At 46.0% G+C, this 57,671-nt stretch carries 57 protein-coding genes and 1 pseudogene (1 of these 58 running past the window's edge); 36 read left to right on the forward strand and 22 right to left on the reverse strand.

Going from position 1 to position 57,671, the window contains the following annotated elements:
• Positions 1–99 (forward strand): annotated as a pseudogene (locus tag IQ263_RS09960) (IS630 family transposase); the annotation flags it as partial.
• Between the two features lie 69 nt (positions 100–168).
• Here the strand turns inward: IQ263_RS09960 and IQ263_RS28405 are convergent.
• A complete protein-coding gene (locus IQ263_RS28405; protein WP_228049937.1) occupies positions 169–408 on the reverse strand; it encodes a hypothetical protein in 240 nt (79 codons plus the stop codon).
• Complete coding sequence (locus IQ263_RS28410; protein ID WP_228049938.1) at positions 405–638, reverse strand: hypothetical protein; 234 nt, start codon at positions 636–638, stop codon at positions 405–407. The genes IQ263_RS28405 and IQ263_RS28410 overlap by 4 nt, the downstream gene beginning before the upstream one ends.
• A 133-nt stretch (positions 639–771) precedes the next feature.
• On the opposite strand from IQ263_RS28410, the gene IQ263_RS09970 reads away from it, so the two are divergent.
• A complete protein-coding gene (locus IQ263_RS09970) occupies positions 772–999 on the forward strand; it encodes a hypothetical protein (RefSeq protein WP_194067282.1) in 228 nt (75 codons plus the stop codon).
• Between the two features lie 38 nt (positions 1,000–1,037).
• A complete protein-coding gene (locus tag IQ263_RS09975; RefSeq protein WP_228049939.1) occupies positions 1,038–1,424 on the forward strand; it encodes a PIN domain-containing protein in 387 nt (128 codons plus the stop codon).
• Positions 1,425–1,503: 79 nt separating this feature from the next.
• Here the strand turns inward: IQ263_RS09975 and IQ263_RS09980 are convergent, their stop codons facing one another.
• A complete protein-coding gene (locus IQ263_RS09980) occupies positions 1,504–2,178 on the reverse strand; it encodes a HEAT repeat domain-containing protein (protein ID WP_194067283.1) in 675 nt (224 codons plus the stop codon).
• 357 nt (positions 2,179–2,535) lie between these two features.
• Between IQ263_RS09980 and IQ263_RS09985 the strand changes: the two genes are divergently transcribed.
• A complete protein-coding gene (locus tag IQ263_RS09985) occupies positions 2,536–4,995 on the forward strand; it encodes a CBS domain-containing protein (RefSeq protein ID WP_194067284.1) in 2,460 nt (819 codons plus the stop codon).
• A 266-nt stretch (positions 4,996–5,261) separates the two neighbouring features.
• On the opposite strand, the gene IQ263_RS09990 is transcribed toward IQ263_RS09985, so the two are convergent.
• The 4 genes from IQ263_RS09990 to IQ263_RS10000 all read right to left on the reverse strand — a co-directional run bounded on the left by IQ263_RS09990 (position 5,262) and on the right by IQ263_RS10000 (position 11,455).
• Positions 5,262–7,640: a GumC family protein gene (locus tag IQ263_RS09990; protein ID WP_228049940.1), complete on the reverse strand. Its 2,379-nt coding sequence runs from the start codon at positions 7,638–7,640 to the stop codon at positions 5,262–5,264.
• Positions 7,641–8,733: 1,093 nt separating this feature from the next.
• Positions 8,734–10,161, reverse strand: a complete 1,428-nt coding sequence (locus tag IQ263_RS09995; RefSeq protein ID WP_194067285.1) for an MFS transporter — start codon at positions 10,159–10,161, stop codon at positions 8,734–8,736.
• Positions 10,162–10,235: 74 nt separating this feature from the next.
• Positions 10,236–10,358 carry a hypothetical protein gene (locus tag IQ263_RS29270; RefSeq protein ID WP_255515855.1) on the reverse strand — a complete coding sequence of 41 codons (123 nt, stop codon included), beginning with the start codon at positions 10,356–10,358 and terminating at the stop codon, positions 10,236–10,238.
• Between the two features lie 419 nt (positions 10,359–10,777).
• Positions 10,778–11,455, reverse strand: coding sequence for an ATP-dependent Zn protease (locus IQ263_RS10000; protein ID WP_194067286.1), 678 nt, complete (start codon positions 11,453–11,455; stop codon positions 10,778–10,780).
• A gap of 302 nt (positions 11,456–11,757) precedes the next feature.
• On the opposite strand from IQ263_RS10000, the gene rseP reads away from it, so the two are divergent.
• The 4 genes from rseP to rpsN all read left to right on the forward strand — a co-directional run bounded on the left by rseP (position 11,758) and on the right by rpsN (position 14,988).
• On the forward strand, positions 11,758–12,858 hold the full coding sequence (gene rseP, locus IQ263_RS10005) for an RIP metalloprotease RseP (protein ID WP_194067287.1): 1,101 nt from the start codon (positions 11,758–11,760) through the stop codon (positions 12,856–12,858).
• 105 nt (positions 12,859–12,963) lie between these two features.
• Positions 12,964–13,701: a Uma2 family endonuclease gene (locus IQ263_RS10010; RefSeq protein WP_194067288.1), complete on the forward strand. Its 738-nt coding sequence runs from the start codon at positions 12,964–12,966 to the stop codon at positions 13,699–13,701.
• A gap of 193 nt (positions 13,702–13,894) precedes the next feature.
• Positions 13,895–14,539 (forward strand): endonuclease III, encoded by a 645-nt coding sequence (gene nth / locus IQ263_RS10015; RefSeq protein ID WP_194067289.1) that lies wholly within the window; start codon positions 13,895–13,897, stop codon positions 14,537–14,539.
• 146 nt (positions 14,540–14,685) lie between these two features.
• The gene (rpsN, locus tag IQ263_RS10020) at positions 14,686–14,988 is read left to right on the forward strand and encodes a 30S ribosomal protein S14 (RefSeq protein ID WP_194067290.1); all 303 of its coding nucleotides are present in this window, start codon (positions 14,686–14,688) and stop codon (positions 14,986–14,988) included.
• 163 nt (positions 14,989–15,151) lie between these two features.
• Here the strand turns inward: rpsN and IQ263_RS10025 are convergent, their stop codons facing one another.
• Together IQ263_RS10025 and IQ263_RS10030 are read right to left on the reverse strand one after the other, a co-directional pair.
• A complete protein-coding gene (locus IQ263_RS10025) occupies positions 15,152–15,292 on the reverse strand; it encodes a hypothetical protein (protein ID WP_194067291.1) in 141 nt (46 codons plus the stop codon).
• Positions 15,277–15,606, reverse strand: a complete 330-nt coding sequence (locus tag IQ263_RS10030; protein ID WP_194008669.1) for a hypothetical protein — start codon at positions 15,604–15,606, stop codon at positions 15,277–15,279. The genes IQ263_RS10025 and IQ263_RS10030 overlap by 16 nt, the downstream gene beginning before the upstream one ends.
• Positions 15,607–15,670: 64 nt before the next feature.
• On the opposite strand from IQ263_RS10030, the gene aat reads away from it, so the two are divergent.
• The 4 genes from aat (at position 15,671) to IQ263_RS10050 (ending at position 20,866) form a co-directional block, all read left to right on the forward strand.
• Positions 15,671–16,249 (forward strand): leucyl/phenylalanyl-tRNA--protein transferase, encoded by a 579-nt coding sequence (aat, locus tag IQ263_RS10035; RefSeq protein WP_194067323.1) that lies wholly within the window; start codon positions 15,671–15,673, stop codon positions 16,247–16,249.
• 100 nt (positions 16,250–16,349) lie between these two features.
• Positions 16,350–16,988, forward strand: a complete 639-nt coding sequence (locus IQ263_RS10040) for a Uma2 family endonuclease (protein ID WP_194067292.1) — start codon at positions 16,350–16,352, stop codon at positions 16,986–16,988.
• A 363-nt stretch (positions 16,989–17,351) separates the two neighbouring features.
• Positions 17,352–19,910, forward strand: a complete 2,559-nt coding sequence (gene leuS, locus IQ263_RS10045) for a leucine--tRNA ligase (RefSeq protein WP_194067293.1) — start codon at positions 17,352–17,354, stop codon at positions 19,908–19,910.
• A gap of 71 nt (positions 19,911–19,981) precedes the next feature.
• The gene (locus IQ263_RS10050) at positions 19,982–20,866 is read left to right on the forward strand and encodes an alpha/beta hydrolase (protein WP_194067294.1); all 885 of its coding nucleotides are present in this window, start codon (positions 19,982–19,984) and stop codon (positions 20,864–20,866) included.
• 119 nt (positions 20,867–20,985) lie between these two features.
• Here the strand turns inward: IQ263_RS10050 and IQ263_RS10055 are convergent, their stop codons facing one another.
• Positions 20,986–21,816, reverse strand: coding sequence for an SAM hydrolase/SAM-dependent halogenase family protein (locus tag IQ263_RS10055; protein ID WP_194067295.1), 831 nt, complete (start codon positions 21,814–21,816; stop codon positions 20,986–20,988).
• An 18-nt stretch (positions 21,817–21,834) separates the two neighbouring features.
• Here IQ263_RS10055 and IQ263_RS10060 point away from each other — a divergent pair, with 18 nt between their 5' ends.
• Positions 21,835–22,683, forward strand: coding sequence for a DUF3598 family protein (locus tag IQ263_RS10060; protein WP_194067296.1), 849 nt, complete (start codon positions 21,835–21,837; stop codon positions 22,681–22,683).
• A gap of 258 nt (positions 22,684–22,941) precedes the next feature.
• On the opposite strand, the gene IQ263_RS10065 is transcribed toward IQ263_RS10060, so the two are convergent.
• The 5 genes from IQ263_RS10065 to IQ263_RS10085 all read right to left on the reverse strand — a co-directional run bounded on the left by IQ263_RS10065 (position 22,942) and on the right by IQ263_RS10085 (position 26,282).
• The gene (locus IQ263_RS10065) at positions 22,942–23,088 is read right to left on the reverse strand and encodes a hypothetical protein (RefSeq protein ID WP_228049941.1); all 147 of its coding nucleotides are present in this window, start codon (positions 23,086–23,088) and stop codon (positions 22,942–22,944) included.
• A gap of 174 nt (positions 23,089–23,262) precedes the next feature.
• The gene (locus tag IQ263_RS10070) at positions 23,263–23,940 is read right to left on the reverse strand and encodes a GIY-YIG nuclease family protein (RefSeq protein ID WP_194067297.1); all 678 of its coding nucleotides are present in this window, start codon (positions 23,938–23,940) and stop codon (positions 23,263–23,265) included.
• Between the two features lie 162 nt (positions 23,941–24,102).
• Entirely contained in the window at positions 24,103–24,966 is an 864-nt protein-coding gene (locus IQ263_RS10075) for an aldo/keto reductase (RefSeq protein ID WP_194067298.1), read from the reverse strand.
• Positions 24,967–25,193: 227 nt separating this feature from the next.
• Entirely contained in the window at positions 25,194–25,988 is a 795-nt protein-coding gene (locus IQ263_RS10080; RefSeq protein ID WP_333195640.1) for an ABC transporter permease, read from the reverse strand.
• A 120-nt stretch (positions 25,989–26,108) separates the two neighbouring features.
• Positions 26,109–26,282, reverse strand: coding sequence for a hypothetical protein (locus IQ263_RS10085; protein WP_194067299.1), 174 nt, complete (start codon positions 26,280–26,282; stop codon positions 26,109–26,111).
• 200 nt (positions 26,283–26,482) lie between these two features.
• Here IQ263_RS10085 and IQ263_RS10090 point away from each other — a divergent pair, with 200 nt between their 5' ends.
• From IQ263_RS10090 to IQ263_RS10105, 4 genes are all read left to right on the forward strand, one after another.
• Entirely contained in the window at positions 26,483–27,094 is a 612-nt protein-coding gene (locus IQ263_RS10090; protein WP_228049942.1) for a PadR family transcriptional regulator, read from the forward strand.
• Between the two features lie 38 nt (positions 27,095–27,132).
• A complete protein-coding gene (locus IQ263_RS10095; RefSeq protein WP_194067300.1) occupies positions 27,133–28,932 on the forward strand; it encodes an efflux RND transporter periplasmic adaptor subunit in 1,800 nt (599 codons plus the stop codon).
• Between the two features lie 409 nt (positions 28,933–29,341).
• Positions 29,342–32,545 (forward strand): efflux RND transporter permease subunit, encoded by a 3,204-nt coding sequence (locus IQ263_RS10100; protein WP_194067301.1) that lies wholly within the window; start codon positions 29,342–29,344, stop codon positions 32,543–32,545.
• A 372-nt stretch (positions 32,546–32,917) separates the two neighbouring features.
• Positions 32,918–33,946: a hypothetical protein gene (locus IQ263_RS10105; protein WP_194008679.1), complete on the forward strand. Its 1,029-nt coding sequence runs from the start codon at positions 32,918–32,920 to the stop codon at positions 33,944–33,946.
• Between the two features lie 201 nt (positions 33,947–34,147).
• On the opposite strand, the gene IQ263_RS10110 is transcribed toward IQ263_RS10105, so the two are convergent.
• On the reverse strand, positions 34,148–34,396 hold the full coding sequence (locus IQ263_RS10110; RefSeq protein ID WP_194067302.1) for a transporter suffix domain-containing protein: 249 nt from the start codon (positions 34,394–34,396) through the stop codon (positions 34,148–34,150).
• Positions 34,397–34,519: 123 nt separating this feature from the next.
• Positions 34,520–35,338: a carbohydrate ABC transporter permease gene (locus IQ263_RS10115; RefSeq protein WP_194067303.1), complete on the reverse strand. Its 819-nt coding sequence runs from the start codon at positions 35,336–35,338 to the stop codon at positions 34,520–34,522.
• A gap of 179 nt (positions 35,339–35,517) precedes the next feature.
• Between IQ263_RS10115 and IQ263_RS10120 the strand changes: the two genes are divergently transcribed.
• Positions 35,518–36,210 carry an aldehyde oxygenase (deformylating) gene (locus tag IQ263_RS10120; RefSeq protein WP_194008682.1) on the forward strand — a complete coding sequence of 231 codons (693 nt, stop codon included), beginning with the start codon at positions 35,518–35,520 and terminating at the stop codon, positions 36,208–36,210.
• Positions 36,211–36,459: 249 nt separating this feature from the next.
• Positions 36,460–37,482, forward strand: a complete 1,023-nt coding sequence (locus IQ263_RS10125) for a long-chain acyl-[acyl-carrier-protein] reductase (RefSeq protein ID WP_194067304.1) — start codon at positions 36,460–36,462, stop codon at positions 37,480–37,482.
• 159 nt (positions 37,483–37,641) lie between these two features.
• Here the strand turns inward: IQ263_RS10125 and IQ263_RS28415 are convergent, their stop codons facing one another.
• Positions 37,642–37,788, reverse strand: coding sequence for a hypothetical protein (locus tag IQ263_RS28415; protein WP_228049943.1), 147 nt, complete (start codon positions 37,786–37,788; stop codon positions 37,642–37,644).
• Positions 37,789–37,928: 140 nt separating this feature from the next.
• On the reverse strand, positions 37,929–38,084 hold the full coding sequence (locus IQ263_RS28420; RefSeq protein WP_228049944.1) for a hypothetical protein: 156 nt from the start codon (positions 38,082–38,084) through the stop codon (positions 37,929–37,931).
• A gap of 260 nt (positions 38,085–38,344) precedes the next feature.
• Between IQ263_RS28420 and accA the strand changes: the two genes are divergently transcribed.
• The 5 genes from accA (at position 38,345) to rdgB (ending at position 44,006) form a co-directional block, all read left to right on the forward strand.
• Positions 38,345–39,325 (forward strand): acetyl-CoA carboxylase carboxyl transferase subunit alpha, encoded by a 981-nt coding sequence (gene accA, locus IQ263_RS10135; RefSeq protein WP_194067305.1) that lies wholly within the window; start codon positions 38,345–38,347, stop codon positions 39,323–39,325.
• A 416-nt stretch (positions 39,326–39,741) separates the two neighbouring features.
• On the forward strand, positions 39,742–40,467 hold the full coding sequence (locus IQ263_RS10140; protein WP_194067306.1) for an SDR family oxidoreductase: 726 nt from the start codon (positions 39,742–39,744) through the stop codon (positions 40,465–40,467).
• A 204-nt stretch (positions 40,468–40,671) separates the two neighbouring features.
• Entirely contained in the window at positions 40,672–41,406 is a 735-nt protein-coding gene (gene folE, locus IQ263_RS10145) for a GTP cyclohydrolase I FolE (RefSeq protein ID WP_194067307.1), read from the forward strand.
• Between the two features lie 256 nt (positions 41,407–41,662).
• Entirely contained in the window at positions 41,663–43,087 is a 1,425-nt protein-coding gene (locus tag IQ263_RS10150) for a phosphoglucomutase/phosphomannomutase family protein (protein ID WP_194067308.1), read from the forward strand.
• Positions 43,088–43,415: 328 nt separating this feature from the next.
• Positions 43,416–44,006, forward strand: a complete 591-nt coding sequence (gene rdgB / locus IQ263_RS10155) for an RdgB/HAM1 family non-canonical purine NTP pyrophosphatase (protein ID WP_194067309.1) — start codon at positions 43,416–43,418, stop codon at positions 44,004–44,006.
• Positions 44,007–44,110: 104 nt separating this feature from the next.
• Here rdgB and IQ263_RS10160 read toward each other — a convergent pair whose 3' ends face one another.
• Entirely contained in the window at positions 44,111–44,449 is a 339-nt protein-coding gene (locus IQ263_RS10160; protein ID WP_006633346.1) for a P-II family nitrogen regulator, read from the reverse strand.
• A 348-nt stretch (positions 44,450–44,797) separates the two neighbouring features.
• On the opposite strand from IQ263_RS10160, the gene IQ263_RS10165 reads away from it, so the two are divergent.
• From IQ263_RS10165 to IQ263_RS10210, 10 genes are all read left to right on the forward strand, one after another.
• Positions 44,798–46,096, forward strand: coding sequence for an MFS transporter (locus IQ263_RS10165; RefSeq protein WP_194067310.1), 1,299 nt, complete (start codon positions 44,798–44,800; stop codon positions 46,094–46,096).
• Positions 46,057–46,308, forward strand: coding sequence for a hypothetical protein (locus IQ263_RS10170; RefSeq protein ID WP_194067311.1), 252 nt, complete (start codon positions 46,057–46,059; stop codon positions 46,306–46,308). Before IQ263_RS10165 ends, IQ263_RS10170 begins: the two co-directional genes overlap by 40 nt.
• A gap of 513 nt (positions 46,309–46,821) precedes the next feature.
• On the forward strand, positions 46,822–48,657 hold the full coding sequence (gene ilvB / locus IQ263_RS10175) for a biosynthetic-type acetolactate synthase large subunit (RefSeq protein WP_194067312.1): 1,836 nt from the start codon (positions 46,822–46,824) through the stop codon (positions 48,655–48,657).
• Between the two features lie 463 nt (positions 48,658–49,120).
• On the forward strand, positions 49,121–50,542 hold the full coding sequence (locus tag IQ263_RS10180) for a serine/threonine-protein kinase (protein ID WP_194067313.1): 1,422 nt from the start codon (positions 49,121–49,123) through the stop codon (positions 50,540–50,542).
• 287 nt (positions 50,543–50,829) lie between these two features.
• Entirely contained in the window at positions 50,830–51,039 is a 210-nt protein-coding gene (locus tag IQ263_RS10185; RefSeq protein ID WP_194008704.1) for a type II toxin-antitoxin system HicB family antitoxin, read from the forward strand.
• Between the two features lie 149 nt (positions 51,040–51,188).
• Positions 51,189–51,476 carry a DUF433 domain-containing protein gene (locus IQ263_RS10190; protein ID WP_194067314.1) on the forward strand — a complete coding sequence of 96 codons (288 nt, stop codon included), beginning with the start codon at positions 51,189–51,191 and terminating at the stop codon, positions 51,474–51,476.
• 2 nt (positions 51,477–51,478) lie between these two features.
• Positions 51,479–51,841 (forward strand): DUF5615 family PIN-like protein, encoded by a 363-nt coding sequence (locus tag IQ263_RS10195; protein ID WP_194067315.1) that lies wholly within the window; start codon positions 51,479–51,481, stop codon positions 51,839–51,841.
• Entirely contained in the window at positions 51,838–53,118 is a 1,281-nt protein-coding gene (locus tag IQ263_RS10200) for an FGGY-family carbohydrate kinase (protein ID WP_194067316.1), read from the forward strand. Before IQ263_RS10195 ends, IQ263_RS10200 begins: the two co-directional genes overlap by 4 nt.
• A gap of 166 nt (positions 53,119–53,284) precedes the next feature.
• Positions 53,285–53,629: a hypothetical protein gene (locus IQ263_RS10205; RefSeq protein ID WP_194008695.1), complete on the forward strand. Its 345-nt coding sequence runs from the start codon at positions 53,285–53,287 to the stop codon at positions 53,627–53,629.
• Positions 53,626–53,826, forward strand: a complete 201-nt coding sequence (locus tag IQ263_RS10210; protein WP_194008696.1) for a hypothetical protein — start codon at positions 53,626–53,628, stop codon at positions 53,824–53,826. The genes IQ263_RS10205 and IQ263_RS10210 overlap by 4 nt, the downstream gene beginning before the upstream one ends.
• A gap of 181 nt (positions 53,827–54,007) precedes the next feature.
• On the opposite strand, the gene pcrA is transcribed toward IQ263_RS10210, so the two are convergent.
• Positions 54,008–56,353, reverse strand: a complete 2,346-nt coding sequence (pcrA, locus tag IQ263_RS10215; protein WP_194067317.1) for a DNA helicase PcrA — start codon at positions 56,351–56,353, stop codon at positions 54,008–54,010.
• Between the two features lie 52 nt (positions 56,354–56,405).
• On the opposite strand from pcrA, the gene IQ263_RS10220 reads away from it, so the two are divergent.
• A complete protein-coding gene (locus IQ263_RS10220) occupies positions 56,406–56,558 on the forward strand; it encodes a hypothetical protein (RefSeq protein WP_194067318.1) in 153 nt (50 codons plus the stop codon).
• 162 nt (positions 56,559–56,720) lie between these two features.
• Here the strand turns inward: IQ263_RS10220 and IQ263_RS10225 are convergent, their stop codons facing one another.
• Positions 56,721–57,104 (reverse strand): YkvA family protein, encoded by a 384-nt coding sequence (locus IQ263_RS10225; RefSeq protein WP_194067319.1) that lies wholly within the window; start codon positions 57,102–57,104, stop codon positions 56,721–56,723.
• Between the two features lie 163 nt (positions 57,105–57,267).
• Between IQ263_RS10225 and IQ263_RS10230 the strand changes: the two genes are divergently transcribed.
• Positions 57,268–57,671 carry the 5' portion of an SIMPL domain-containing protein gene (locus tag IQ263_RS10230; protein ID WP_194067320.1) on the forward strand. It continues 334 nt past the right edge of the window, so the window shows 404 of its 738 coding nt (coding positions 1–404); its start codon is at positions 57,268–57,270; the stop codon falls past the right edge of the window.

A 57,671-nucleotide genomic window follows, 5' to 3' on the forward strand; every position in this document is an offset into this window, starting at 1 on the left:
GATATTGAACACGATTTTAGTGCCTTAAAGCGAGCCAGAATGTATGCTCCTGCTGGCACATCTTTAGATGAACTTATCTGTGCCTACTGCGCTCAATAGTGTCTCTTTTTTATTTGAAATGACTATAATTCCTTCTAACTTAAAAAAATTTCCACATACTCCCAGTTGTCAAAACTCCATAAATTGTCTGAATATCATGTTCGCGACGCTGGTTAAATATTTGTGCTGCCATGCTTCCCCCTGTGCAATCTCCTCAGCCGGATGGAATGTTGTCGTTTTTGGCTTCCACAAAGGCGCTGGCGATTCTATGAAAAGCTGTTCTGGCGATCGGCTAATTAGAAAATCGCAATAACCGCTCAAACCCCTAGCAGCGTCTACATTGAATTCTCGACCTGAAAATAAACTCATCCGTTGCGATAGCCTTTTTTGATTTCAACTAATATTGGCGCGACAATTAGCTCTGAGCGAGCTTTCTCGGAATTAATTTCTAGCGCTAAAGGCAGATTGAATTGCAAAGTTTCTTGCAAAAAAGTGCTCGGTTCTATTTCGGGAATGTCGGCAAACAAGCCAACCGTTCTATTCAAGGTTATGCCAAAATTTGTCTTAATTTGTTCGACGCTAAATTGACTGTAGGGCATTTAACTCCCTCTCTCGAAAAATTAAGTGTTTTTAAGAAGATGAAATTACATCACTTGAGGCGCTAAAATTTTGAAGCAGGGGTATTTATATACTTGGCTGCTTGTCCAATGCTTTCTGTCAAAGATAATTACTATGACGTTACGCGAACTTCAAGACCGAGCACTGAGGTTGTCTGCCGAGGAGCGATGGCAGTTAATTAATGCTTTGATGCGATCGCTCCAACCGAAACCCCGATCGAAGGTGAAGCCGAAGGGTTTAGCCGCGAGTTTAATTGGCATTGCGAAAACGGACGCGCCACCACCTACAGATGCCGAAGTAAAGGCAATGTTAGATGAGCGGTTAGTGCAAAAGTATCTCTGATGAAAGTTTTATTTGATACCAATGTTTGACTGGATGCAATGCTGGCCCGCGAACCTTTTGTAGCGGATGCTGCTTTTTTACTGAATGCAGTTGAATCGGGGCGAATTGAAGGGTTTATGTCGGCGACAACGGTTACGGATGTGCATTATTTGGTGGGACGACAAACCAAGAGTTCTGAAGCTGCGATAGCTGCTGTAACTCGACTGTTGGCATTAATGGAAATTTGTGCGGTGGATCGAGAGATTCTGGAGCAAGCGATCGGGCTGGGATTGCCTGATTTTGAAGATGCGGTGCAGATAGCGTGTGCGATCGAGTTAGAGTTAGAGGCGATCGTTACTCGGGATGTGAATGGATTCGCAGGGTCGTCGATTTCCGTTTTGTCGCCTCAAGAACTGAGAAATCGGTTTGACCTAGCAGAGGGCTGAATAAATTAGGCGATCGGTGTTTCATCGCCGCCTTAAAAGCGCCCAAATGAAACACTTACAACAAAAGTATCGGTATCTGTTATCCTTCTGCTTTCGACAAACGATCGAGAGAAATTGTTGCCGCTTGAGATACTTGAGAATTGCTGTCTTTTTCTAAGTATTTCAAAGCAGAGACACTTTTAACACTCGGCAAATTCCCCAAAGCTTCCGCCAGCCTCTGCCTGATCAGCCAATCTTCCGACTGAGTAAAATTGAGGATGCGATCGATCGCGCCAATGTCCTTAATTTCCCCCAAAGCCGAAATCGCCGCCTGCTGAATCACCACTTGCTCGCATTCGAGAGCTTTCAGCAGCACGTCGCGAGCTCGGGGATCTTTGAGATTTCCCAGAGAAACAGCAGCACTAAAGCGCACCAGCCATTCAGTATCTTCATAAAAAGCGCGCACCAAAGCCTCAAAAGCTCGGATATCTTCCAGATAGCCTAAAGCACCCGCAGCATCAGCCCGAATGCCGTAATCAGGTTCAGTTTCTAGTAATTTGACTAGAATGGGATAGCACTCAGGAGTCGGTTTGACTCCGAGAGCAAACACAGCCATCGATCGCACTTGCAAACTTTCATCATTCAACACCTTTTTAATCAAAGGTACAGCCTCTGCTGCAGGGACGTTCCGCAAGTTAGCCAAAGCTACCATGCGATCGGCAGAATTTTCGCTTTCTAACTTGGCTGCAATTTGCTCTAAGCTTAAAGTTGTCATTATCGGTAAATCTTGTAGTAAAACTTTACATTCTGGTTATTTTGATTATAAGTGAGTCTCCGGTTAAAAGCAGGCAGTAAAAACCGCCCCCATTTGAAATTGCAAACCGATCGCACTATCGATCGAAAACTCGGATTAATGGAAATAATCAATTAGAAAGTCTATTATTAAAATCCCAAGCACAGGCTAGGTGTTTCTGGTGTTTCTGTCATTCCCTAACGCTTTGCCGATATTTATACCAGTTTCCCCCAAAATGCAACTCGGTAGCCTGCGCTCCAAACCCTTATACAATCAATCATTCCCCATCCACAATCGAAAATGGTATTAGCCGCCCTCTGACAACCTGCCCCATCAATTATGTCCTTTTACCACCCACCCTTTTACTCCTCAGCATTAGAACAGGCGATCGACCGCTACCCGCTAACCGCCCTACCAGATACTTCCTTAGCAGCGGCGATCGCCCTGATGAGTCAGTTGGAAAATAGTTGTCCCCTAACCAAAACACCTTTACCCTCAGAACCGGGGGCGATGACCGAAGTCTCAGCGCCGGAACAGGTGCGGGCCTGCTGCGTGCTCGTGGTGCAAAACCAGCAGACTATTACCACAGACAACTTATCCGACAACCCCAGCCGCGGGCTGTTACTGGGGATATTAACTCCCGCCGACTTAGTGAGACCCATCGCTTCTGGCAAAATAGACACTCAGAAAAAAGGAGCCTCGCACAAAATACCAATTTCCGAAATCATGTCTCCGGTGTCGGTTGTTCTCACAGCATCCGACGACCAAGACGTGTTCGGCGCTTTATCCTTATTTCGCCAGCACAAAATTCGCTATTTGCCGATCGTCAATCAATTTCGCCACTTGGTAGGAGTGCTCACTAGGGAAAGAATTCGCCAAGTATTGCAGCCTTCAAACATTCTGAAATTGCGGCGGGTAGCAGAATTGATGACTACGCCAATTACAGCGCCCCACACCGCGTCGCTGCTGAGCATAGCCGAACTGATGTCAGAGCATCAAGTCAGTTGTGTAGTCATTACAAAAAACAAAGAATTGACAATGGAGAAACCCAAAGATGACTATACCTCCATTTTTCACTATTCCTTTCAGCAACCTCTGGGAATTATTACCGAATACGACATCGTGCAGGCACTGTTTCTCGAAGTAAATTTCGAGCAAACCCTAGCTCAAGAAGTCATGAGAACTCCCCTGCAATTTCTGCAACCTTCCGATTCCCTGTGGACGGCGCACAAACAAATGCAGCAGCAACAAGTGCAGCGGTTGGTGGTGTGCGGAGGGCGCGGAGAACTATTGGGAATTATTACCCAAACCAACTTGCTCCGAGTCCTCGATCCGACAGAAATGTACCGAGTTGTCAAACAGTTGCAGCAGTCGGTTTATCAACTGCAAGCAGAAAAATTGGAACTGCTGCAAAGCCGCAATGCCAAATTGGAACAGCAGGTGCGCGAACGGACTGCTAAACTCCACGAACAGGTGCAGCGCGATCGGCTGCTAACTCAAATTTCCTTGCGGATTCACCAATCCTTAAACCTCGAAGAAATTCTTAACGCCAGCGTCGATGAAGTCCGGCAAGTTCTGCACGCCGACAGAGTAGCCATCGTGCGTTTGGAGTCGAAGGATTTGGGCATTGTCGTGGCAGAATCCGTTGCGTCCAAGTGGTCTTCAATCTTGGGAGAAATCATGCCAGATACAATGTGGCATGAATCTGCGTTGGCGATCGAACAGGAAATATACGCCGTCCCCGACATCGAGCAAGCTAATTTGAATGCCGAAACATCTGTACGCTTGCAGCAAGCGCAAATCAAAGCTTATTTGATTGTACCAATTTTGCAAGACAGCAATTTGTGGGGCGTGATGTGCGTCCATCAGTGTTCTAAATCGCGGCAGTGGCAACCTTCGGAAGTGGATTTGCTGCTACAACTGGCAACTCAAATCGCGATCGCCATTCAGCAAGCCCAACTCTACCAGCAAGTACAAAATCTCAACACCGACCTCGAACGCCAAGTCCAAGAACGCACCGCCCAATTGCAGCAAAAAGTGCAGGAACTCCAGCATTTAAACGTTCTCAAAGATGAATTTCTCAGCACAGTTTCTCACGAATTACGCACGCCTTTAGCTAATATGAAAATGGCTATTCATATGCTGAAAGTTTCTCCCACACCAGACAGACGGCAGATTTATTTAGAAATTTTAGAAACAGAATGTACTAGAGAAACCGATTTGATTAATGCTTTGCTCGATTTGCAGCGCCTCGAAGCAGCAGCTTGCCCGATCGACCTCGAACCAGTAAACTTAGAAGTCTGGCTGCCTACTATTATCGAGCCATTTTACACCCGCACCCAGAACCGCCACCAGCATTTGCGATTTGAGTGCGATTCTCACCTCCCCACCATCAGTTCCAACCGCGCTAGTTTGGGACGAATTTTAGCAGAAATACTCAACAATGCCTGCAAATATACCGCCAATGACGGCGAAATCTCTCTCAGAGTTGAGTGCAAAAATGGATACTGGGAAGAGGTCGGAAGCGGAAAAAATTCTATCCCAGCAACTGATTTAACTTCCTTCATCCAATTTAAACTCAGCAATCAATCGTCTATTTCTATACAGGAACTGCCCCGAATTTTTGATAAATTTTATCGAGTTCCCAACGCTGACCCCTGGAAACAAGGAGGTACAGGTTTGGGTTTAGCTTTGGTGCAAAAACTGGTCGAACAGTTGCAGGGCAAAATTGACGTAGAAAGCAGCAATGGCTGGACTAATTTTACCGTAACATTTCCTATTAACCCCGATGAAAATTAGTCCGCCATCAGTCGATTTAAGCTTTGAGATTTACTTCACAAATTAATCTGGAAAATTGAACCAGAGTCTGAAAATCTGTAAACGTTCACTTTTTCGGAGTTTAGTCCTCATATCATGTCCGGTAGATTAATAACAAAAACGGTTGGTTCGCGCGTGCGGACTAATTTGAGATCGGTCAATCGACCGGAGATGATATCATCCATTTGAATACTAAACTCCAAACGCTCAAACAAATCTGATGATTGTCGTCCTTTTCCGAGATGATATCACTCTTTTTTCGGAGCTAGTTTGCGGATGCCAGACTCTACTGGTATAAAATTTAAATATTCATTTTTATCTTCCAGAGCTAATGATTTAGATGCTTGATACTTCTTACCTTTGGTGGGATTATTGGCAACTGTACCCAAGCAGGGTATGCCAAAATTTTCTAATTGACTGAAAACTTTTTTGACTACAGAAAACTTGGTCTTGCGAAGTGCTACAACCATTAGCATTCCATCTGTGCGCGCCGCTAAATAATTCGCATCTTTACTGTCAACCAGCGGTGGCGTATCGTAGATAACTAAGTCAAATGTTGCGTGAAGTTCATCCATTAAATATTGCATCCCCGATGAAGCAAGCCGTCTAGCAACACCAGGAATAGAAAGACCCGCAGTTAATACAAAAAGATTATCTTCTAGATGCGATCGCTGGATAATTTCATTTGGTTGGTTTTTACTGTCGTCGAGCAAGTTGCTCAATCCCTTTAGATTAGGCAGTTCCAAGAGGAAGTGCAAGCTGGGCGAATGCAAATCGGCATCTACTAACAGCACTCGCTGGCCCGCCAGCGCTGCAACGTGAGCTAAGTTTAAAGCAACGGTAGATTTACCTTCGCCAACTGTAGCCGAACCAACTGCCAAAGATCCAATAGTTCGATTTGAAGAAAGAAAGCGAATATTAGTATAAAGAGAGTCAAAAGCTTCTATAAATTCCGAAGCAACTTTTTTATCCCCCTCTTTTTTTTCAAGATAAGTATAGGAATTAGCAATAGAAGGCGGAAATTTTTTAGCATTTTTGTCCCGAGGAACCACTCCCAATAAAGGCGCATCAAACGCATCTTTAATGTCATCAGCAGAGTAAAAAATATTGCGGAACTTTTCAATCAAGATAGCCACGGCTACACCCAACACTAGCCCCCCAATAATTGCCATAAAAAATTTGTTGGCATTTTTCGAGGCTACGGGAATATATTTGCCAGTCTTAGGATCTTGCGGTATCCGGGGCTCAGAAATTACTTCCCAAGGTACTTGGCTTTGAGCTGCTTGGACGCGCAGAGTTTCTCGCTGAGTTAACAGTTGATCGCGGGTGCGCGCTGCTATGTCTAATTGCTGTTGCAGTTCGTTGTAGCGACGAGCTATACTGGGAAATTCTCTTGCTTGTCGGCTCAAATCATTTTTTGTTTGGGCGATCGCCTGACTGCGAGCTTCTAAAACTTGAACTTGGTTAGCAGTATCAACCAATTGTTTGATCAAGCCTATGCGAATCGAATTTTGAAAATTCTGAACTTTAGCATTGGCGTCAGGGCCTACTAAATTTTGCCCCAAAATTCGCTCAGTTTGCTGGTTGAGCAAAGCTACTAAATTTGCCCGCTTGCGCTCTAAAGCTTCCACTATCGGGTTCGCAGATTTAAAACGAGCTGTTTCTACAGCAATCTGACCTTCTACTTCCTTAACCTTGGTCAGCAACTCTTTATATTGAGGTTCTTCGCTTAAAGCTGAAGCGGCAATAGCTTCATTTGGTGTAAAATCTAATTGCTTTTGCAAGTTAGCGTACAGCGTTTTCTGTTCCCGCAACAGCCTTTGAGTTTCTAACTCTAAAGTTTCTACTGTGCGAACTTGCTGGATTAATTGCGCGCCTTGTTCCTTAGGATCTGTAATTTTTTGCTGCTGCTGTATCACCTGTAAATCCGACTTCAGGTCATTTACGCGCTTGCTAAGTCCCGGAAGCTGGTTTTCAATAAACTTAACTCCTTCACCAATGCGACTCTTGCGTTCGTCAAGGCTGTACTTTAAATATTTCTTTTTAGTTTCTTGTAAAACAAACTTAATTTCTTCAGGTTCATTGCCCAGGAAACGAACTTCCAAAATTTTAGTTTTCGTCAACTCATCGTCTCCGAGGCGCAAAACGAGTAATCCTTTTTGAAGAAGTTCCTCAGTCATTTTTGGATATTTTTTTTGGACTTGTTTCGTAATAGCCGATAGCATCTCAGGACTCTGGAGAATTTGCAGTTGAGTTGCGTAGTCCAAACTAAAAAAATCTCGACTAGGCACTCCCCCACCCTCGCTCTGATTGGCGAGGGCCGCGGGGTCAGCAATTCTTGCCTCCGTTGTCACGGGTTCCACAAGCAGACGAAAATCGCCTTGATATGTTTTCTTGCTTTGCTTGATCTGAAAATAAATTCCACCGCCTGCTAGAGCGACAATCCCAATGATGACTAGGGCTTTGCGCCCGAGAGTCCTAAACAACGGGTTGAGATTCAATCCTTTCTGAGGCTGCGCGCCTAACTCTTCTCCCTCGTCAACGGAAAATTGCTGCACCTGTCTGCTCTGGTTGCTAATGGGTACGAGATGAGCGTCCTGTTCTTTTTCCATGTTGACCTCTTTCATATTTGTTGGGTAAAATCAGCTTTGTTGTGCGACCCTTCTGGTTGATACTTTCACCATTGACTTCAGGATATCACAGGAGATTATTGGTTTGTCGGTTCTACTTCCTGCTAATAATTTTCACTACTTTCACATCATATACAAAAATAACTAAATTCCTATGTTTTGCCTGCTGCCAAAGTTTTTTTACTAATTGCTTGAGAGTTGTATCCGACTGTATTGTGGTCTGCTGTGTTGTGCTTATCTTCTGGGTTTCTGGGCGGCTGTACCCACTTTTTAGGATGTCGCTGAGATCGCCTCTAGCGCGATAACTTTACCAAAATTTTACAATTTGTCCTCACACATCAGGAGCCGATCGCGCTGCTATTGCCTTCTCCTCTATTCTGCGACTTTTCTGTCAGGCATCAACTGTAGCATCTGTTAAATTATACGCTAATTGACCGACTAAAAAGTTGGCCATTTTGCAGATAGATCTAATTAGCAGCCTTCAGCAGATTTTTTTAACTGTAACTAATCGAATCAATTTCCGAAAAAAATCTGTCTTTTATTTTAATAATAAACTTTTTGACGAGCTGGATGACTGCTTACATCGATCGAATTATTTGTCGGGATAATTATATCACATACTACTCTAAATAGTGCCGTACAGACATAAAAATTAATAACTGGCAAGTTCAAAGTCGATGGACATCTCGAAAAGCTCAAACTTCTGGGTGTTTGTACCGGGGCAAAGCGCGATCGAGAATGTGATGTTTTTTCTTAGAAAAATTAGGTTATAGGGCAATACCGTTTACTTAAGTCAACGTAGGGTGCGTCGCCAAAAACAAATCTCGCCCTGGAGCGCCAGATTAAACGAGCGACGCACCCTACAACTTATAACTGCTTCCCAGGCTCTGGGAAAAGAACCCATATTTAGAGTATCTACCTCCGCACAAGATTAGGGAGGCAGAGCCTGGTAACGAGTAGAAGACTCCAATTAGTCAGAGCCAAGAAAGAGTTCGTAATTGATGGGAACATAGCTATAGATATCGCCCAGATTAGCTGTTGGTAGTTGTTACTTTTTGAGTTTACTCATTCCACTTAGCTGAATCTTTGCTTAGCGATCCTGTGCTTTCTTTTCTCGAAGCTGCAACAAAATTGCTGCATGAACTTCGCGGGTAATCGGATAAAAATATGTGAGAATCATGCCGCAAATTAAAGCAATTGTGGGCAGGGGGCCGATCGCAACTCGAATCGCGAACAGCGCGGAATCCGGCTGTATGGGAGGGGCTTGTCCCTGAACTGTGGCAAGAAATCCAGCTTGTTCTAATGCTTGTCCTACAAACCACAAGCCCAATGCCAAACCAATTTTTTGCAGCAAGACCATAAACGAATAAAACACGCCTTCGCGTCTTTCTCCTGTTTGGAGTTCGTCGAGTTCAATCACGTCCGGTATCATCGACCAAGGTATGAGATAAGCAGTGGAAACTCCCACCCCTGCCATTACTGCTAACAAATACATCTGGACTACTTGTCCCGGTTGCAGGAAAAACAGTCCGGCTTGGGCGATAATCCACAAACTCATGCCCATAAAATAAACAGCTTTTTTGCCGTATCGCTCGCTGACTTTACTCCAAACAAATAACATGGCGAGTGCGGTGCCTTGAACGGCGATCGCAGTTTGGGTAAAAGTTGCAGCCGGTAACTTCATCCAGTTAATGACAAAATAGGGCAAAATAGAAGCAGTTAATTGCACGCCCAGCCAAGAACAGAGATAAATTCCAATTACGTATAAAAAAGGACGATTGTTAAATGCAATCCGCAACTGTTCTTTGAGGGGCAAGGAAGTTGAATTGTCTTCTCCTAGATCGGTTGAAAATTGAGAGAATACTTGTTGGCGGGTTCCGAAAAAGCACCAGTACAAAGGTAATACTGAAATCACTGCACAGAGTGCGCCTAATATTAAGTATTTTTGGATGTCATCTTTAACTAAGGCAAAGATAATTTGCGCTATAATTAGCGACAAAATGCTGCCGCCGATGGAGAAAGAAAACCGAAAACTGTTAAGGCTAGTGCGTTCGTTGTAGTCTTTGGTTAATTCTGGAGTGAGGGCGGTGTAAGGCAGGTTAACGGCGGTGTAGGCGGTGTTAAATAAAATGCCGATCGCCACATAGTACCAAAACAATATCGTGGGATCTTTGCTGGGAACAATCCACTGCAAAAAGAAGAAGATGCCGAAAGGAATTGCGCCGTAAACCATCCAAGGATAGCGGCGGCCCCAGCGATGAGATGTGCGATCGCTCAAAACCCCCACAATCGGGTCATTTATGGCATCCCAAACCTTGCCGATTAACAAAATATTGCTAGCAGTACCCGCAGCCAAACCTGCTACGTTAGTAAAGAAAAACAGCAGGAAAAATACCAGAACATTCGCCGTAATTGCGGGCCCTAGGTCGCCGGCACCGTAAGCTAATTTTGTTGAGAAACTGAGTTTTTTTGTTTCAGGGTTGTTGGCTGCTGCTTCAGGCGGGGAAGTGTTGCTCATAAACTTTTGTTTCGGGATTTTTGGGCAGTAGCAGTCTTTGCAGTATGGAGTATAACTCACGCTACGCCGTAATACTAAGTTTTTTTTGGGCGATCGGGATGATTCTGAATAATGCGTAATTGGTAGTCGATCGACAAATGCTTCCCAAGTATAATCGCTGATTCGTCAATATCTTTTGCATCGAGCAAGTAAAGCATTTTTGCTATGTTGCAAATAGCGTTTATTTGTATTGGCGGTGTTGTGCCCAGTTCGCTGACACCGACACCGCACTATTGGAGGCAGATTCCGAAACGGAACAGCTACAGCATTTTTTGTGATTTTTTGTTCGATGTTTGCCGTTTTGTTGCGAAATGTTTTGGTTGTTACATCAGTTGTTAATCCGATAATATTTATGCTCTTAATACCAAATTTGGGTGACATACTCCCTTGATAATGGAACCGCGAAGACGCAAAGAACGCGAAGAGAAGAGGAAAGAGAAGAGTCAGAAGATCGAGGGGATGGCAAACTCGGATTTGGTATTAAATCCTCAACCAGGTTTGTAGGCCGAATCATAGTTTTAGCGATCGACCTACGAAAAAACTGGGTTCGGTCAGGCAAGGGGGCTCAATTTTTGTGCTACAAATTTTGTTGAATCGTGTCGCAACATTCAGCAACTGTTGCTCTTTTTTCCATTGTTTCAACTAGGGCTTTGTAAGCTGATTTATGGTTTTCGAGTAGGTTTTTTGCTCGCAGGGAAGCTAAGTTTTGTTTGAGTTGAATTTCGGAATTGGAACGGCGCAGTTGTGTGAGGATGGCGCGGATTTTTGTGCGGTCTTCTACGCCGCCTTGTGCGCTGCCATAAACAATTTTTTCGGCTACTATTCCGGCCATCCACACTGTACAATATTGGTCTAAAATTTGGGATGAAAGAGTGCCGCTTTGGAGTTGAGATGCTAGTTGTTCGTCTTCAAATCGGACGCCGCCTTGGGCTGTTTGACCTTGTTTGAAGGCTTCAAGAGCGCTGAGGGCGTAGCTGCTTACGGGAATTCCTAACAGGTGGGCGACTAGGAAGTGCCCGGCTTCGTGGTGAAGGATGCGATCGCGCTTTTGTTTGGAACTTCCCCCAAGCAAATCGACTAAAATTGTACCGCCTTGACCTTGCCACTGGAAAGTGTCGAGGGTGGCTAGCCCTAATAGGCAAAAAGTGGCGATCGCAGGTACGGCTTCTGGTAAGTTGAATAAAGGGCCCAATATTATGGAGACGGTGATGGCGAAGATGGAAATAGCGATAATATTCAAAGAAGTGTCTTTCATAATTGTGAATTGGTAATGGGGAATTTGTAATAGGAAATTGGGCATCGGGCATCGGCCAAACAGGGCCTAAAAGCATCGGCCAAACAGGGCATCGGCCAAACAGGGCATCGGTTGAATTATTTTTTTCCCTTCTTTCTTCAGAAAGGTGAAAAGTTACATCAGCCCGATCGCTTACCGGCCGGGACTTCTGAAAAAAACATACCATCTTCTAGTTTGACTGAAAATTGCCGATCGTCCGCCACCTATATTAAAAAGATATTAAAATAAATCAAAGTAAAGTAAAAGTGTTAGTGGAATCCTTCATGTCAGTTTTGGCAGCGATCGCAGTTTTAGGTATCTTGATTGTCGTTCACGAACTCGGCCACTTCTTGGCGGCGAGACTTCAACACATTCACGTCAACCGCTTCTCTATCGGTTTCGGCCCCATCCTGTGGAAGTACCAAGGCCCGGAAACAGAATACGCCATCCGCGCCTTTCCCCTGGGAGGTTTCGTGGGTTTCCCAGATGACGATCCAGAAAGCAATATTCCCCCCAATGACCCGAATTTGCTGCGAAATCGCCCCGTGCTCGATCGGGCGATCGTGATTAGCGCCGGGGTGATTGCCAACTTGATTTTTGCTTACTTCCTGCTGGTGGTGCAATTGACCACTGTCGGCGCAGCATCCATGAACTACCTACCGGGAGTTAAAGTCCCGGAAGTCGCAGCAGAAGTAAGTTCGGCCGCCTTCCAAGCGGGAATTCGATCGGGCGACATTGTTCTGTCCGTTGACGGCAAGGAATTGGGCGCTTCCCGCGAAGCAATCAAATCTCTAGTCTCAGCAATCCAAGATCATCCCAACCAACCCCTAGCGTTAGAAATTCAGCGTGCAGAACAAAAATTTGTCGTGACAGTCACTCCCGAAAAGTCCCCCGACGGTAAAGGCCGCATTGGCGTGCAGCTAACTTCTAACGGAACTGTCGTGCGGGATCGGGCGGGAATTCTAGATGCCTTTAGCATGGCGGCTACTGAATTTGAGCGGATTGTAGTGCTGACTGTGGAAGGTTTCGGGCAGTTAGTTACCAATTTCGGTCAAACCGCAAAACAGTTGTCCGGGCCCGTGGCAATTGTGGCGGCCGGTGCAGGGATTGCGCGATCGGATGCAGCGAATTTGTTTCAGTTTGCCGTGTTAATTAGCATCAATTTGGCTGTGATTAATATCTTGCCTTTACCTGCTTTGGATGGCGGTCAGCTAGCTTTTTTGTTAATAGAAGGACTGCGGGGCAAACCTCTGCCGAACCGCATTCAGGAAAATGTGATGCAGACTGGTTTGATGCTGTTGCTGGGTTTGGGAATTTTCTTGATTGTTCGCGATACTGCTAATTTGGCAGGCATCGATTTTATGCGAAATCTTCGACAGCAGTAGTCATTGGTCGTCAGTCATCAATCATTAGTCAGCAGTCATTAGTCATCACAACGCTGATGACTGTTGAATATTATAAAATCACCAGTAAATTAGGGGAAAACAGCAATGATTACACAACTGCAATCTCCCGACCAATCTCAGATTATCTACCCAGATGATAACGGCGAACCAATGTCTGACAATACCGAACAGTTTAGATTGATCGTGTGGATTAAAGAAAATTTAGAACTGTTATTTGCGGGCGTGGTTGATGTTTTTGTAGCGGGAAACTTACTGTGGTATCCAGTAGAAGGAAATAACAAAATTTCTCAAGCGCCAGATGTGATGGTAGCCTTCGGAAGACCGAAAGGTTATCGAGGCTCCTACCAGCAGTGGAACGAAGATAATATTGTCCCGCAAGTCGCCTTTGAAATTTGGTCGCCGGGAAATCGCCTGAGTCCGATGCTGCAAAAACTGAGATTTTACGAACAATACGGCGTAGAAGAATATTATTTGTACGATCCAGCAAATCTGGATTTAACTATATGGGAGCGTCGAGAGGAACGATTAGAACCAATCGAAGAAGTGAACGGCTGGGTAAGTCCCAGAATGGGAGTGCGGTTTCAGCTATCAGAAACTGAACTACAAATATTCAGGCCTGATGGCACACCGTTTGTGAGTTTTGTGGAACTCGCTCAACTTCGAGATCAAGCAGAATCAAGGGCCGAACAAGAACGGCAAAGGGCCGAACAAGAACGGCAAAGGGCCGAACAAGCAGAAACTATGCTGGAACAAGAACGATCGCGCTCGCAAGCTTTAGAAGCAAGACTCCGAGACATGGGAATCGACCTCAGCCAGTTGTAAATGACTAATATTAACTTCGATCCATTGACCGCAATCAGTAAGATTCGTAGTGCGTCCTAGTGTCCGCACTACAAACAGTTTTGATATAACAACAACTAACAACTAACAACTAACAACTAACAACTAACAACTAACAACTAACAACTAACAACTAACAACTAACAACTAACAAATAACAAATAACAAATAACAAATGACTAAAAAGTTAAGTTTAAAACAACGATCGCTCGAAATTCTGATTCGCCTCAAACGCCTGTATCCAGAAGCTCCTTGCACTCTCAACTACGAAACTCCGGTGCAGTTGTTGGTGGCGACGATTCTCTCGGCTCAGTGTACGGATGAGCGAGTAAACCTGGTAACGCCCGCCTTGTTTGAGCGTTTCCCCGATGCGGAGGCTTTGGGAAATGCTGATTTAGATGAATTGGAGCGTCTGGTGCGATCGACTGGTTTTTACCGCAACAAGTCTAAAAATATTAAAGCTGCTTGTTGGGCGATCGTCAACAAATTCAACAATCAAGTGCCGCAGCAAATGGAACTGCTGCTAGAATTGCCCGGAGTTGCCCGCAAAACAGCTAATGTCGTTCTCGCTCACGCTTTTGGTATTCATAGGGGCGTGACAGTAGACACCCACGTCAAGCGTTTGAGTCAACGATTGGGATTGACCGAACATACCGATCCGACTCGGATCGAGCGGGATTTGATGCTATTGTTGCCGCAGCCGGATTGGGAAAATTGGTCGATTCGGTTAGTTTATCACGGTCGGGCAGTTTGTAATGCAAGAAAGCCGATTTGCAATATTTGCGAACTTGCAGATTTGTGCCCTTCTGCTAATAGTTAGATGTTGCACTATTTTCAGGAACAAGCAAGATGCCTGTGGTTAAAAATATTGTCAACAAAAAAAGTAATTTAAATAAAAGCGATCCGAAATGACCAAAATATAGTAAAATAGTTGATCGTGATTTATCTAAGGATATAAACTGAGTTATGGCTAAAAAGAGCATGATCGAGCGCGAAAGAAAGCGCCAAGCACTCGTAGACAAGTACGCTGACAAGCGGGAAGACCTGAAAGAGCAGTTTGACCAAGCTGCGAATCAGATGGACAAAATGGCGATTCACCGTCAACTGCAACAGCTACCCCGTGGCAGTTCGCGGACTCGCTTGCGGAACCGCTGCTGGGCAACAGGACGGCCCAGAGGTTACTATCGCGACTTCGGACTGTCTCGCAACGTGATGCGAGAAATGGCTCACGAAGGTCTTTTGCCCGGTGTTGTGAAGTCTAGCTGGTAGCATAAAGAAGGAAGTTCGGCAACGGATTTCGTATTTCGTAACGGATTTAATGGATAGAAGAAAGAAGGGTTTAGTTATCGTCGCGAGAGAGGGAAGAAATAAGAAGGAATGAAGAAAAACTTATGAATAATCGGTAAGATTATATTTAGGGTTAATTTTTGTTTCAGACTTTCTTCCTTCTTCCTTCTTCCTTCTTCCTTCTTCCTTCTTCCTTCTTCCTTTTTCCTTCTTCTTTCTGACTGACATCCGTTACATCCGTTACAAAATCCGTTGCCGAACCTTCTTCCTTCACTGGCCGCAGCATTTATCGATGCCGAGACTTTCGAGTAACAAGTCGCTGACGGCATTGGCGATCGCAAATTCGCCGTAAAAGCTTTTAGAAAAATCATAGGCCTGCATTTCGGTGACGATCGCAATTACGAGGCTGCCCACGTCGTTTTCGCCTTCCATACGCTGGCGGACATAGATTTGGGCAGCTCTTTTAGCTATTTGCTGGTTGGCAGCTTCTGGGATAAACTCGGAGTCTAGCCATGCGAGCAGCGTTTGTTGGAGCCATTGACCTTCTTGCTCGGGGTTTTGGGCGGGCGGTAAGGTAATAGGTTCGATGGTTTCAGACATAATTATTCCTAATTGCTAATGTTGACTTTGAAAAGTTAGCGGACAAATGACAACTGATAAATATATGCAATATGATATACCGTCAATTATACAGGGATACGCGCAAGGCTACTTCTTGATGGCAAATGACGGCGAGGAGAGTTTGGGGTGGTATTCGAGCCGTCAGCGGGCGCTGATACCGCTAGATGAAAGATTTACCTATCCGCGATCGCTGGGCCGCGCTATAAATCAAAATCGGTTTTCAGTGGCTGTAAATCGCGATTTTGGGGCGGTGGTTGAGGGTTGTGCCGATCGCGAAACGACCTGGATTTCTAAGGAACTCAAGCAGATTTACTGGGCTTTGCATAAAGCCGGTTGGGCTTACAGCTTCGAGACTTGGTGCGGCGACGAATTGGCGGGTGGTATTCTGGGATTGTCGATCGGCGGTGCATTTATTGGCGAATCGATGTTTTACCGAATTTCCGAGGGTTCTAAGGTGGCGATGGTAAAGTTGGTGGAGAGATTGCGCGATCGATCTTATCTACTTTTTGACGCTCAAATGAACAATCCCCACTTGGAAAGATTCGGAGCATATACTGTCAACCAAAAACAGTACAACACTCTTTTGCAAGCCGCTTTAAAACGCCGCTGTTCGCTCTTGTAAATATTCTTGTCAGGCAAATAGCACTGCCGCATTCTAACCCGATATACCTACTTTAAAAAATAGTACAATCAAACATAGATACTTCTTGGAGGCAACCATAATGCAAGTCACAACAGAAGAAATCATTTATCCATCCAGCGACGGTCAACCAATGGCAGAAAGTACAATTCAATACAAATTAATTGTCACCATCAAAGAAGGTTGCGAGTCGCTGTTTCAAGACGACCCCAACGTGTTTGTCGCAGCAGATTTACTCTGGTATCCGGTTGAGAGAAGAAATGACATTTCTCAAGCACCAGATACAATGGTAATATTTGGTAGACCAAAAGGCGATCGCCGTTCCTACCTACAATTTGGAGAAGATAATATCCCTCCCCAAGTCGTCTTTGAGATTCGCTCCCACAACGACAGCAATACAAAAATGCACAAAAAACTTTCATTTTACAATCGCTATGGAGTTGAGGAATATTACCTTTACGACCCCGAAATCAATGAGTTGGAAGGTTGGCAAAGAATTGAAGGAAGCTTAGAACCAATTGAACCGATGGAAGGATGGATAAGTCCGAGATTGGGAGTGCGGTTTGAGTTGCCAGAATCAGGGTTAGAAATTTATAAACCTGATGGAGAAAAGTTTCTTTCCCCTGCTGAAATGAATGCAGAGCGACTACTAGAGCGAGAGCGTGCCGAACGTTTAGCCGCCAAACTCCGCGAATTGAACATCGACCCAGATAGCATCTAAGCCCAAACAACGAGTAGAAACCCGGTTTTTCAAACAAATCGGGTTGCTGCGGATTGCAGTTATTTATTCTTTTAGGATTTACGCATCAAGACCAAAGAAACCGGGTTTTTTGCGGTTTTGCTGACTGTAACAAAGTATTATCGTAAAAACCCGGTTTCTGACCGCCCGTGCGTAAGTCTTATTCTTTTAACGGCGAATCGGAAATTTGGTCGATCGCCCCCAGCTCAAATTACATATACTACAATATATAATACAGAGATTGGAGCCAAAATGCTTGGAGCTCAAAAGAATCCTAATCGCGGCCCCATGAATGTGCAAAAATACTGAAGCAAACATTACTAAACTCTGCACGGAGCAATTGCTGTGGACTCCAGATACAACCCCCAATCCATAGAAGAAAAATGGCAGCAGATATGGGCTGAGCAAAACTTAGACCAAATGCCAGAAGATACCGAAAAGCCTAAATTTTATGCCTTATCCATGTTCCCCTACCCGTCGGGAAACCTGCACATGGGCCACGTCCGCAACTACACAATCATCGATGTAATTGCCAGACTCAAGCGAATGCAAGGCTATCGCGTACTCAATCCGATGGGATGGGACGCTTTTGGTTTGCCGGCAGAAAATGCAGCCATCGAACGCGGAATTCCCCCCGCAAAATGGACGTATGAAAATATTGCCCAAATGAAAGGCTTATTTCAGCGGCTGGGCATTTCCTTTGATTGGACAAAAGAAGTTACAACCTGTTCTCCCGATTATTATCGGTGGACTCAGTGGCTGTTCTTGCAATTTTTAGAAGCAGGATTAGCTTATCAAAAAGAAGCAGCAGTTAATTGGGATCCCATCGACCAAACAGTCTTAGCCAACGAACAAGTAGACAACGAAGGTCGTTCTTGGCGTTCCGGCGCGAAAGTCGAGCGCAAATTATTGCGGCAGTGGTTCCTCAAAATTACCGATTACGCCGAACAGTTATTAAACGACTTAGACAAATTGCCAAATTGGCCCGAAAGAGTCAAATTAATGCAAGCCAATTGGATTGGCAAATCAGTCGGTGCTTACTTGGAATTTCCGATTGTGGGAATGGATGAAAAAATCGCCGTTTTTACCACTCGCCCCGATACAGTTTATGGCGTTAGTTACCTTGTTTTAGCGCCAGAACATCCGTTAACCGCGCGCGTGACCACCGAAGACCAAAAAGCTGCTGCAGACACCTTCATCAAAGAAGTTGCACTGCAAAGCGAGATCGATCGCACCGCCGAAGACAAACCAAAGCGCGGCATCCCCACAGGCGGCAAAGCAATCAACCCTTTCAGCGGCGAAGAAATCCCGATTTGGATTGCCGATTACGTACTGTACGAATACGGCACCGGCGCAGTGATGGGAGTACCAGCCCACGACACGCGAGATTTCAAATTTGCCACTGAATATCAACTGCCAATTAAAATAGTAATTGTGGATGATGATGAAACTCCGCTGACCGAAGCTTACACCGAACCAGGAATTATGATTAATTCCGAAAGCTTCAACGGCATGGATTCAATTAAAGGTAAATCCGCAATTATTGAAGCTGCCGAAAGTTCTGGTTGTGGCAAAGCGCGAGTGCAATATCGCTTGAGAGATTGGCTAATTTCTCGACAGCGTTATTGGGGTGCTCCGATTCCAGTAATTCACTGTCCCAACTGCGGAACAGTCCCCGTCCCCCAATCGGATTTACCCGTATTGTTGCCGGAAAATGTAGAATTTACTGGCAAAGGTTCGCCCTTGGCAAAAATGGCAGAATGGGTAAACGTTGCGTGTCCGAGTTGCGGTACTCCAGCGCAGCGCGAAACGGATACGATGGATACTTTTATGGATTCATCATGGTATTTTTTGCGCTATCCTGATGCTCAAAATCAAGAGCAAGTCTTTGATTCGGCGAAAACGAACGATTGGATGCCGATAGATCAATATGTCGGCGGTATCGAACACGCAATCCTGCATTTGCTGTATTCCCGGTTTTTTACAAAGGTTTTGCGCGATCGGGGTTTAATCAATTGTGACGAACCATTTAAACGCCTGTTAACTCAAGGCATGGTGCAAGCAAAAGCCTACAAAAATCCTGTGACTGGCAAATACGTTGCCGCATCAGATGTAGACCCAGAAAATCCTAAAGATCCGCAAACGGGCGCAGTTTTGGAAGTCTTCTATGAAAAGATGTCCAAATCTAAATACAACGGTGTTGACCCCTTGGAAGTTATGGGGAAATACGGGGTAGATACGGCGCGAATGTTTATTTTATTCAAAGCGCCGCCAGAGAAGGATTTGGAGTGGGACGACGCAGATGTGGAAGGGCAATTCCGCTTTTTAAATCGCGTTTGGCGCTTGGTGACAGAGTTTGCCTCACTCCCCCCAGCCCCCCCTACTCAAGAGGGAGAAAAAGAGGTGTTGAGCAAAGCTGAGAAAGATTTGCGGCGGGCGATTCACACTGCAATTAAGGAAGTTCGAGAAGATTTGGAGGGCGAGTATCAGTTTAATACTGCTGTTTCCGAAATGATGAAGTTGAACAATGCGCTGGCTGATGCTAAATGTAAGGATTCGCCTGTTTATGCAGAGGGAATTAACACTTTAATTTTGCTGTTAGCGCCTTTTTCACCGCATATCGCTGATGAACTGTGGCATTTGATTGGTAACAGCGAATCCGTGCATACGCAGAGTTGGCCGGTTGCCGATCCATCTGCTTTAATTACCGATGAAATTACGCTGGTAATTCAAGTTATGGGGAAAACTCGCGGCACAATTCAAGTGCCTTCTGGTGCTGATAAAGCTGCTTTGGAAAAGTTTGCTCGCGAGTCGGAATTGGCTAAGCGTCACCTGGAAGGTAAGGAGATTAAAAAGGTAATTGTGGTTCCTGGAAAGTTGGTAAATTTCGTGGTAGCTGGATAAAGATGAGAAACCCGGCTTATCCAAAAAACCGGGTTTCTGAGACTTGCAGTTCAGAAATAGCGAACAAAACAATGAGCCAGCTAAAAATTAGAAAACGGCGCTTTTTGAGATGGCTATTGTCTTTAGTAAAATTTTGGGCGATCGCCTACACAGCTTTCTGTATACTCTTGTTTATTCTGCAAACTCGTTTGATCTTTCGGCCAACACCTGAAATCGCCAAAACACCGGATGCTTTTAACATCGCTTACCAAGAAGTTTGGTTGCCAGTTAAAGCTCGACCCAAAATTGAAAAACTTCACGGTTGGTGGCTGCCAGCCGCAAATCAACAATCATTAGGAACCCTATTGTACCTGCACGGCAAGGGTTTTAACATCGGCACGAATATCAATCAATCTTACCGCTTTCGGGAATTGGGTTTTTCTGTATTGCTGATTGATTACCGGGGTTACGGCCGCAGTCAAGGCAGTTTTCCCAGCGAAGCGCGGATCTATGAAGATGCGGAAACAGCTTATAATTATTTAGTCAAACAGCGGCAATTGTCGCCTAGCGAAATCTTTTTGTACGGTCATTCACTAGGAGGTGCTGTTGCTGTAGAATTAGCAGTCAGACATCCAGAAGCAGCGGGATTAATCGTTCAAAGTTCGTTCACTTCCATGCTGAATATGGTAGAACGCTACAGTATAATGCGACTATTTCCATCGAGGCTGTTGCTGACACAAAAATTTGATTCTTTGAATAAAGTTAAATTGCTGAAAATTCCGGTTTTGTTCGCCCACGGAACCGCTGACCCTCTGATTCCGGCGGCGATGAGTGAAAAGTTATATGCTGCTGCTGGTGAACCCAAGCAAATTTTGCTGGTTCCTAATGCTAAGCATAATAATGGAGATGCTTTTTTTAACAGCAGCGAATACCGCCAAACTCTTGTTGATTTTGCAAAAAAATCTAGAATTAGATGAATAAACCTCTTGATAAAGTAGAAAAAATATTGTAATGATCTGCGTTTGTCTGTGTTGATCTGCCTTAGATCTGCGGTTTTCGTATTTATCAAAAACTTAGGCAATAACTATCATCAAGATTACACGCAATCTCTGTAAATTATTTCTATTTTATCTCCAACTTCTAGCTGCAAAACGGATTCAGCGCTGCCGCCATTAACGGCAATTTCTAGCCAACCGTCAGAACCAGTTATGGCAATTAAATCCCCTGGCTTGCTGTCGCTGTAAGTTTTACCGCTGGGGATGCGAATTGGATCGCAACTATTGCTAATTATCACTGACCAATTGTTAGATACAATGCAATTATTCGGGATATTAGTAATTAAATTGCCGAAGCGATCGACATATTGAACGCAACCTACCGCACCGGTGGCTGTAACGGCGCAATTTGGTATCTGTAGCTGTACTAAATTCGCAGGGTCGATAGCATCCCCCAACTCTTCCAGCGGCACCCCATTCGCCAAATGAGCGCCCGCTGTGGCGAAAATATCGCGACCGTGAAAGGTGCTGCTGGGTTCGGGTGTACGCCAATATTGCGAATTCGTCAACTCCACAGCGGCGATCCTCTTCGAGGGCTTCGCTAACGCACTTTCCCGACTCAACACCCCGCTAAACAACCCGTTATCGGGCCCCACCAGCCAGCAATTAGCACATTTAACCGCAACCCCGCGTCTCTTGCTTCCCACACCCGGATCGACGACAGCAATATGTACGGTTTCCGGCGGAAAATAAGCAAAAGCAGTCATCAAACAAAACCTCCCCGCTGCAATATTTTGAGATGGTATTTGGTGCGTAATGTCAATGACTTTTAACTGCGGGTTAATTTGGGCGATCGCACCTTTCATCACTCCCACATAAACATCACTCAACCCAAAATCCGTCAGCAGAGTTATAATTCTATTTTTAGACATAGATCCAAAGGTAAGAATATGGTAGCGCAGTGGGAAAACTTTCTGCAAAACTTAGGAGAATGGCACGGTTCCTTCACTCAGCTATCAACGCGGGGAGAGGTAATTAAAGATACTCCCAGCATTATTTCTCTCGAAGGACTCAACGACAACAAAACTGTGCGCTTGAAACTGCGGCGTTTCTCCCCAAATCCTAGCGGTGTCGGCGAACCAGAAGTCAGCGAACTTGTTCGAGAATATCAGAGTTTGGGACGAGATATCTTATTTTTTGAAAATGGAAATTTTTGTCAGGGTACTATTCAATTAGCGCCTTATTCTGAGTCTGGGGCCGAGTTTGGTTTTATCTACAACTATCGCAGGTTGCGCTTCGTTCAACTCTACAATATTGACGGCAATTTATCCAAACTTACCTTAATTCGCGAAAAACAGCAAGATAAAAATATCCCCGAACGTCCGCCTTTAACTGTTGATGCTTTGCTGGGAGAATGGCAGGGCGAGGCCGTGACAATGTATCCAGATTATCGTCATCCTGATTCCTATTCTACCAATTTACAATTGCATTTGCAAAATGGCGATCGGCTAGTACAGAAAATCACTTTTGGCAATAATGCTAATGTTATCAGTTCTAGCGGCAGCATTGACGGTTCTGCGATTAATTTTAACGAAGGTTCAACGCCCGTGCAAGTTTTGCTGCTTCCCGATGGCGGTTCTTGCACTTGTCCGGTGAAAGTTGAATTCAGAAAACCTATCTTTTTTGAGGCCGGTTGGTTGGTAGAACCTGACTTGCGATTTCGGATGATTCGCAGTTACAATGACAAAGGTGAATGGGTAAGTTTGACTTTAGTTACTGAACGGAAAATTAGTCATTAGTCATTAGTCATTAGTCATTAGTCATTAGTCATTAGTCATTAGTCATTAGTCATTAGTCATTAGTCATTAGTCATTAGTCAGTAGTCATTAGTTAGTAGGGGCGGTGGATGGTGCGGGCCCGCCCTCTTAGTAGTCATTAGTCATTAGTCATTAGTTAGTAGGGGCGGGTTAATCGCGTAATCCTCGCATCCGGCACGCAATCTCCGAACAAAACCCGCCCCGCTTTACGACAAACGAAAGTTGATATAGCAGCGAATTTTATTCGCCGGACTTTGTTTCCTGGGTTTGCGATTGAATCACCGCACTCCAATCATCATTGTTAACTGCAGCTTCCAGATGTTCGTGTCGTTCGCCGTCAATTTTGGCTGCTGTTTCTAACTCTTTGGTAAGAGTAGAATCTGCCATTGCTTAGTCATTAGTCATTAGTCATTAGTCATTAGTCATTAGTCAGTAGTTAGTAGTCAGTAGTCATTAGTTAGTAGGGGCGGGTTAATCGCGTAATCCTCGCATCCGGCACGCAATCTCCGAACAAAACCCGCCCCGCTTTACGACAAACGAAAGTTGATATAGCAGCGAATTTTATTCGCCGGACTTTGTTTCCTGGGTTTGCGATTGAATCACCGCACTCCAATCATCATTGTTAACTGCAGCTTCCAGATGTTCGTGTCGTTCGCCGTCAATTTTGGCTGCTGTTTCTAACTCTTTGGTAAGAGTAGAATCTGCCATTGCTTTGCGTAATTTTAGCTTCTTTTCCTCATAAGCTGTTTGTTCCTCAGCAGACATAGCAGCGCGCGCTGCTTGACCTACCGTACTCGCCCACATTTCGCTCTCTGCGCCGTTTCCCGGCGGAATAGTGCCTAGTTCTGCGATCCAAGCATCCCGCAAACTTTCCATTTCTTCCCGTTTGGGGAATTTGAAAGTTTGGACGCGCACAAAAGCACAATTTTCTGCGCCGTTTTGCGCGATGTGACCGTTGATTGAAAGCAGGATATTTCGCGAATAACCGATATACTGAGTGTTGCGCGCACTGTCCGTGACAGCGTAAACTCCGGCGACTTTTGCGTTAGTTGCTAGACTTCGCCAGGTATCGATCGACATTACTTGCGTGCCGTCATTTTCTACTTCAGAAACAGCGGCCGCTGCGCTGTGTTCTGAGTCGGAACTGTATAAAAAGTTGTGCAGTCCTTCATGGGCGACAGGTACGTTTTGATGTTCAATTGCTACGTCTCGATCGGCATTCACTTGATTAGATTCCATAAAACGCAATTCCTCAAAAAGTGGCAATTTTACTAATTAAATCTCTGGATTTATAAGCTGTTGCGACATTTAAATATAATTTAACAAAAATCAAAAAATATTCTGGGTGGGCTTGTAGCAGCGTCCAGAATATGCAATTTAAATGCCCAACAGCTTACTTATTTAACTTACTGCAATTTGTTGCAATTCTTCGTCAGTTAATTTAACTTCGATCGCCTTTACGGAGTCCTCAATGCTCGATAATTTTGTCGCAGCGGGAATCGGAACGACGCAGGGCGATTGTGCCATCAACCAAGCTAATACTATACAGTACACTGAAACGTTTTTTTCGGCTGCTAAGGAGGCGATCGCGGGCATATCTTGCAAGCTGGTGACGCGGCGGCTTCCACCCAAAGGACTCCAGGGGAAAAATGTCAAGTTTTCGGCTTCGCAATATTCCAGTACGCCGTCAGATTCCGGCTGTCTGTGCCACGGATTGTACTGATTCTGCACCGAGACAATTTCTACTACATCCCGGGCGCGTTTGATCTGCTCTACAGAAAAGTTGGAAACTCCGATAAATCGAATCATTCCTGCTTCTACTGCTTCCTTTGCGGGTGCTAGGGCTGCTTCGATTGTATAGGCTGGATCGGGCGAGTGATACTGCCAAAGGTCGATCGGGTGATTGCCGCCCAAAGCTTCAAAACTTTCGCGAATTGTCTTGCGTAAATGGTGGGGATTCCCGTTGCGCGTCCAGGCACCTTGAGGCCTCATCAAGCCACCTTTCGTGGCCACAGTAACCGGCCGAATATCTCCGGTGTACTCTTGCAAAGCTTTGGCAATCAGGTGCTCGTTGTGGTGTTTGTCCGATTGATCTTCGCAATAGGAATCTGCGGTGTCAATCAGGGTGATACCCAAATCGAGGGCGCGGTGAATTACCGCAATTGCTTGCGATTCTGGCGGCTTGCCACTTAACGACAACGGCATACCTCCCAGACCGATCGCGCTGATGTTAAAATTACTGTTGCCCAGTTTTTTTCTTTTCATTTGTTGGCCCTCGTTTGCGTGGTTGATTGAGAGTTGAGATTTCAAGGATATTTTGAAATTTTACTGTTTTTTTTAGAATATAAGTAGATAGGACACAAATATTTTCTCCGTCGGCTGTACTGTCTTCAAACTGTATATTTTTATGAACTATTGCCGAATGGTCAAACCTTCTTTCGTTTTTTCCCCCTCAAACATAACAGAAAATTTCTTGTCACGCCGCAGCTTACCTAACTCGAAGCGCTGGTGTAAAAGCGGAGTGCAAATTGCCAGAAGTAGCGCGAAAACAACAACAGCCCGATCGCCAAAATTCCCGCCCCTGCGATCCAAACAATTTCACCTCTGCCCAGCATGGTTTCTGCCGGCACAGTCGTCAAGAAAGCAACCGGAACTATAAAAGTGAAGAAAAATCGATAAGCTGCGGGATAAGCCGCCATTGGAAATCTACCCGCTTCTAACAATCCTTTGAGCACTGAGGTAACGTTGTAAATTTTGACAAACCAAATGCTAGTTGCACCTAACATAAACCAGATACTGTAAAGACTAATAGCTCCGAATAACAGCGGTATTGCTGTTAAAAAATAGTTGCCGATTGCTACTTCCAATTTGTTAGTAGCATAGAGCAATAATAGCGCGCCGAAGATTAAATCGGGGACTCCCCAAGGGGAGACTGTGTTTGCAGACAGCCAAAATTGCGAATTGATGGGTTTGAGGAGTACGAAATCGAGAGTACCTTGCTGCACTCGATCGACAATACGGTTGAGGTTAGGGGCGAGAAAGGTTGACGAAAACCCTTCCAAAACCGTAAAAATCCCGAGTACAACCAAAGCTTCTTCCCATGAATAGCCCGAAAAACTGTAGCCAGTACGGTAGAACAAAAACAGTCCGAACCAACTGCCAGCAAGGTTTCCGAGGCTGCTAAGGGCTGCCAGGACAAAGTTGATCCGGTATTCGAGCTCCGCGGAGATCGCCGCCGCCCAGAACAATTTGAGTACCTGCAAATATCGTCCCATGTTTGTCGCCATTTTTTGTCCTTCAAATACTTAAATTCTCTCCTATAGCAATCCTAAATGATTTTCTGTAGGGAGACGGCAGTGCCGTGTTCCTACTCAAAACAAGATGGAGGCAGAGCCGACTGATCTGCGTTACTTTCGCTCTTCCTGGTAACGAGTAAATCCTGCATCAAAGCACTCAAAACAAGATGCAAAACAAGATGGAGGCTGGTGATGAGCGTGCCGATTCGTCGGAAAGTGCAATTGATTGTACAAATAGACGATCGCGACGTTCAGCGCAGTTGTTATTTTGATATATTTAGACATCTCCCCTCGCTTTGCAACAGGCTTTTCCAGCTTGTTCTTCCGTTTCTTTGTTTAGTCTGTCTAATCTGTCTTTAGAGTGTTGACAAATTTTATAAAATGTGTATTGCAGATTAAAATTTCTATCAAACTAACTATTTACCCGATCGCCCTTGAGTCAGCTATAGTTGTATAATCCAAAATATAATATCAACTTGATATAAATGCTTGAATTATCAGCCCTTGGTCTGCTACAGCGGGAACCGTTGCACGGCTATCGGCTAAAGCAAAAACTAGAGCTGTTCATGAGCAGTTGCATCAGCGTTAACTACGGAGCGATTTACCCGCTGCTCAAGCGTTTGGAACAGCGAGGCCAGATTGCGACAATTGCCGAAGAAGCCGGAGATGCGGGCTGTCCGCGCAAAATTTACGCCATTACAGACAAAGGGCGCGAACTCTGGCGAAAAAAAATGGTCGATCACCCTCAAGAAAGTTGGGTAAACAGTGGTTCCCGTTTCCAAATCAAATTTTTCTTTTTTGGCGACTTAGAACCTGCAGAACGCCTGAAATTGTTGGAACACCGCTTGCGAGTCTGTTACATCCGACAAGACTACATCGAAAGTCTCAAAAGCGAATATCCGCTAACCGACGAGTATCAACTCGCCTCTGGCGATCGCTGCAACTCAGTGCTGTCCTTAGAAATACAGTGGTTAACCGAGCAACTAGCTAAGGAGAAAAGCGATCGCGCGACTCTCCAACCCCATCAAAAAAACACTTGGGAGATTCCATCTCGCTTGAGAGGGACGCTAGAGAGCAAAGATTCCGCCAAAGTCTAAGTAAGTCAAATGTTAAAAAAAAATCTAAGTGGTGCTCCATGAGTTATTCTAAATCCCCAGAATCCGTCGTTGAATCTAAATCTCTAGAATCCGCCGTTGAAGTTGAAAACCCAAAAACTGGTACACCGGAACTTCATCTAACCGATGCAGACAACTATCAACCCGAAGAATTTCCCGCCGTTGCCGATCGCCCGCGCCCAGCGAAACCGCGATCGCGCTGGCTGCTAATCGCCGCCATCGCGATCGTCACAGGAGGCGGCGGCTGGTACCTGTGGCAGTCGAGTCACAGTCGCCCGCCGCAACAAGCAGCAGCAGGTAAACCCAAAGGCATACCAGTCAAAATCGCAGCCCTTGAAACCAGCTCGATCCAAGATACCTCCGAATTTGTCAGCAGCCTAGAGGCAAAACGCTCAGTACAAATCAAACCCCAAACCGAAGGGCTAGTCACGGAGATTTTTGTCAAATCTGGAGACTCGATCGAAAAAGGACAAGCCATCGCCCGGATCAAAAGCGACAGCGCCCAAGCTCAGTTAAGACAATCCCAAGCCAATCTCAGCGCCGCCGAATCTAATTTAGCCGAACTCCAAGCAGGTGCCAGGCCAGAAGAAATCGCCCAAGCCCAAGCCCAAGTCGCCCAAGCTCAAGCCAACCTAGCCCAACTGCGATCGGGCAGTCGGCCCGAAGAAATTGGTCAAGCCCAAGCCCTCGTCTCCCAAGCCGAAGCCAACCTGGCCGATGCCCAAACAGGTAGCCTCCTAGAAGACATCGCCCAAGCAAAAGCCCAAGTAGAAGCAAGCACAGCCGAAGCTAAGCTGGCGGCCCAGCAACTTGTCAGGTATCAAGCATTAGCCAAAGAAGGCGCAACATCCGCCAACACCCTCCAGGAATACATTCAAAAAGAAAGCACCGCCAAAGCCAATCTCCGAGAAGCTCAAAGGCGGTTGCAGCAGCGGCAAAAAAACCGAGAAGCCGAAATCGATCGGCGCACAGCAGCCTTACAACAGCAGCGGGAAGCTTTGCGGCAATCGCAAAACGGTGCGCGCCCCGAAGAAATAGCCAAAGCCGAAGCAGAAGTTGCCCAAGCCAAAGCCAAATTAGCTCAGTTAGCCAACGGCACCCGCCAAGAACAGGTCGATCGAGCCGAAGCGCAAGTGGCCCAAGCCGCCGCTCAAGTGCGCGGTTTTGAAGTACAACTCCAAGAAACTGCTGTCATCGCGCCCTTCGCCGGAGTCATCGGCGACATACCAGTCAAAGTCGGCGACTACTTAAAAACAGGTGATGCGATCGCCATCTTAACAGAGAACCAACTGCTAGACTTGCGGTTATCAATTCCTTTAGAACGGATGCCACAATTACGCCTCGGGTTGCCAGTAGAAATGCTCGACACTCAAGGAAAGGCGATCGCCAAAGGTCAAATCAGTTTTATCTCCCCCAACGTCAGCGCCAACTCCCAAACAATCTTAGCTAAAGCCACCTTTCCCAACCCCACAGGCGAACTACTAAACCTCCAATTTGTCAAAGCCAGAGTCATCTGGGATCAGAAGCCAGGAATTTTAGTTCCAGTCACAGCAGTCACTCGCTTGGGCGGGGAAACTTTTGTCTTCACAGCTCAAAAGCCAGAACAGTCAAAACCTGGAATGCCACCTTTAGTAGCGCGACAAAAACCCGTGAAACTGGGAACCATCGAAGGCAATAATTATCAAGTTATCGAAGGCTTGCAAGCCGGAGAAAAAGTTATTGTCGCAGGCATTCTCAACTTGACAGACGGCGCTCCCATCGTCATTCAAGAACCAGCAGAAGCGGAAGGAAAAAAACCACCAGTAGGAGGAAAAAATTAATCGCGGTTCGTAGTGCAGGCGCTGACTGACGCAACATCTAATCAGACTTACAGCAGATTCCAGGTAAGTGAGTTACAAAAAAATTGTTATCTGTAGGGGCGATGCCCCCGTGCTCGCCCTCCGGCTCCCGCTCCGGCTTTTTTGTACTTCATAAACCTGAAATCTTCTGTAAGTCCGCACTACCAACTAATTAAATATATTCGCAGCTTATACAAAAAATCAGGAAATAAACCAAACTTTTTTGGGAGAGCAATAATTTTGATAAATAGTATCAAATCTGAATCAAGATTTAGAGTATTTTCCCAATTAACAGGATTGAATAGAGGATGAATAAAATTAATCAACTTCATCCTTAAATATCTAAATTCCAATTGCAATTACCAATTACCGATTACCCATTACAAAAATAATGTTTGCAGATTTCTTTATTAAACGACCCGTCTTTGCCAGTGTCTGCGCCTTAGTGATCATTCTAGTAGGCGCAATTAGCATTCCCACGCTGCCGATCGAACGCTTCCCCGACATCAGCCCCACCCAAATCACCGTCACAGCCAACTATAGCGGGGCTAGTGCCGAAATTGTCGAAAATGCAGTTACAAACATCCTAGAGAGGCAGATAAACGGCGTTGAAGGACTAAAATATCTAACTTCTAGCAGCAGTAACGACGGCACCAGTAGCATCACAGCCACCTTTGACTCCTCGCGCAACAAAGATATTGCCGCAGTCGATGTTCAAAATCGAGTTGCAGTCGCCCAACCCCAACTACCAGATGCCGTACAGCGCACGGGAGTGAGAGTTACAAAACAATCTAGCAGTCTCTTGCTGGCGATCGGCTTATTTACAGAAAATAAAGAATACGACACCATATTTTTAAGCAATTACGCCGACTTGTATTTAGCAGACGCGCTAAAGCGAGTAAAAGGCGTTGGCGACGTGCGAATTTTTGGAGAACGCCGCTATGCAATGCGCCTGTGGATAGACCCCAATAAATTAGCCGCCCGCAGTTTGACAATGCAAGATGTCACCAGGGCACTTAACGAACAAAACATACAAGTTGGCGCCGGGAGAGTTGGCCAAGAACCAGCTCCAGAGGGGCAAATGTATCAAATTGATTTACGGGCAAAAAGCCGCCTCCAAGAACCCGCAGAATTTGAAAACATTGTCTTGAAAACAGAGGCCAATGGCACGGTTATTAAATTAAAAGACGTTGGTCGAGCCGAATTAGGAGCCGAAAATTACAACTCTTTCCTGCGATTTAGAGGCAAGGATGCGGTAGGCTTGGGAATTTATCAATTGCCCGGAAGCAATGCTTTGAATGTTGCTAATGCCGTCAAAGCAGAAATGGAAACACTAGCTAAAGGTTTCCCTCCGGGCTTGATACATAGAGTAGCGCTAGATACGACTTTGTTTGTCCAAGAGTCGATGTCAGAAGTTGTGAAGACACTATTTGAAGCTGTCTTGCTAGTGGTAATAGTAATTTTTGTTTTCTTGCAAGACTGGCGGACTACTATTATTCCCACTATCACAATTCCGATTTCTTTGATTGGGACTTTTGCCTTTATCAAAGTTTTCGGATTTACCATTAACAGTTTATCTCTATTTGGTCTAACATTAGCGACAGGGTTGGTGGTTGATGACGCTATTATTGTAGTAGAAAATATCGATCGTTTGATTCGCCAAGGCATGAATGCCCGCCAAGCAGCTTTCGAGTCAATGCGGGAGCTTTTTAGCGCTGTAATTGCGACTTCCTTAGTGTTGATGGCAGTGTTTATACCAGTGGCATTTTTTCCCGGAACTACGGGAGCACTCTACAAACAATTTGCTCTGACAATTGCTTTTTCTATTGCTCTTTCTACCTTCATGGCTATTACCCTTACCCCTGCACTGGCAGCTATATTACTGCGGCGAGGGCCGAAGTTTGGGGGGCCAATTGGTTGGGTGTTCGATCGCGTTAATGGATTTCTCGATTGGACGCAGCGGCAATACCGGCGATCTTTGATATTTCTCACTCGAATTAAAACAATCGTCACCCTCCTATTCATCGCTTCTCTGGGATTCACAGCTTGGCTTTATCTATCAGTACCGACAGCATTTATCCCAGAGGAAGACCAGGGATATTTTCTAACAATTATTCAAGGCCCCCAAGGAGTTTCGCTGCAATACACTCGCCAAGTGATGGATGAAGTTGAGAAAGAAATTCTTAAACTTCCTGAAGTTGTAGGTACTTTTTCAGTAGGAGGCTTTGGTTTTAGTGGTAGCACATCTAACCAAGGTATTATTTTTACTACGCTTAAACCCTGGAGCGAACGTCACGGAGAAAGTCAAACTGTACAAGCGATTATTGGCAGCTTGCAGGGTAAGCTTATGGCGATTCCCGAAGCTAGAATTTTCCCGGTGAATCCGCCGGCAATTCAAGGTTTAGGTCAATTTGGAGGCTTCCAATTTCAATTGCAAGACCGCAAAGGTAACAGCGGTTTAGATGCGATGGTTGAGACGATGGGTGGAATTTTGAAGCAGGCAAATCAGACACCGGGATTGCAGGCGGTATTTAGTACGTTTGCTGCGAATACGCCTCAGTTAATTGTGGAGGTTGACCGCAATCGAGCTAAGGCTTTGGATATTTCTCTCAATGATATTTTCAGTACGCTACAAACGGCTCTGGGTTCGCAGTACGTGAACGATTTTAATCTGGAGCAGCGCAATTATCGGGTGTACGTTCAGGCGGATCAACAGTTTCGCGATAATCCTGAAGATATTGGTAAATTGTACGTCCGCTCTGGAAAGAATGAAATGATTTCTTTGAGCAATTTGGTGAAGCTAACTCCGGTGGTGGGAGCACAAACTGTTAATCACTACAATTTATATAGGTCAATTGAAATTACGGGTTCTCCGGCTCCGGGAGCGAGTTCGGGACAGGCGATTAAATCGATGGAAAAGGTCGCGGCTCAAGTTTTACCAGCAGGTTTTGCCTACGAATGGTCTGGCACTTCTTTAGAAGAAATTGAGTCGGGGGGTCAAGCTCCAATTATTTTTGGTTTGGGGCTGATTTTTGTGTTCTTGGTTTTGGCGGCTCAGTATGAGAATTATGTCGATCCTTTCATTATTTTGCTGTCGGTGCCTCTGGCGATTTTAGGTGCGCTTTTGGCTCAGTCGTTGCGGGGTTTGGCGAATGATGTTTATTGCCAGATTGGTTTGGTGATGTTGATTGGATTGGCTAGTAAAAATGCGATTTTAATCGTGGAGTTTGCTAATCAATTGCGGGAGCGGGGATATCCAATTGCTAAGGCAGCAGTTGAGGCGGCCGCAGAGCGTTTGCGACCGATTTTGATGACTTCTCTGTCTTTTATTTTGGGTATTACTCCTCTGATTAACCCGGAAGGTGCGGGGGCGGCGAGTCGCCGATCGCTAGGGAATGCGATCGCGGGGGGGATGGTTGTTTCTACTTTCTTGAGTTTGTTTATCGTGCCGGTGCTGTATGTGGTGATTGCTTCGGCTAGCGATCGCTTTAGGAAGCCCTCTCGCCCGGAAAATCCCCTCGACGATGACATAAATGTGGATGGAAAAACGACTGTCCACGATGAGGTGGAACGCGATCGGGTATCGCCATTGTAGTTTTAGAGGGATGGGTTTTTACTCATCCTGATTCTGAAAGTGAGTAATTCCTTGGTCGATCAAACCCTGGGTTACTCTTATCTTTTGGGAGATTTCAGAGTTTTTGTGCAAGCCCTAATTATAGAATGTCATCGCGAGCGTAACGGATTGAGATTGGTTCGCGCGGACGATCGCAATGACCGTTAGGTAATTAGTCATTGCAGGTATCTTTTCGCCGATCGCCCTCCACCGTGCAATAATAAAATGACTTGCACCCAAACTCTATCACAAGGGTAAACACTGACAAATTTACCGCTACATATAGCGTCTAAACTGTCAAGCTATGCAAGTTTCAAAATCAAACCGGCTGTTGCACTACACAAATTTTTCCTAATGGCTGAAGTCCCCCAAACACCCTCAGAACTTGCCGAAGCCCTCAACGGCTTTACCGATATCAACTTTCAATTGCCAGATCCCGAAGACGAACAAATACCCGACTTCGACTTTGAGAATCAGGTTGACACAGCATGGAAAGTGTGCGATCGCTTCGACTTGCAAACCGACATCTGGCGCGGACAAATTCTCCGAACAGTGAGAGACAGAGAAAAAAAAGGCGGCGAAGGACGTGGCACTGGCTTTTTGAACTGGCTCAAAGAACGAGAAATTGGCAAAAGTCAAGCCTATTCTTTGATAGAACTAGCTAATAGCGCCGATACTCTGATCCAGCAAGGAGATTTAGACCCAAATTCGATTAGAAACTTCAGCAAAAGAGCCTTTATAGAAACCGCCAAAGCATCTCCCGAAGTGCAGCAAATGGTAACAGATGCAGCCGCAAGCGGCGATCGCATTACCCGTCGCGAAGTCAAACAACTGTCCGACGAATGGATGGCCATGAACTCAGAATTATTGCCAGAAGAAGTCAAAGAAAAAGCATCTAGCGGTTCCCTTCCTTCCCGCTATCTCGCACCCTTAGTCAAAGAAATGGAGAAACTATCTCCATCTCACCAAAGCGAAATTCAAAAAGAAATAACAGAAAATCCCGACGTAGATACAGTAAAACAGCTAACTTCCGACGCCAAGAATTTATCAAAATATCTCGACGCAGCCGCCCAAGTACAAGCTCTCAACCAGTCTCATTTAGATATGGAAATGGCTTTAGAAGAATCTTTGCGAGTCGGTTGTTTGGGAACCACCGCCGACGTTGTAAAACAAGCAGCACAGCTAGAACAAACAGTAGTCAAGCTCTATACAATTTGGAAGCGTTTAGGCAGTTTAGCAGATAGATTGTATGTAGACACAGGAGCCAGCACACCCAATTTGCGCTTACTGTTGGGATGCTTGGACAGTCTTTCGGGAGAAAAGATTGAAGTTGATTTCGGAGACGGAGAACGCTCTATTCGCTTACAAATTTTCAGCGAATAGCTAAACGTTGAAATAGGTTTGTAGTCAGGAATTTAGTTTTTCCTTATTGATGCGGAATAAAGTCCTGACTGCGAACCAAATCGGGAGCATCTCAGTTTTGCAAACAGCATTTTTTTTATTGTAGTACCACTCGCGAGCGGGGATGCTCGCACTATCAATGAAAAACTGAGATACTCCCACCAAATCTGCGTTAATTTATGCTTATTTCCGCTTGAAATTTCTGATTTTTTTCCAAAGATAGCGCGGACTCAAATAACGCCGATATTTAGTAACTACTTCTTTCCCCAAAATTACCACGCTCAGCCAAAAGCAAACTTCTGCCCCAACAGCTAGAATGATATTAATTGTAGTTTTTTCGGCGAGGCTCAGTGGCATAAACGGCACAATAAACAAGATTGCCACCCAGGGCACGAAAGATGCAATAAATAAAAACCAGCCCAGCTTTTGCATAGATTCACTTTGTCCGCAATGACATATTTTTTGGTAGCAAGCACTTCAATCATTGTTGAGTTTGAATCACAACAGAGGACTTATGTTCTCACTAATAACTTATATTTTGCTCCAAACCCAAAATCAATTCTTAATTCCCGTCGCCGCAATCCCGCGAATAAACTGCCGCTGACCGGTCAAAAATAGCAACACCACCGGCACAGTCCCAATTACTACCGCCGCCATCAACAACTGCCAACTGCTAGTAAACTGTTCCTGAAACTCCGCCAAAACCAACTGCACAGTCCGCAATTCCGGCCGCGTCGTAAACACCAACGGCTTAAACAAATCGTTCCACTCCCCGATAAACGTAAACAAAAACAGCGTCACCAAAGCAGGGCGGGCCAAAGGTAACATCACCCGCCACAACACCTGCCAGCGGTTAGCCCCATCCAGCATTGCCGCTTCTTCCAATTCCACCGGAATTGTCATAAAATACTGGCGCAGCAGAAAAATCCCGAAACCGTTAGCCGCCGTCGGCAAAATCAGCGCTCCGTAAGTATTCAGCAGGTGGCCCCACTTCAAAACCATGAAAATGGGAATTACCAAAAGCTGAAACGGAATCACCAGTGTTGCCAAAACTACTAAAACTAGAGCCTGCCGCCCCCGAAACTTCAGCCGGGCCAAAGCATAACCCGCCAAAGCAGAAGTCACAACCTGAAAACCCGTCACTGCGATCGCCACTAGAGTAGAATTAACAAATGCCAACAAAAAATTCCCCCTGCGCCAAGCCTCCTGATAGTTTGCCAAAGTCAAGCCTGTGGCCTTGACACCGACACCAGATGGTGACAGCGAAACCAAAAAAACAGCAGCCAGCGGCAGGAGCACCAGCGCAGCCCCCGCCAACAAAAAAATAAAGCTCAGCACTTTCAGCGCTTGAGACCAGCCCAACGATTTACCCATAAACTTGCGAATTAACCTAAAATAATAAGCTTGTGAGGCTCTCAAACCAGATCGCCTCCCAGATTCCCACACAATCGTAAATTTTTAGTCGAAAATAGGTAAAGTGTAGTGCACGCGACCCCAAAATTTTAAGGGGTTTCCAAACATCCTACAAGGTTATATAAGGAGAAAACGTATCCATGCCACAGCTTGAGGCCAGCCCAACAATAGACTTTCAAACCGAAACTTACAAAGACGCTTACAGCCGTATCAACGCCATTGTGATTGAAGGCGAACAAGAAGCTCACGACAATTACCTGACACTGGCCGAACTGTTGGCTGACAAAAAAAGCGAATTAATTGGCTTGTCCAAGATGGAAAACCGCCACATGAAAGGCTTCCAAGCTTGCGGTCGCAATCTCAAGGTCACGCCCGATATGGCATTTGCCAAGCAATTCTTTTCGGATTTGCACAGAAACTTCCAAACAGCCGCGGCTGAGGGTCAGATTGTAACTTGCTTGCTGATTCAATCGCTAATTATCGAGTGTTTTGCGATCGCAGCCTACAACATATACATCCCCGTCGCCGATGACTTTGCACGCAAAATCACCGAAGGAGTCGTCAAAGAAGAATACAGCCACCTCAACTTTGGGGAAGTCTGGCTGCAAGCTCACTTCGAGGAATCCAAAGCCGAACTCGAAGCCGCCAACCGTCAAAACCTGCCCATCATCTGGAAGCTGCTAAACGCTGTCGCAGACGATGCCCGCGTCTTGGGAATGGAAAAAGACGCTTTAATCGAAGACTTTATGATTGCCTACGGCGAAGCCCTAGGCAACATTGGTTTTAACAACCGCGACATCATGCGGATGTCAGCACAAGGCCTCGCAGCCTAGTTAATTGGGAAATAAGGAATGGGAAAAAACTTGAAAATTAAAAATGATATCCCTCATTTTTAATGGAAAAATTGATATTTTTCTTCTTTCTTCTTCCTTCTTCCTTCTTCCTAATGACGGCAGAACTGATGGGTAATCGGTAATCAATGATGGGTAATCGGGAATTCTATCCGTTACATCCGTTAAATCCGCTACACAATCGGCTGCCGAACTTCCTTCTTCTTCAATCTTCCTTCATTTGACAACTTAATGTTTGGTCTAATCGGTCACTTAACCAGCTTAGAACACGCCCAATCAGTAGCTAACGAGCTGGGCTATCCAGAATATGCCGATCAAGGTCTCGATTTTTGGTGCAGCGCACCGCCCCAAATAGTTGACAATATCACTGTCACTAGCATTACCGGGCAAAAAATAGAAGGCCGCTATGTGGAGTCCTGTTTTCTGCCGGAAATGCTAGCCACGCGCCGGATTAAAGCAGCCACTCGCAAAATTCTTAATGCGATGGCACACGCTCAAAAAAACGGGATTAATATCACTGCATTAGGCGGATTTTCTTCGATAATTTTTGAGACTTTCAACTTGCAGCAAATTAAGCAAATTCGCAATCTCAAGTTGGAATTCGAGCGCTTCACCACTGGTAACACCCACACGGCTTACATCCTGTGCCGCCAAGTAGAAGAAGCTGCCCCAAAATTGGGGATTGAACTTTCAAAAGCTACTGTAGCGGTTTGTGGGGCTACAGGTGATATTGGCAGTGCGGTGTGTCGCTGGCTCAATGTTAAAACAAATGTAGCAGAATTGTTGCTAATTGCCCGCGACAAAGAACGCTTGCAAGATTTGCAATCGGAATTGGGGCGAGGCAAAATCATGAAGTTGGAAGAAGCCCTGCCGCAAGCGGATATTGTAGTGTGGGTCGCCAGTATGCCAAAGGGAGTAGAAATTGACCCGAAAACTTTGAAGCAACCCTGTTTATTGATTGACGGTGGCTATCCGAAAAATTTGGCAACTCAGGTTCAGCATCCCGAAGTTTTTGTGCTCAATGGCGGGATTGTGGAGCATTCCCTCGATATTGAGTGGAAAATCATGAAGATTGTCAATATGGATGTGCCGGGCCGACAGTTGTTTGCCTGTTTTGCCGAATCCATGCTGCTGGAATTTGAAAAATTGTATACCAATTTTTCTTGGGGACGGAATCAAATTACAGTGGAAAAGATGGAGCAAATTGGCGAGATGTCCGTTAAACACGGTTTCCGACCTTTGATGTCATTCTGATGTGATTTGTTGCGGTTATTGGTTATTGAGGAAAGTTTTTCTGAGAATAACCAGTAACTTTTTTTGATGCAGCTAACAGTTCATTAACAACGGATATATAGCAGTTAGAGCGAAAGATGAGGTGTTGACCGATCGATCTCTCATCGAGAGTGAGAACTGCTATATGTCACCTCGGAAGTTCTCCCCGCAGTTTTTGAGAGTCATGACTGCGATCGTGTTTTTGCTAAGTTCATCAGGAATGTCCAAAGCTTCGGACAGTTGACGCAAAAAATCCTGTTCTTGAGCGGTGAAAATTCCATCTACCAAAACCAAATCTGTAGCGCAAAAGCTGTTTCTCGAAGCTGAGGATTTAAGGCATTTTTAGCAGCAGCAAATACCTCAGCCAGACTGTACTGGCTGCTCAATTTCAGGACTTTCTTAAAAAGTTTTTGGAAGTGTTGGCTAGACTAATATCTAAACAAGCGAATGTGATTGGCGGCGAGAGTTTGTCTTTCTGCTTCAGATATTTTACCGTCGGCGGCAACAGCTAATACAGACAGAGCTGTTAAAGCTTCCGAAGCGGTGAGTTCGATCGCACTGGTATCGCTTTTTGCACTTTGCAACCATTCAACAGAATTTAGTTTTTTGTTGCTGTGGGGGGCATAGGAGCGTGGGGAGTGGCGCCGGTAAACTCAGGTATCTAACAAAAACAGTGTAGCAAAAAACCAGGCTGGAGCCTCTGGCTTTTAACTCTTGTCAACGAGCCAAACATAATTAAAAATTAAAAACTTCCCAAGAACACTCTTTTTCAGCAACGCCTGACAGGGTAGGATCGGGAAACAGTCGATCGACTAAACCTTAAAACCCTATAGAAATTATCAGCGTGCCAAACTCAGACCGCAAACCACTACTCCTAGATTTTGAAAAGCCGCTGGCCGAACTCGAAGCCCGAATTCACCAGATTCGGCAACTCGCCGAAGAAAACAGCGTCGATGTCACCGACGAAATTCGCAAACTCGAAGCTCGTTCCACCCAACTGCGGCAAGAAATTTTCAGCAGCTTGTCCCCCATGCAGCGGCTGCAACTGGCCCGTCACCCGCGCCGCCCCAGTACCCTCGATTACATTCAGGCAATTAGCGACGAGTGGATCGAGCTGCACGGCGATCGGCGCGGCGGAGACGACCCGGCCCTAGTCGGCGGAATTGCCCGTATAGACGGGTGTCCTACAGTCATCATCGGCCATCAAAAAGGGCGCGACACCAAAGACAATATCGCCCGCAACTTCGGCATGGCGGCGCCGGGGGGCTACCGCAAAGCCTTGCGGTTGATGGAACACGCCGATCGCTTCTCCATGCCAATTTTCACCTTTATCGACACTCCCGGAGCTTGGGCGGGCTTAGAAGCTGAACAGCTAGGACAGGGAGAGGCGATCGCCTGCAACCTCCGAGAAATGTTTCGCCTCGACGTTCCGATTATATGTACCGTCATCGGCGAAGGAGGTTCCGGCGGTGCATTAGGTATCGGTGTTGGCGAGCGGCTGTTGATGATGGAACATTCTGTTTATACCGTCGCCACCCCGGAAGCTTGCGCCGCCATCCTCTGGAAAGACTCTGGCAAAGCCAACTTAGCAGCAGAAGCCCTAAAAATCACTTCCTGGGACTTAAAAAACCTCGGCGTTCTCGATCAGATAGTACCCGAACCGATTGGTGGCGCTCACTCGAATCCGCTAAAAGCTGCGTCAGCCCTCAAACAAGCTTTGTTGGAAAACTTAGCAGAACTGACACAGCTTACTGGCAAGCAGCGGCGGGATCTCAGGTATCAAAAGTTTCGTGATATCGGTGTATTCAATGAAATTGCTGCTTGAGTCGATCGATTCAGATTTATCAGACACAAACAATAATTCTTGTGGAGCAGGCTCTTTGAGCCTGCTCTTTACAGGCTTTTAGAAGATTCGTCTATTAGTGATGAGTTGAAAATTTCTTAACTTCCAGCGAGTAATATCATCTCCGGTCGATTATCACCATAACAAAAATGGATGGCGCGTGCGGACTGAAGTCCGCACTACGAACGGGAGTGCTCTGGATCTATCCACCGGACACGACATCAAAACTCACTACGATCTGCAAATCTGTCAGCAGTGTTATAATTTTTCAGGTGACACCGGCTTAACAGTTCTTAATGTCGATCTCATAATTAACTGTTATCACCCGCAGTCGAATTTGCCGAAGAAGGCTGTAACGCTCGAAAGAGAGTTGCCGAGGGAAAGTATCAGGAAATTTAATGAACGATCGAACAACAAAGCAGGCTCTGATTACCGGAGCCAGCAGCGGTATTGGCAAAGCGACGGCCCTGGCGTTCGCCGCCGAGGGCATCAATCTGGCCTTAGTTAGCCGAGAGTCAGAAAAATTAGAAGCCGTTGCCGCAGCGGCCAGAGAAGTCGGAGTGAAAGCAGAAGCTTATCCCTTAGACTTGGCAAAAATTGAACAAGTGCAAAGCGGCATCAGCGCGATCGCATCTCAATTCGGGCCCGTAGATATCCTGGTCAACAGCGCTGGCATGGGCTACACCGGCTCCTTGACGGAAACCTCCCTAGCCCAGTGGCAGCAAGTTTTAGACCTCAATCTGACTAGCGTTTGGCAGTGCATTGTCGGAGTTTTGCCGTCCATGCGCGATCGCGGTTCGGGAATCATCATCAACGTTTCCTCGATCGCCGGCAGCCAAACTTTTCCCAACTGGGGGCCCTACTGCGTCAGCAAATTCGGTCTCATGGCTTTGTCCAAGACTTTAGCCGCCGAAGAACGGGATCGGGGAATTCGCGTCACAGTCGTATGTCCGGGTTCTGTCAACACTCCCATGTGGGACACGCAGAGCGTGCAAGCCAACTTCGATCGCACTGCCATGCTAACCCCTGAAATCGTCGCGCAATCAATTCTGCACGCAGTTCAGTTGCCGGCAAGTGCAGTAATTGAAGAAATCACGATCATGTCCAACGCAGGAGTTTTGTGAACTTGAGATTTTAGACTGCTGAATTGCGATCGAATTCAACAATCTTTGAATCCATAGCTCGATCCCAATCCAAAATCGATAGCTCGATCGCAATCGACAATCAAAAATCGAAAATCGATAGCTTTATCACAATTGAAAATCGATAGCTCGATCGCAATCGACAATCAAAAATCGAAAATAGCTCGTTCCTCACACGAAATTATTATGACAATTGCATCGAACAACGGCTCAAATAACTCGAACTCTATCTCAACAGACAGCATGAAACCTTCAGAAACCGCAGACTACAACGCCCCGCGCATCACGACTAGACCCGATCGCAATTCTTCCAACGGTCAAGAGTCTAACATACCCGTATCCTCAGAAGTAGGTATGGATGAAATGATGGAGTCCGTCCGGACGATGCTGCTGGGAATAGGAGAAAACCCCGAACGGGAAGGATTGCTCAAAACCCCCAAACGGGTAGCAGAAGCAATGCAGTTTCTCACCAGCGGCTACAGCCAATCCCTCGAAGAACTCCTCAACGGCGCTATCTTTGACGAAGGGCATAACGAAATGGTACTGGTGCGAGACATCAGCGTATTCAGTATGTGCGAACACCATATGCTGCCATTTATGGGCCGAGTTCACATCGCTTACATTCCCAACCAAAAAGTAGTGGGACTGAGCAAATTAGCCAGAATTGCCGAGATGTACAGCCGTCGCTTGCAGGTGCAGGAACGTTTGACGCGCCAAATTGCCGAAGCAGTTCAGACAATATTGGAACCGCAGGGAGTCGCTGTAGTAATGGAAGCCAGCCATATGTGCATGACAATGCGGGGCGTACAAAAACCCGGTGCTTGGACGGTTACGAGTGCCATGTTGGGCGTGTTTCAAGATGAACAAAAAACTCGCGAAGAATTCTTGAATTTGATCCGCCACCAACCGGCATTCTTTTAGTCATTAGTCATCATCAGTCATTAGTCATCAGTCATTAGTCATTAGCCAATCACTTTTTTCCTGGTGGCTGTAATCAAACATGGGGTCCAGAAATCGGTTTTTTTTACGATATACTTCGTTACGCACCGCAAATTGGGTAAAAAAAAACCCGGTTTCTTTGTCGGAGTGCGTCCAAGACCGATCTAAAATCTCAAATCAGATGACGATCGCCCGTTCTGCCAATAAAATAGATTGGTGACTCATGGCTTTTGACTAAATGAATCCTATTAAATTCGGAACCGATGGCTGGCGCGGCATTATAGCCGACGATTTTACCTTCGATCGCGTAGCATTAGTAGCTCCCCTAGCAGCACAAGTTCTCGCACAAACCAGTGGCAATAATGCCAGCAGCGGTACCGTAATTGTCGGTTACGACCGCCGTTTTTTGGCGGAAGATTTTGCCAAAACAGCGGCTGAGGCAGTCCAAAACGCCGGATTTGACGTGCTGCTGAGCGAATCCTACGCCCCCACTCCGGCTTTCAGTTTAGCAGCCAAACAATTAAATGCTTTAGGTGCGATCGTCCTGACAGCCAGCCACAATCCCGGATCATATTTAGGGTTAAAAGTCAAGGGGGGATTTGGAGGTTCAGTTTCGCCCGAAGTGACGCAACAGATAGAAGCAAAACTCGAAAATCCGGCCGCACTTTCAGCAACCCCCGGAAAATTGGAGAATTTCAATCCTTGGCCGGCTTACTGCAAAACCTTGCGGGAAATGGTGGATATTGAGGCGATTAAAGATGCGATCGCATCCGGCAAAATTACAGTATTTGTAGATGCAATGCACGGCGCTGCAGCAGGAGGATTATCTCAAATATTAGAAGAAACAGTGCAAGAAATCAACAGCGATCGCGATCCGCTGTTTGGCGGTGGCGCACCAGAACCATTACCGCGCTACCTGTCGAAGTTGTTCCGCATGATGCGTACCCACCAGCGCCAAAATTTCGGTTTGTCAATCGGATTTGTATTTGATGGAGATAGCGATCGAATTGCAGCCGTTGACTCTAGCGGCAACTTTCTCAGTTCGCAAATCCTAGTTCCCATATTAATCGAACACCTAGCTTCACGGCGCGGGTTAACCGGAGAAGTCATCAAAACCGTCAGCGGTTCCGACATCATTCCCAAAATTGCCCAACTTTACGGCTTACCATTATTTGAAACGCCGATCGGTTACAAGTATATAGCCGATCGAATGTTAACCACCAAAGTCCTAGTAGGCGGCGAAGAATCTGGAGGAATCGGCTACGGAACCCACATACCCGAAAGAGACGCCTTGCTATCAGCCCTGTACTTATTAGAAGCAGTCGTCAAATCCGGGGAAGACCTAAGCCAAATTTACAGCAGACTGCAAACAGAAACAGAGTTTACCTCAGCTTATGACAGAATCGACCTGCACCTAGCAAACATGGAAGAAAGATCGCGCTTGCTGGATTTGCTGCAAAACCAACCATTAACAGAAATCGCCAGCAAAACAGTAGTAGACTGCAACAAAGTAGACGGATACAAATTCCGTTTAACCGACGGAAGCTGGCTGTTAATTCGGTTTAGCGGCACAGAACCGGTGTTGAGGCTTTATTCCGAAGCAGCCACATTGAAAGAAGTGATGCAAAACTTAAATTGGGCGAAAGCTTGGGCGCAGAATTAATCGGATGAAAACAACCGCAGATGAACGCAAATGAAAGCGGATAGATTGATATGAAACCTCTCCTTCTCTGCGTTCTCTGCGGCCTCTGCGGTAAAAAAAAATCCCCAAAATTGGGAACTCTCTCTTCCTTCGCATCTTCGCGGTTCGTAAAAAATCCATGATGAACGCAAATGAAAGCGGATAGATTGATATGAAACCTCTCCTTCTCTGCGTTCTCTGCGGTCTCTGCGGTAAAAAAAATCACAAAATTGGGAACTTTCTCTTCTTCTCTCTTCCTTCGCATCTTCGCGGTTCGTGAAAAATCCATCCGTAAATTTTAACAGAAATAATGACTAATAATAAATTGCTAGTTGTGGCTACGGGCAATCCGGGTAAACTTAAGGAAATGCAGCTTTACCTTCAGGATTTGGGGTGGGAATTGCGCCTGAAACCGGAAGAATTGGAAATTGAGGAAACTGGGGAAACATTTATTGCTAATGCTTGTTTGAAAGCTTCTGAAATAGCCAAAGCTACAGGCGAATGGTCGATCGCCGATGATTCTGGTTTAATGGTAGATGCACTCGACGGTAAACCTGGGATTTATTCGGCGCGCTACGGTTCAAGCGATGCTGACAGGATATCTCGGCTGCTGAAAGAATTGGGAAACGAAGCAAACCGGGAAGCACAATTTGTTTGCGCGATCGCGATCGCCCGTCCCGACGGTACAATTGCCCTGCAAGTAGAAGGAATTTGCCCAGGTGAAATCCTGCACAGTCCTCGCGGTACCGGAGGTTTCGGATATGACCCGATTTTCTACGTACCCGCACAGCAGCAGACTTTTGCCGAAATGACAACGGATATCAAGCGATCGCACTCCCACCGCGGCAAAGCATTCGAGGCCCTAATACCACAAATGGAGTCATTAGTCATTAGTCATTAGTTATTAGTCATTAGTTATTGGTTATTTGTGATTAGTACCAATTATCCAATGCCCAATGCTATAATGCCCAATGCCCAATGCCCAATGCCCCATTCCCCAGTATCCTAGATTGCCTCCAGGTTCTTTTCTCCAGTCCGAATTCGGATAATTTGTTCTACCGGAGAGATGAAAATCTTGCCGTCGCCAATCTCGCCCGTGCGAGAAGCAGCGATAATTTTATCAACCACCATATCAACCTGATCGTTTTCGACAACAATCTCGACTTTGAGCTTTTGCAAGAACTCAACGGTGTACTCAGAACCGCGATAGCGTTCAGTCATGCCCTTTTGACGGCCAAAACCTCTAACTTCAGAAACAGTCATCCCCACAATGCCGGCATTGACGAGCGCGATTTTCACTTCGTCTAGTTTAAAGGGGCGAATAATAGCTTCAACTTTTTTCAATTTTTTCACTCCTAACACTTAGTACCTTCGTTATATTACTTAACTGGCGTGACATCTTTTAATATCACTGATAAGATTAAGTATTTTGTAAAATATACTACCGTATGTTGTACTCGCGATGAAATGCAGGCCAATATTTAATCACATTGTCTGAATTTTCCGGCGCGGGTAATGGCTGTGGTCGATCGCGCTAGAGAAAAAAAGAACGCAGCCTTCCCCCGCCGATCTGCTAAAACAGAAAAAGAACCCAGGAGACAGGAGTTTTCGCTCGTTTCGAGTTTGTTGTGTCAGATTTGCAGGTATTGCTGAAAATTATCATTGCTACAAGCGGTCAGTTAAACTATTCCTATGCACCCAGCCAGCCCTCCCCCTGACCGCAGCGGGCTTGATGCCCTACTGAGAAATCGCCCCTTCCTCGCCTTGTGGACGGGCCAGTTGTTGGCCCAAGTGGCGGATAAAATCTTTTACGTATTGCTGATTATTCTGCTGAAAACCGGCGACTACCAACCCTGGCCGGTTTCTGCGGAGTATTCGGGAAATTCAATGCTGTCAGCGGTGATGATCGCCTACACGCTGCCGGCGATCTTCTTTGGTTCGGCGGCCGGTATTGTGGTAGACCGCTTTTCCAAAAAGCAAATGCTGATAGGCTGTAACGCGATCCGAGCCATGTTGATTGTAGCTTTGCCGTTTTTGCCCAAAACTTTTGTCGTGTTGTTGGCGATTACGTTTTTGGTCTCTACTGTAACGCAATTTTTTGCTCCAGCAGAGGCCGCGGCAATCCCCCTGGCCGTGGGGCGAGAGGGACTGATGTCGGCAAATGCTCTGTTCGCCTCGTCCACAATGGGCGGAATTATTGTCGGGATGACGATCGGCGAACCGCTGTTTAGTTGGGTCAAACACAGCTTCGGGCCAGCTTATCAAGAGTTTTTGTTGGGTGGGTTGTACCTGATATCTGCGGGTTTGATCTATGCCATGCACATTAAAGAAAATCATCCCGGTAGCGGTGCCAAAAATGTCCATCCTTGGCAAGACCTTAAGGAAGGTTTGCGCTATTTGAAGCACAACCACCTGGTTAGCAACGCGATGGTGCAGTTGACGATTTTGTATTCGGTGTTTGCGGCGCTGCAAGTTCTGGCGATCGCACTTTCGGGCAAAATTGGTCTTAAAGAAACTCAATTTGGCTTTTTGCTGGCGGCGGCTGGTGTCGGAATGGTCTTCGGGGCGGCTTTTTTGGGTCACTGGGGCGATCGAATGCAGCAGAAACCTTTACCGTTACTTGGTTTCTTGATGATGGGTTTTGTATTGGCAATGTTTGCCTTTACCAGACAGTTGTGGCTGGGATTTAGTTTGAGTGCTCTGTTCGGTTTTGGTGCTTCTTTAATTAACGGCCCGATGCAAGCTTTGATTCAAGAGAAAACTCCAGAATCTATGCGGGGAAAAGTCTTTGGCTTGGAAAACAATGCGATTAACATTGCCCTCAGCTTGCCTTTAGCAGTAACAGGCCCGCTGACGGATGCTGTGAGCAAAGTAGTGGGATCGGATGACTTGGGTTTGCGGATCGTGCTGCTGAGTTTGGGCTTTTTGGTCTCGGTGATGGGTATGGCAGCTTGGCACCATACTCGCAAAGTCTTAAAGGATGCTCTGTAAACTTTGGCAACAAGGAAGAGGGGAGTTCGGCAGCGGATTATGTAACGGATGTAACGGATGTAACGGATGTAAGTCCGTCGGAAGAGGGAAGAGGGAAGTTCGGCAGCGGATTATGTAACGGATGTAACGGATGTAAGTCCGTCGGAAGAGGTCCGAGGGAAGAAGGAAGAGGGGAGAAGGAAGTTCGGCAGCGGATTATGTACGGGATGTAACGGATGTAACGGATGTAAGTCCGTCGGAAGAGGGAAGTTCGGCAGCGGATTATGTAACGGATGTAACGGATGTAACGGATGTAAGTCCGTCGGAAGAAGGAAGATGGAAGAGGGGAGAAGGAAGAAGGAAGATGGCTTTCTTTTGGCGATCGATCTCTAACATATAGCGGTTCGATCGCGTGGTGAGGTATGCCCTATGCCCTATGCCCTATGCCCAATGCCCTATGCTCAATGCCCAATGCCCAATGCCCTGTTTGGCCAATGCCCAATGCCCAATGCCCTATGCCCTATAGCGTCATATCGCGGTAAATCGGCATAGAAACCGCGATTTCCTCTATTTCTTTTCTTCCTCTGCTGTTCCACAATTTTGCCCGAAAGTCCGATCGCACACCGCCCCAGCGCGAAACTTTTTGTAAAATATCCGCCGGTGAACTACCAGAGTTCGATCGTAGAGATTAAAGTAGTATCAAAGCTTTCATTAAAATTCATAATTAGTTGGAGGTAAAAAAATCAGTGCAATTAAAAACTAAAGTAGCCGTCAGGCGTGCAACGGGTGGATTTGCTTTAATCGATAGCTTGATCCGCCACGGTGTCAAGCATATTTTCGGTTATCCCGGCGGCGCAATTTTGCCGCTTTACGACGAACTATACCGGGCTGAAGAAACAGGGGCGATCGATCACATTCTAGTGCGGCACGAGCAAGGTGCTGCCCACGCCGCCGACGGTTACGCCCGCGCTACCGGAAAAGTTGGGGTTTGTTTCGCGACTTCCGGGCCCGGCGCAACTAATTTGGTGACGGGGATTGCGACGGCCCACATGGATTCTATCCCGATGGTAATTATTACCGGTCAGGTTCCTCGTCCGGCGATCGGCACTGATGCGTTTCAGGAAACTGATATTTACGGCATTACTCTGCCCATTGTCAAGCATTCCTATGTAGTGCGCGACCCCAGAGACATGGCCCGAATTGTGGCTGAAGCTTTCCACATCGCGAGTACGGGGCGGCCGGGGCCGGTGTTGATTGACGTGCCCAAGGATGTCGGTTTAGAAGAGTTTGAGTATCTGCCGGTGGAACCGGGATCGGTGAGAATTCCTGGCTATCGGCCGACAGTGAAGGGAAATCCCCGCCAGATTAATCAAGCTATCCATTTGCTGAAGGAAGCGAAGCGTCCTTTGCTTTATGTGGGCGGCGGGGCGATCGCAGCCGGGGCCCACGAGGAAATTAAGGAACTCGCCGAGATGTTCCAATTACCTGTCACGACAACGCTGATGGGCAAAGGCGCTTTTGACGAAAAACATCCTTTGTCTGTGAAAATGCTGGGGATGCACGGCACTGCTTACGCTAATTTTGCCGTTACCGAGTGCGATTTGCTGATTGCTGTCGGAGCTCGGTTTGACGATCGCGTGACGGGCAAATTAGACGAGTTTGCCGCCCGCGCGAAGGTGATTCACATCGATATCGATCCGGCGGAAGTAGGTAAAAATCGCGGCCCGGAGGTGCCGATTGTCGGAGATGTCCGGCAAGTTTTGATGGATTTGCTGCGCCGCTGTCGGGAAACAGGTGTTTCGGGTACTCCCGGACAAACTGCGGAATGGCTGCACAGGATCGATCGCTGGAAACAGGACTATCCGTTAGTTGTACCCCACTACCCGGACATTTTGTCTCCGCAAGAGGTGATTTGGGAATTGGCTACTCAAGCGCCGGATGCTTACTACACGACGGATGTCGGCCAACATCAAATGTGGTCGGCTCAATTCTTAAACAACGGGCCGCGTCGCTGGATTTCCAGCGCTGGGTTGGGAACGATGGGTTTTGGGCTGCCGGCGGCGATGGGCGCGAAAATGGCGCTACCCAACGAGCAAGTGATTTGTATTGCTGGCGACGCTAGCATCCAAATGAATATTCAAGAGTTGGGAACCTTAGCACAATACGGCATTAATGTCAAGACTGTGATTGTAAATAATGGCTGGCAGGGCATGGTGCGGCAGTGGCAGCAGGCGTTCTACGGCGAGCGTTATTCGTCGTCGAATATGACTGTGGGGATGCCGGATTTTGTGATGCTGGCCCAGGCCTACGGCGTGAAGGGGATGCTGGTTTCAGGGCCGGATGAGTTGTCAGGTGCGATCGCCCAAATGCTCGCTCACGACGGCCCTGTGCTGATGAACGTGAAGGTGACGAGGGACGAAAACTGCTATCCGATGGTAGTTCCGGGCAAAAGTAACGCTCAAATGGTTGGTTTACCGGAACGCAGCACGTTGCCATCTGCAGAGTTGATTTATTGTCCGAGTTGCGGCGCGAAGAATGTTTCGATCAATAAGTTTTGTCCTGAGTGCGGGACAAAAGTTTAAGGAGTTTTGAGCGGGGACTTAGGCTGTGCCTATTAGTCTCAACTTAAGGTCAAACGTAGTCATAGACTGCTGTTTATCGTCTAGGCCAGATCCCCCCTTAGCTTGCCCCCTACTCCCCCTTAAGAAGGGGCGAACCGGAGCGATCTCAAAGTCAACCCCTACTCCCCTTTTTAAGGGGGATTTAGGGGGATCTGGCCTGGGATAACAGCGAGAGATACAAGGTTTTTGGGATTAAGTTGACGAGGAAAAGAGTCCGATCGAAGTCAACCCCTACTCCCCTTTTTAAGGGGGATTTAGGGGGATCTGGCCTCGGATAAAAGCGAGAGATACAAAGGTTTTGGGGTTAAGTTGACACGAGCAAAGGCAATGCCGTGTCCTTACCGGTATCTGCTGTTCCACATTTAAAACCATCTGGGCTGGCATCCCATCGAAAGCTTTAATCTATAATTTATAAGCATATTTTATGAGCCAGTGTCTAAACCCTGATTGCCTATTCCAAAACCCGTCTGGCTCTACAAACTTCTGTCACGAATGTGGGAATAAACTGCTATTGGGCGATCGCTACCGATCGCAAAAAATCATTGGACAAGGAGGCTTTGGGCGCACTTTTCTAGCTGTTGACGAGTATAAACCCTCAAAACCTCCCTGCGTTATTAAACAATTTTACCCCCAATTTCAAGGCGCTTCTAGTATCCAGAAAGCTGCTGAGTTATTTGAGCTTGAAGCAGTCCGCCTTGAACAGTTGGGTAAACACTCTCAAATTCCCGAATTATTAGCATATTTTAGTCAAGATGAACGGCAGTATTTAGTCCAAGAATTCATCGACGGTGAAAATTTAGCCCAAACACTAAAATCTCAGGGATATTTTAGCGAAACGCAGATTCGCAATTTGCTTAATAATTTACTGCCAGTATTCGAGTTCATTCATTCCCGCCAAGTTATTCACCGAGATATCAAGCCAGAAAATATTATTCTTCAGCAAGATGGGCAACTGGTTTTAGTTGACTTTGGAGCGGCTAAATATGCGACACAAACGGCTTTAGCGGTAACGGGAACGAGAATCGGGACGGCTGGATATACGGCACCGGAACAAGCCAACGGTAAACCGATTCATGCGAGTGATATTTATAGTCTGGGTGTGACTTGTCTGTGTCTGTTAACTCAGGTTGAACCGATTGATTTATTCGATGATAGCGAGTTTGAGTGGGTGTGGCGAGAACACTTAAAAACATCTGTCAGCTCGGAACTGGGTCAGATTTTAGATAAAATGATCCAACCTGCTATTAAAAAACGTTATCAATCTGCTACTGAAGTTTTGCAGGCTCTTGGTACTCAATCACCTCAATTATCAGCTCAAACACCTCCTCCGCCACCAGACTCGCTGAAATCAGCGCGGGGTGTTGACTATACTCATCTGCGGGATTTATTGGCGGCGGGGAAGTGGGAAGAGGCCGATGGGGAAACATTCAAGGTGATGTTAAAAGCTGCTAGTCGGGAGAAGGAAGGTTGGTTCGATAGGAACTCGATCGAGAATTTTCCTGGCGATGATTTGCGGACGATCGACAAATTGTGGGTAAAATACAGTCAGGGTCACTTTGGCTTTAGCGTCCAGAAAAAAATCTGGTTAGAAATAGGCGGTAAAGTTGATTATGACACTGAATGCAAGTTAGGCGATCGTGTGGGTTGGAGAAAGAGGAAAAAGGGAAGGAAAGTTTGGTTGGAGTACGATGATTTAGCCTTTAATCTGGAAGCACCACGGGGGCACCTCCCGTCGTGTGCGCGTGTGTTTGCGTGGGGGGGAGAAGGATTGGGTTGGGTTGTTGGAGTGTTGGGGTGGTTAGGGTTGGTTGTATGGTTCTCTCTTCTCTCGCATCAAGAGCTGTAAGCTGTAATTTATAGCGATTTCAGCCCTTTGTTAAGTCTTTTTTTGAGAATCTTTTTATACGAAGTTATCGGCTTTTCGTCATTTCATTACCTGTTACGTTTTGATATCACTCTTCAAACAACCGACTTGCGAAATTCGGATCATAGCAATTGGCTAACACAAACTGTTTAGGGTTCAGAAACCGGGTTTTTTACTAAATATTTGGTTGTAGTCAGCAGATTCGATAAAAACCCGGTTTCTTTGGTCAGTACGTAAATCCTAATCTACTCTAAATTCGAGATCAACTAATGCGTTATGCCATTGTCATTGAAAAAACACCCAATAACTATTCAGCATATCCACCAGATTTACCCGGATGTGCAGCCACAGGCGCTACCCTTGCGGAAGTACAGCAGCAAATTAAAGAAGCGATCGAATTTCACTTAGAAGGATTGCGAGAAGAAGGTTTACCCATTCCCCAACCAACTACGCTTTGTGAATATGTAGAAGCACGATAATCTGGTGAAACCCGGTTTCTTGCTATATTTCTCGTCACTCAACGCAAAACTCGTAGAAACCGGGTTTCTAACCCCCATGCGTAAACCCTGAAATGATAATAAACCTATGCTATAATTAAGTTGACATTTTTAACCTCAGATTCAAATATATGCCAACTTTAACTGATATTGGCACTCTGATAATTTCCACACCAGAAACCTGTGGAAATCGCCCCCGCATCGCAGGAACTAGAATCACCGTTCAGCGAATCGCCGTTTGGTACAAGATGGGGATGAATCCAGAAGAAATTATTGCTGAAATTTCTCACTTAAATTTAGCCCAAGTTCATGGAGCACTCGCTTACTACTACGCAAATCAAGAGCAGATAAATGCTGATATTGCGGCGGAAGAATCTGAGTACGATCGCTTAGCTAGTGAATGCAAAGGGGAGAGTTAATTTTGAGCCAAATTCGTTTATATTTAGATGAGGATATTCTCGAACGCTCCTTGATCAAAGCGCTCCGAAATGCAGGAATTGATGTATCTACTGCGGAATCGAATAATCTCAGTTGCACCGATGAAGAGCAATTAATCTGGGCAACAGCACAAGGACGAGTTATCTATACTTTTAACGTGGGAGACTTCTGTTATTTGCATAAAATTTATATGGAAGAAGGAAGGAATCATTCAGGAATTGTGATGGGAAAACAAAGTTATTCGATAGGCGAACAATTACGAGGTTTTTTGAAGTTAATTTCTCTCAAAACAGCAGAAGAGATGATCTGTCAACAGCAGTTTTTGGTAAATTATCTAGACAAATGAATCTTTATTTGGGAATAGATTTCGGTACTACGGGCGCGCGATCGACAATTATCGACTCCCAGGGTACAATCCATTGCGAGACAGAATACACTTTTGCCGACGCACAACAGTCGGAATTACCCTCGGTGTGGCAAAATGCACTCTCGGCTGTAATTGAGCAAATCTCCCCAACAATCCGCAATCGGGTAAGGGCGATCGCCCTTGACGGCACATCCTCCACAGTCATGCTGTGCGATACTGACGGTATACCCGTATGCGAACCCATTTTATACAACGATGCGCGCGGTGCAGCCGTGACAGAGACGTTGCGGGCGATCGCGCCGGATAACCACACAGTATTGAGCGCTACATCGAGTCTGGCAAAACTCCTGTGGTTGCAAGACTTTCGAGAGGAAACCACCCCTACAGTTTTCCTGCATCAAGCTGACTGGCTGGCATTTCTGCTGCACGGAAAATTGGGAATTAGCGACTATCACAATGCTTTGAAACTCGGTTTCGATGTTGATACTTTGTGCTATCCGAATTGGCTGACACAGGGAATTGCGGGCGCTGCAACTCCTGAATTGCCGCAAGTTGTCGCACCGGGCACGCCTGTGGGGGAAGTCAGAACTCAAGTGGGCGATCGCTTCGGTTTTCCCCGCGATTGTATGATTTGTGCTGGTACAACCGATAGCATCGCAGCATTTTTAGCAAGCGGTGTCAATTTACCGGGGGAAGCAGTAACTTCTCTCGGTTCTACACTAGCAGTCAAACTGTTAAGTCATACCCGCGTAGATGATTCTCGATACGGGATTTACAGCCATAAATTAGGCGATTTGTGGTTGGTTGGAGGCGCTTCTAATACCGGAGGTGCGGTGCTGCGACACTTTTTTACAGATATTGAATTAGCTAATTATAGCACACAAATTAATCCTGAACAAGAGAGTTTGCTGGATTATTATCCATTGTTAAAAAAGGGCGATCGCTTTCCGATTAACGACCCGAATTTGCCGCCCAGACTCGAACCGCGTCCCGCTGATTCTGTGGAATTTCTGCACGGTTTGCTAGAAAGTATCGCGCGGATTGAAGCGCGGGGATATCAATTATTGCAGGACTTGGGTGCAACACCTTTGACAAAGGTTTATACTGCTGGCGGCGGAGCGAAAAATGCGGTTTGGAGTGCGATTAGAAAGCGTTATTTAAAAGTGCCGGTGGAAACTCCTGTTCAGACTGCGGCTGCTTATGGAACGGCGTTATTGGCGATGCGAAGTGCGATCGATTTGAGATTGGAGGATTGAAGAAAGCGACCTCACGGATCGATATGGATGCTGGTAATCTGGATGCTTTTAGTTAGGCTTAAATGTGGTAATTGGGATTGCGATCGCTATCGATTCAAACTAAAATAGAAGGAAGCAAACATTCTGATATATTGTGTTAAGTTGTTATCCCTAAACATCAAGGACAATGGCAAAGCTACCTGATGACATCCTGAACACAATTTTCACATTGCAGCGGCGGCTAGTGGAAATCCTCAACGAAACAACCGCCACAGAATATATTTTAATGCAGCAGTTTGGCGAGACAGAAGCGACACTCCCCGAACTAGAATCCCTAGATAATGTTAAGGAAAGGTTGAGAAACCCTTACAATCGTTTGTACAGGCTTTTGCAGCAGGTAGCAGAATCTCAACCCGCTGCGACTGCGGATACGTTAAACTTTCTGTATAGAACGATAGAACAAACAGAGGCGGCTGTCGATGCCTCAGAAGCAACTATCCGAGAAATCAAAATAGATTGGAATTTGCCATGAATCAACAACCTAGAATCCCCGACGCTGAAACCAGAAAGCGACACGTTGAAAAGATGCGTGAAGTCTGCCAACAGTTGGACGCTTTAACTCTAAACCTGGATGAATTAATCGCTATATTTGAAGCTGACAACCGCCGCCAGCGTCGAGAACGTTTGGCGGGTAAATACAGGCGTGTGGAATCTCAGGTAATCGAATAATAGAAGAAAATCCGGCGGTTGAAACCGCCAGAAATTCAAACAATGTCCGCCTCTGCGGAATGAAGAAAACAATGTAATTTTTACCGCCATTTTTACCGCCCATTCTTCAACCCGCGCACCATCCGGGTTTTGCCTGTACAGACGCGGTTTCAACCGCCGGGTTTTCTGGGAGTTTTTTCTATTACACTCGCTGCAACTTTGCCGTCCTCGGATCGATGATTTTGCGGCCCAAACCTTTAAATTTAATTGCCAGATTAGTTTTATCGCCCACTCCCAAAACGTGGGTAATTTCTCCAACTCCAAAAGCATGATGAAAAACCCGTTCCCCCGTTTTCCATTCTGATGGAGAACTCCCAGAATGGGCGGCTGAATTATTAGTTTTTCCCTGGGATGCAGCAGTTTTCATAGTCTTAGTTTTCTTCGCACTTCCAGCCAACAAATGTGTCGGTAATTCGCCCAAGAATAGCGAAGGCGTGCAGTGTTCGCGGTATCCTCCCCAGAGGCGGCGTTCGCGAGTGTGGGTGAGAAATAGCAATTCCTGGGCGCGAGTGATGCCGACATAGCACAAACGGCGTTCTTCTTCAACTGCTTTCGGGTCATCTAAACTGCGGAAATTGGGAAATAAACCCTGTTCCATTCCGACTAAAAATACTACGGGAAATTCTAACCCTTTGGCTGAGTGCAGCGTCATCAGCGACACGCGGGAATCGTCTTCTTTCAAATCATCTAAATCGGAGGCTAAGGATGCTTTTGCTAAAAATGATGTTAGCGTCGGTTCTTCGTTTTGTTCTTCAAATTGCAGCACTGCGTTGTACAATTCTCGAACGTTTTCGATGCGATTTTCGGCTTCTTCGGTTCCTTGATTTTTTAAATCGTCAATGTAACCAGAATCTTCGATAATTCCTTGGACAATTTGCGACGCGGGCGTAGTTTCAAGTTTTTGTTGCCAATTACCAATCATGGCGGCAAATTTAATTATAGCTTTTGCCGATCGCCCTGCGAGAGTATTTACAGAAGATTCATCGCTGAGAATTTCCCACAGCGGAATGCCCAATTGAGTTGCAGCGTCTTCGATTTTACCAAATGTCGTGTCGCCAATGCCGCGGCGGGGAGTGTTGATGATGCGTTTGAGGCTGACGCTATCGTCGGGATTGGCGATCGTCCGCAGGTATGCTAGGATATCTTTGATTTCTTTGCGATCGTAAAACTTCAGGCCGCCGACAATATTGTAGGGAATATCCAAGTACATTAACGCTTCTTCAAAGGAGCGAGATTGGGCGTTGGTGCGGTAGAGAATCGCAAAGTTGCTGCCGTGTTCGTATTCGGAATTTTGGCGCTTCAGGGACTGAATTTGCCCCGCTACAAATTGCGCTTCATCTATTTCGTTGTCGGCGCGCCATACCACAATCGGAGCTCCGGGTTCGCGAGTCGGGCGCAGAACTTTCTCGATGCGTTCGGTATTGTGTTCGATCAAGTGGTTGGCGGCTTGCAGGATGTTTTCGCGCGATCGATAATTTTCCTCTAATTTGACCATCGTCTGAGTTTTTTCGTCCGACAAGCCATCGCCGAAATCCTCTTGAAATTCCAGCAAAATGGTATAATCAGCCATCCGAAAACTGTAAATAGATTGATCCACATCGCCCACCACAAAAATCGAGCGATTTTGCCATTTATCAAACTCTTTCGGGTCGCTGTTATTTGTCACCAACATCCGAATCAAATCGTATTGAGTGCGGTTGGTATCCTGATATTCGTCAACTAAAATATGTCGGAATTTGTGATGCCAATAACTTAAAACTTGCTCGTTTTGGCGTAAAAGTTTAACCGGAACTAGAATTAAATCGTCAAAATCTAAGCCATTGTTGGCGGCTAAAGCATCTTGATAACGGCTGTAAACATCCGCAATTACCCGCCCTCGGTAATCCGGTTCTGCTGCGAGGAATTCTTGAGGCGACCAACCTTGATTTTTAGCGTTGCTGATGGCATATCGGACTTTGCGCGGGTCAAATTTCTTATCGTCTAAATTGAGGACTTTGGTAACAATTTGTTTGACGAGACTTTGAGCATCTGACTCGTCAAAAATTGAAAAATTCTTCTTCCACTGGCGGCCTTTTTCGTCTTGATACTTCTCAATGTCGTAGCGGAGAATTCGGCCGCACAGAGAGTGAAAGGTTCCCATCCAAATCTGTTTGGTAATTCTCTGGTAAATTTGCGATCGCAATCTGGTTTGCACATCCGGCGCTAAATCTGCCAAAGGTTTCCCATATTCCGCTTCAGCTTGCTGAGTAGCCAGCAATTTCTCAATTCTTTCTTTCATCTCCCTGGCGGCTTTATTTGTAAATGTCACCGCCAGAATATTTTCTGGATCAACTCTATGGGTGCGAACTAAGTTAGCAACTCGGTAAGTTAGAGCTCGCGTTTTGCCGGAACCAGCGCCCGCTACTACTAACAGCGGCCCGTTATAATGGGCGACTGCTTGGCGCTGAGATGGGTTGAGGTGGCTGAGGAAATCAGTGGTTTGAGTCATAGCTAGATAGTTAGTTGTTGGATTTTTTTAAGAGATAAATAATACTTAGTATGTGATAAGCAGAAGGAAGAGGGAAGAAGGAAGAAGGAAGAAGGAAGAAGAGATACACAGCAAGCCTTTGAGGGTTTCGTATTTTACGTTTGATGAAAGGAATTCATTTACTCCGAGTTTGTTTAAGGTAATGAGCGATCGCCCTACAATATAATATCATGAAGATCCGACGGCGGTTGAAACCCCCAGAAAGTCAAACGATATCCGCCTCCGCGGACGAAGAGAGAATAAGGTAAAACATAATTTTCACCGCCTATTATTCAACCTGCGGAGGCGGGTTTTGTCTCTATAGCCGCGGTTTCAACGGTCCGGATTTCTAACGTTTCAATATTTGTTTGAGCAAAACTGCTGCTAATATTCCCAAGCCAATCCAAATAACAATAATTATAGCAGCCGCAGCCAGATTTATCGGTTTTTCTCGCTCTATTTCAGCAGCGGCTTTTTCCCGACACTCGGCTAAAACCTGTGGGGGAATCATCTTCAGTACCAGCCAAATTCCCAAAGGTACAATTATCAAATCGTCCAAGTAGCCGAGAATTGGTATGAAATCGGGTATTAAGTCGATCGGGCTAAAAGCATAGGCCACCGTAAGGCCAGCTAAAATTCTGGCGTACCCAGGTACTCTCTGGTCTGTACTGGCTAAATAAACGGCGTAAGTCTCTTTTTTAAGTCGGCGGGCAGCTTGTTTTAAGGATTGCATATAGTAATAACTAATGAGTAATAACTAATGAGTAATGACTAATGACTAATGACCAATGACTAATATTTTTTTTAGTTGCCAAAAATGTAACAAGCCGGATATTTAGGAATTTCAGTGGCAAAGTAAAATATAGCATCTGTTGTATGTGAGGATAATCAAAGTTATGAATTCAAATTTGCGGCGCGGTACTAGAAATAATTTCCGCAGTCTGTTAACAGCGTTGTGTTTAACGTTAACTTTCGTGAGTTTTGTGAGGTTAGATCCGGCGGTTGCTCAAGAACAGCGGCTCAGAACGTTGACTGTTACCGGGCGGGGTGTGGAAGCGATTCCTACAACTAAAACCCAAGTGCGGCTGGGTGTTGAGGTGCAGGGGAAAACGGCGACTGCGGTGCAGCAGGAAGCGGCCAGGCGATCGTCCGCTGTGGTAGAGTTGCTGCGATCGCGCCAAGTCGAAAAACTCGAAACTGCCGGCATTACCCTCAGCCCGAATTACAGCTACGAAAACAACCAGCAGCGGCTGACAGGGTATACTGCTACGAATACCGTCAGTTTTCAGATTAATACTGA

The sequence above is a fragment of the Tychonema sp. LEGE 06208 genome, from assembly GCF_015207505.1.
In the GTDB taxonomy this organism is placed as follows: Bacteria; Cyanobacteriota; Cyanobacteriia; order Cyanobacteriales; family Microcoleaceae; genus Microcoleus.

Bases quoted from the DNA above. Each gene is read 5' to 3' on its own strand.
- aat (WP_194067323.1), top strand. From the start codon at position 15,671: ATGCAATATGATATACCGTCAATTATACAGGGATACGCGCAAGGCTAC.
- IQ263_RS10055 (WP_194067295.1), bottom strand. From the start codon at position 21,816: ATGTCTAAAAATAGAATTATAACTCTGCTGACGGATTTTGGGTTGAGT.
- IQ263_RS10095 (WP_194067300.1), top strand. From the start codon at position 27,133: ATGAGTTATTCTAAATCCCCAGAATCCGTCGTTGAATCTAAATCTCTA.
- IQ263_RS10085 (WP_194067299.1), bottom strand. From the start codon at position 26,282: ATGTCTAAATATATCAAAATAACAACTGCGCTGAACGTCGCGATCGTC.
- IQ263_RS10120 (WP_194008682.1), top strand. From the start codon at position 35,518: ATGCCACAGCTTGAGGCCAGCCCAACAATAGACTTTCAAACCGAAACT.
- IQ263_RS10075 (WP_194067298.1), bottom strand. From the start codon at position 24,966: ATGAAAAGAAAAAAACTGGGCAACAGTAATTTTAACATCAGCGCGATC.
- IQ263_RS10070 (WP_194067297.1), bottom strand. From the start codon at position 23,940: ATGGAATCTAATCAAGTGAATGCCGATCGAGACGTAGCAATTGAACAT.
- rdgB (WP_194067309.1), top strand. From the start codon at position 43,416: ATGACTAATAATAAATTGCTAGTTGTGGCTACGGGCAATCCGGGTAAA.
- IQ263_RS10165 (WP_194067310.1), top strand. From the start codon at position 44,798: ATGCACCCAGCCAGCCCTCCCCCTGACCGCAGCGGGCTTGATGCCCTA.
- IQ263_RS10150 (WP_194067308.1), top strand. From the start codon at position 41,663: ATGAATCCTATTAAATTCGGAACCGATGGCTGGCGCGGCATTATAGCC.
- IQ263_RS09980 (WP_194067283.1), bottom strand. From the start codon at position 2,178: ATGACAACTTTAAGCTTAGAGCAAATTGCAGCCAAGTTAGAAAGCGAA.
- IQ263_RS29270 (WP_255515855.1), bottom strand. From the start codon at position 10,358: ATGCTTTACTTGCTCGATGCAAAAGATATTGACGAATCAGCGATTATA.
- IQ263_RS10225 (WP_194067319.1), bottom strand. From the start codon at position 57,104: ATGCAATCCTTAAAACAAGCTGCCCGCCGACTTAAAAAAGAGACTTAC.
- IQ263_RS09990 (WP_228049940.1), bottom strand. From the start codon at position 7,640: ATGAAAGAGGTCAACATGGAAAAAGAACAGGACGCTCATCTCGTACCC.
- pcrA (WP_194067317.1), bottom strand. From the start codon at position 56,353: ATGACTCAAACCACTGATTTCCTCAGCCACCTCAACCCATCTCAGCGC.
- IQ263_RS09995 (WP_194067285.1), bottom strand. From the start codon at position 10,161: ATGAGCAACACTTCCCCGCCTGAAGCAGCAGCCAACAACCCTGAAACA.
- IQ263_RS28405 (WP_228049937.1), bottom strand. From the start codon at position 408: ATGAGTTTATTTTCAGGTCGAGAATTCAATGTAGACGCTGCTAGGGGT.
- IQ263_RS10040 (WP_194067292.1), top strand. From the start codon at position 16,350: ATGCAAGTCACAACAGAAGAAATCATTTATCCATCCAGCGACGGTCAA.
- IQ263_RS10010 (WP_194067288.1), top strand. From the start codon at position 12,964: ATGATTACACAACTGCAATCTCCCGACCAATCTCAGATTATCTACCCA.
- IQ263_RS10205 (WP_194008695.1), top strand. From the start codon at position 53,285: ATGGCAAAGCTACCTGATGACATCCTGAACACAATTTTCACATTGCAG.
- IQ263_RS10060 (WP_194067296.1), top strand. From the start codon at position 21,835: ATGGTAGCGCAGTGGGAAAACTTTCTGCAAAACTTAGGAGAATGGCAC.
- IQ263_RS10100 (WP_194067301.1), top strand. From the start codon at position 29,342: ATGTTTGCAGATTTCTTTATTAAACGACCCGTCTTTGCCAGTGTCTGC.
- IQ263_RS10210 (WP_194008696.1), top strand. From the start codon at position 53,626: ATGAATCAACAACCTAGAATCCCCGACGCTGAAACCAGAAAGCGACAC.
- folE (WP_194067307.1), top strand. From the start codon at position 40,672: ATGACAATTGCATCGAACAACGGCTCAAATAACTCGAACTCTATCTCA.
- IQ263_RS28410 (WP_228049938.1), bottom strand. From the start codon at position 638: ATGCCCTACAGTCAATTTAGCGTCGAACAAATTAAGACAAATTTTGGC.
- IQ263_RS10110 (WP_194067302.1), bottom strand. From the start codon at position 34,396: ATGCAAAAGCTGGGCTGGTTTTTATTTATTGCATCTTTCGTGCCCTGG.
- IQ263_RS10050 (WP_194067294.1), top strand. From the start codon at position 19,982: ATGAGCCAGCTAAAAATTAGAAAACGGCGCTTTTTGAGATGGCTATTG.
- IQ263_RS10140 (WP_194067306.1), top strand. From the start codon at position 39,742: ATGAACGATCGAACAACAAAGCAGGCTCTGATTACCGGAGCCAGCAGC.
- IQ263_RS10025 (WP_194067291.1), bottom strand. From the start codon at position 15,292: ATGCTGCGGCCAGTGAAGGAAGAAGGTTCGGCAACGGATTTTGTAACG.
- IQ263_RS10080 (WP_333195640.1), bottom strand. From the start codon at position 25,988: ATGGCGACAAACATGGGACGATATTTGCAGGTACTCAAATTGTTCTGG.
- IQ263_RS09970 (WP_194067282.1), top strand. From the start codon at position 772: ATGACGTTACGCGAACTTCAAGACCGAGCACTGAGGTTGTCTGCCGAG.
- rpsN (WP_194067290.1), top strand. From the start codon at position 14,686: ATGGCTAAAAAGAGCATGATCGAGCGCGAAAGAAAGCGCCAAGCACTC.
- IQ263_RS10065 (WP_228049941.1), bottom strand. From the start codon at position 23,088: ATGGCAGATTCTACTCTTACCAAAGAGTTAGAAACAGCAGCCAAAATT.
- IQ263_RS10000 (WP_194067286.1), bottom strand. From the start codon at position 11,455: ATGAAAGACACTTCTTTGAATATTATCGCTATTTCCATCTTCGCCATC.
- IQ263_RS10185 (WP_194008704.1), top strand. From the start codon at position 50,830: ATGCGTTATGCCATTGTCATTGAAAAAACACCCAATAACTATTCAGCA.
- IQ263_RS10180 (WP_194067313.1), top strand. From the start codon at position 49,121: ATGAGCCAGTGTCTAAACCCTGATTGCCTATTCCAAAACCCGTCTGGC.
- rseP (WP_194067287.1), top strand. From the start codon at position 11,758: ATGTCAGTTTTGGCAGCGATCGCAGTTTTAGGTATCTTGATTGTCGTT.
- IQ263_RS10030 (WP_194008669.1), bottom strand. From the start codon at position 15,606: ATGTCTGAAACCATCGAACCTATTACCTTACCGCCCGCCCAAAACCCC.
- IQ263_RS09975 (WP_228049939.1), top strand. From the start codon at position 1,038: ATGCTGGCCCGCGAACCTTTTGTAGCGGATGCTGCTTTTTTACTGAAT.
- nth (WP_194067289.1), top strand. From the start codon at position 13,895: ATGACTAAAAAGTTAAGTTTAAAACAACGATCGCTCGAAATTCTGATT.
- IQ263_RS09985 (WP_194067284.1), top strand. From the start codon at position 2,536: ATGTCCTTTTACCACCCACCCTTTTACTCCTCAGCATTAGAACAGGCG.
- IQ263_RS10115 (WP_194067303.1), bottom strand. From the start codon at position 35,338: ATGGGTAAATCGTTGGGCTGGTCTCAAGCGCTGAAAGTGCTGAGCTTT.
- IQ263_RS10105 (WP_194008679.1), top strand. From the start codon at position 32,918: ATGGCTGAAGTCCCCCAAACACCCTCAGAACTTGCCGAAGCCCTCAAC.
- IQ263_RS10190 (WP_194067314.1), top strand. From the start codon at position 51,189: ATGCCAACTTTAACTGATATTGGCACTCTGATAATTTCCACACCAGAA.
- IQ263_RS10200 (WP_194067316.1), top strand. From the start codon at position 51,838: ATGAATCTTTATTTGGGAATAGATTTCGGTACTACGGGCGCGCGATCG.
- IQ263_RS10090 (WP_228049942.1), top strand. From the start codon at position 26,483: ATGCTTGAATTATCAGCCCTTGGTCTGCTACAGCGGGAACCGTTGCAC.
- IQ263_RS10125 (WP_194067304.1), top strand. From the start codon at position 36,460: ATGTTTGGTCTAATCGGTCACTTAACCAGCTTAGAACACGCCCAATCA.